General features: G+C 55.8%; 47 protein-coding genes. 27 read left to right on the top strand and 20 right to left on the bottom strand.

Annotation, left to right across the window (positions count from 1 at the left end; translation table 11 throughout):
* A partial coding sequence (locus tag BLW10_RS07040) for a transposase (RefSeq protein ID WP_425425889.1) occupies positions 1–195 on the top strand: 195 nt, incomplete at its 5' end.
* Between the two features lie 33 nt (positions 196–228).
* Here BLW10_RS07040 and BLW10_RS07035 read toward each other — a convergent pair.
* The 14 genes from BLW10_RS07035 to BLW10_RS06975 form a co-directional block, all read right to left on the bottom strand.
* Positions 229–2,307, bottom strand: coding sequence for a methyl-accepting chemotaxis protein (locus tag BLW10_RS07035; RefSeq protein WP_091333422.1), 2,079 nt, complete (start codon positions 2,305–2,307; stop codon positions 229–231).
* Between the two features lie 200 nt (positions 2,308–2,507).
* Positions 2,508–3,368: a ferredoxin reductase domain-containing protein gene (locus BLW10_RS07030; protein WP_091333420.1), complete on the bottom strand. Its 861-nt coding sequence runs from the start codon at positions 3,366–3,368 to the stop codon at positions 2,508–2,510.
* A 127-nt stretch (positions 3,369–3,495) separates the two neighbouring features.
* Positions 3,496–3,672, bottom strand: a complete 177-nt coding sequence (locus tag BLW10_RS13975; RefSeq protein WP_177169009.1) for a hypothetical protein — start codon at positions 3,670–3,672, stop codon at positions 3,496–3,498.
* The gene (locus BLW10_RS07025; protein WP_091333418.1) at positions 3,665–4,255 is read right to left on the bottom strand and encodes an electron transport complex protein RnfA; all 591 of its coding nucleotides are present in this window, start codon (positions 4,253–4,255) and stop codon (positions 3,665–3,667) included. Before BLW10_RS07025 ends, BLW10_RS13975 begins: the two co-directional genes overlap by 8 nt.
* Positions 4,245–4,946 carry an electron transport complex subunit RsxE gene (gene rsxE / locus BLW10_RS07020; protein ID WP_091333417.1) on the bottom strand — a complete coding sequence of 234 codons (702 nt, stop codon included), beginning with the start codon at positions 4,944–4,946 and terminating at the stop codon, positions 4,245–4,247. Before rsxE ends, BLW10_RS07025 begins: the two co-directional genes overlap by 11 nt.
* A 16-nt stretch (positions 4,947–4,962) precedes the next feature.
* Positions 4,963–5,643 (bottom strand): RnfABCDGE type electron transport complex subunit G, encoded by a 681-nt coding sequence (locus BLW10_RS07015; RefSeq protein WP_091333415.1) that lies wholly within the window; start codon positions 5,641–5,643, stop codon positions 4,963–4,965.
* A gap of 35 nt (positions 5,644–5,678) precedes the next feature.
* Positions 5,679–6,707, bottom strand: a complete 1,029-nt coding sequence (locus tag BLW10_RS07010) for an RnfABCDGE type electron transport complex subunit D (RefSeq protein ID WP_091333413.1) — start codon at positions 6,705–6,707, stop codon at positions 5,679–5,681.
* Positions 6,708–6,909: 202 nt separating this feature from the next.
* Positions 6,910–8,274: an electron transport complex subunit RsxC gene (rsxC, locus tag BLW10_RS07005; RefSeq protein WP_091333411.1), complete on the bottom strand. Its 1,365-nt coding sequence runs from the start codon at positions 8,272–8,274 to the stop codon at positions 6,910–6,912.
* Between the two features lie 255 nt (positions 8,275–8,529).
* Complete coding sequence (locus BLW10_RS07000; RefSeq protein ID WP_091333410.1) at positions 8,530–13,446, bottom strand: 2-oxoacid:acceptor oxidoreductase family protein; 4,917 nt, start codon at positions 13,444–13,446, stop codon at positions 8,530–8,532.
* Positions 13,447–13,553: 107 nt separating this feature from the next.
* The gene (locus tag BLW10_RS06995; RefSeq protein WP_091333408.1) at positions 13,554–14,429 is read right to left on the bottom strand and encodes an RnfABCDGE type electron transport complex subunit B; all 876 of its coding nucleotides are present in this window, start codon (positions 14,427–14,429) and stop codon (positions 13,554–13,556) included.
* 279 nt (positions 14,430–14,708) lie between these two features.
* Positions 14,709–15,374 carry an N-acetylmuramate alpha-1-phosphate uridylyltransferase MurU gene (gene murU / locus BLW10_RS06990; protein WP_091333406.1) on the bottom strand — a complete coding sequence of 222 codons (666 nt, stop codon included), beginning with the start codon at positions 15,372–15,374 and terminating at the stop codon, positions 14,709–14,711.
* Positions 15,371–17,200, bottom strand: coding sequence for a SulP family inorganic anion transporter (locus tag BLW10_RS06985; protein WP_091333404.1), 1,830 nt, complete (start codon positions 17,198–17,200; stop codon positions 15,371–15,373). Before BLW10_RS06985 ends, murU begins: the two co-directional genes overlap by 4 nt.
* An 81-nt stretch (positions 17,201–17,281) precedes the next feature.
* Entirely contained in the window at positions 17,282–18,163 is an 882-nt protein-coding gene (locus BLW10_RS06980) for a phosphoribosylaminoimidazolesuccinocarboxamide synthase (protein ID WP_091333402.1), read from the bottom strand.
* Positions 18,164–18,242: 79 nt separating this feature from the next.
* Entirely contained in the window at positions 18,243–20,129 is a 1,887-nt protein-coding gene (locus tag BLW10_RS06975) for a transglycosylase SLT domain-containing protein (protein WP_245709165.1), read from the bottom strand.
* 76 nt (positions 20,130–20,205) lie between these two features.
* Between BLW10_RS06975 and BLW10_RS06970 the strand changes: the two genes are divergently transcribed.
* The gene (locus BLW10_RS06970; RefSeq protein ID WP_091333399.1) at positions 20,206–20,520 is read left to right on the top strand and encodes a hypothetical protein; all 315 of its coding nucleotides are present in this window, start codon (positions 20,206–20,208) and stop codon (positions 20,518–20,520) included.
* Between the two features lie 170 nt (positions 20,521–20,690).
* Here the strand turns inward: BLW10_RS06970 and BLW10_RS06965 are convergent, their stop codons facing one another.
* On the bottom strand, positions 20,691–21,278 hold the full coding sequence (locus BLW10_RS06965) for a class I SAM-dependent methyltransferase (RefSeq protein ID WP_091333397.1): 588 nt from the start codon (positions 21,276–21,278) through the stop codon (positions 20,691–20,693).
* A 123-nt stretch (positions 21,279–21,401) separates the two neighbouring features.
* Between BLW10_RS06965 and BLW10_RS06960 the strand changes: the two genes are divergently transcribed.
* Genes BLW10_RS06960 through hypE form a run of 3 tightly spaced genes read left to right on the top strand, consistent with a single transcriptional unit; the run spans position 21,402 to position 23,844 of the window.
* Positions 21,402–21,656, top strand: coding sequence for a HypC/HybG/HupF family hydrogenase formation chaperone (locus BLW10_RS06960; RefSeq protein WP_091333396.1), 255 nt, complete (start codon positions 21,402–21,404; stop codon positions 21,654–21,656).
* Positions 21,653–22,786, top strand: coding sequence for a hydrogenase formation protein HypD (hypD, locus tag BLW10_RS06955; protein WP_091333394.1), 1,134 nt, complete (start codon positions 21,653–21,655; stop codon positions 22,784–22,786). The genes BLW10_RS06960 and hypD overlap by 4 nt, the downstream gene beginning before the upstream one ends.
* Positions 22,787–22,788: 2 nt before the next feature.
* Positions 22,789–23,844 carry a hydrogenase expression/formation protein HypE gene (hypE, locus tag BLW10_RS06950; protein ID WP_091333393.1) on the top strand — a complete coding sequence of 352 codons (1,056 nt, stop codon included), beginning with the start codon at positions 22,789–22,791 and terminating at the stop codon, positions 23,842–23,844.
* A 125-nt stretch (positions 23,845–23,969) separates the two neighbouring features.
* On the opposite strand, the gene BLW10_RS06945 is transcribed toward hypE, so the two are convergent.
* On the bottom strand, positions 23,970–25,343 hold the full coding sequence (locus tag BLW10_RS06945; protein ID WP_091333391.1) for a methyl-accepting chemotaxis protein: 1,374 nt from the start codon (positions 25,341–25,343) through the stop codon (positions 23,970–23,972).
* Positions 25,344–25,576: 233 nt separating this feature from the next.
* Here BLW10_RS06945 and BLW10_RS06940 point away from each other — a divergent pair, with 233 nt between their 5' ends.
* From BLW10_RS06940 to BLW10_RS06875, 13 genes are all read left to right on the top strand, one after another.
* The gene (locus BLW10_RS06940; RefSeq protein WP_091333390.1) at positions 25,577–27,427 is read left to right on the top strand and encodes a DUF262 domain-containing protein; all 1,851 of its coding nucleotides are present in this window, start codon (positions 25,577–25,579) and stop codon (positions 27,425–27,427) included.
* A 174-nt stretch (positions 27,428–27,601) separates the two neighbouring features.
* Positions 27,602–28,402: a 16S rRNA (adenine(1518)-N(6)/adenine(1519)-N(6))-dimethyltransferase RsmA gene (gene rsmA / locus BLW10_RS06930; protein WP_091333386.1), complete on the top strand. Its 801-nt coding sequence runs from the start codon at positions 27,602–27,604 to the stop codon at positions 28,400–28,402.
* Positions 28,403–28,455: 53 nt separating this feature from the next.
* Entirely contained in the window at positions 28,456–29,661 is a 1,206-nt protein-coding gene (locus BLW10_RS06925; protein ID WP_091333385.1) for a DUF5610 domain-containing protein, read from the top strand.
* Positions 29,662–29,920: 259 nt separating this feature from the next.
* Entirely contained in the window at positions 29,921–30,976 is a 1,056-nt protein-coding gene (locus BLW10_RS14415; protein ID WP_143117027.1) for a methyl-accepting chemotaxis protein, read from the top strand.
* A gap of 13 nt (positions 30,977–30,989) precedes the next feature.
* The gene (locus BLW10_RS06915) at positions 30,990–31,358 is read left to right on the top strand and encodes a response regulator (RefSeq protein ID WP_091333384.1); all 369 of its coding nucleotides are present in this window, start codon (positions 30,990–30,992) and stop codon (positions 31,356–31,358) included.
* Entirely contained in the window at positions 31,355–31,681 is a 327-nt protein-coding gene (locus BLW10_RS06910; protein WP_091333383.1) for an STAS domain-containing protein, read from the top strand. Before BLW10_RS06915 ends, BLW10_RS06910 begins: the two co-directional genes overlap by 4 nt.
* Positions 31,678–33,876: a chemotaxis protein CheA gene (locus tag BLW10_RS06905; protein WP_091333382.1), complete on the top strand. Its 2,199-nt coding sequence runs from the start codon at positions 31,678–31,680 to the stop codon at positions 33,874–33,876. The genes BLW10_RS06910 and BLW10_RS06905 overlap by 4 nt, the downstream gene beginning before the upstream one ends.
* Positions 33,877–33,943: 67 nt before the next feature.
* Positions 33,944–35,899 carry a methyl-accepting chemotaxis protein gene (locus tag BLW10_RS06900; protein WP_091333381.1) on the top strand — a complete coding sequence of 652 codons (1,956 nt, stop codon included), beginning with the start codon at positions 33,944–33,946 and terminating at the stop codon, positions 35,897–35,899.
* Between the two features lie 12 nt (positions 35,900–35,911).
* Positions 35,912–36,469, top strand: a complete 558-nt coding sequence (locus BLW10_RS06895) for a chemotaxis protein CheW (protein ID WP_091333380.1) — start codon at positions 35,912–35,914, stop codon at positions 36,467–36,469.
* Positions 36,456–37,322, top strand: a complete 867-nt coding sequence (locus tag BLW10_RS06890; protein WP_091333379.1) for a CheR family methyltransferase — start codon at positions 36,456–36,458, stop codon at positions 37,320–37,322. The genes BLW10_RS06895 and BLW10_RS06890 overlap by 14 nt, the downstream gene beginning before the upstream one ends.
* A complete protein-coding gene (locus BLW10_RS06885; protein WP_091333378.1) occupies positions 37,319–37,924 on the top strand; it encodes a chemotaxis protein CheD in 606 nt (201 codons plus the stop codon). Before BLW10_RS06890 ends, BLW10_RS06885 begins: the two co-directional genes overlap by 4 nt.
* Before the next feature lie 111 nt (positions 37,925–38,035).
* A complete protein-coding gene (locus BLW10_RS06880) occupies positions 38,036–39,160 on the top strand; it encodes a protein-glutamate methylesterase/protein-glutamine glutaminase (protein WP_091333377.1) in 1,125 nt (374 codons plus the stop codon).
* Positions 39,161–39,388: 228 nt separating this feature from the next.
* A complete protein-coding gene (locus BLW10_RS06875) occupies positions 39,389–40,441 on the top strand; it encodes a hypothetical protein (protein WP_091333376.1) in 1,053 nt (350 codons plus the stop codon).
* Positions 40,442–40,463: 22 nt separating this feature from the next.
* Here the strand turns inward: BLW10_RS06875 and BLW10_RS06870 are convergent, their stop codons facing one another.
* From BLW10_RS06870 to BLW10_RS06855, 4 genes are all read right to left on the bottom strand, one after another.
* The gene (locus BLW10_RS06870) at positions 40,464–40,994 is read right to left on the bottom strand and encodes a retropepsin-like aspartic protease family protein (protein ID WP_091333375.1); all 531 of its coding nucleotides are present in this window, start codon (positions 40,992–40,994) and stop codon (positions 40,464–40,466) included.
* On the bottom strand, positions 40,991–41,479 hold the full coding sequence (locus tag BLW10_RS06865; protein WP_245709174.1) for a retropepsin-like aspartic protease family protein: 489 nt from the start codon (positions 41,477–41,479) through the stop codon (positions 40,991–40,993). Before BLW10_RS06865 ends, BLW10_RS06870 begins: the two co-directional genes overlap by 4 nt.
* A 61-nt stretch (positions 41,480–41,540) precedes the next feature.
* On the bottom strand, positions 41,541–42,842 hold the full coding sequence (odhB, locus tag BLW10_RS06860; RefSeq protein ID WP_091333373.1) for a 2-oxoglutarate dehydrogenase complex dihydrolipoyllysine-residue succinyltransferase: 1,302 nt from the start codon (positions 42,840–42,842) through the stop codon (positions 41,541–41,543).
* Positions 42,839–45,712, bottom strand: coding sequence for a 2-oxoglutarate dehydrogenase E1 component (locus BLW10_RS06855; RefSeq protein WP_091333371.1), 2,874 nt, complete (start codon positions 45,710–45,712; stop codon positions 42,839–42,841). Before BLW10_RS06855 ends, odhB begins: the two co-directional genes overlap by 4 nt.
* A 236-nt stretch (positions 45,713–45,948) precedes the next feature.
* On the opposite strand from BLW10_RS06855, the gene BLW10_RS06850 reads away from it, so the two are divergent.
* The 9 genes from BLW10_RS06850 to BLW10_RS06810 form a co-directional block, all read left to right on the top strand.
* Positions 45,949–46,266 (top strand): ATPase, encoded by a 318-nt coding sequence (locus BLW10_RS06850; RefSeq protein WP_091333369.1) that lies wholly within the window; start codon positions 45,949–45,951, stop codon positions 46,264–46,266.
* A 55-nt stretch (positions 46,267–46,321) separates the two neighbouring features.
* A complete protein-coding gene (locus BLW10_RS06845; RefSeq protein ID WP_091333368.1) occupies positions 46,322–47,377 on the top strand; it encodes a V0D/AC39 family V-type ATPase subunit in 1,056 nt (351 codons plus the stop codon).
* Positions 47,378–47,426: 49 nt separating this feature from the next.
* Positions 47,427–49,331: a V-type ATP synthase subunit I gene (locus tag BLW10_RS06840; protein WP_091333366.1), complete on the top strand. Its 1,905-nt coding sequence runs from the start codon at positions 47,427–47,429 to the stop codon at positions 49,329–49,331.
* 70 nt (positions 49,332–49,401) lie between these two features.
* The gene (locus BLW10_RS06835; protein ID WP_091333365.1) at positions 49,402–49,845 is read left to right on the top strand and encodes an ATP synthase subunit C; all 444 of its coding nucleotides are present in this window, start codon (positions 49,402–49,404) and stop codon (positions 49,843–49,845) included.
* An 11-nt stretch (positions 49,846–49,856) separates the two neighbouring features.
* Positions 49,857–50,204, top strand: coding sequence for a V-type ATP synthase subunit F (locus BLW10_RS06830; RefSeq protein ID WP_091333362.1), 348 nt, complete (start codon positions 49,857–49,859; stop codon positions 50,202–50,204).
* 21 nt (positions 50,205–50,225) lie between these two features.
* Positions 50,226–50,873 (top strand): V-type ATP synthase subunit E, encoded by a 648-nt coding sequence (locus BLW10_RS06825; RefSeq protein WP_091333424.1) that lies wholly within the window; start codon positions 50,226–50,228, stop codon positions 50,871–50,873.
* A gap of 8 nt (positions 50,874–50,881) precedes the next feature.
* Complete coding sequence (locus BLW10_RS06820; protein WP_091333360.1) at positions 50,882–52,687, top strand: V-type ATP synthase subunit A; 1,806 nt, start codon at positions 50,882–50,884, stop codon at positions 52,685–52,687.
* A gap of 192 nt (positions 52,688–52,879) precedes the next feature.
* A complete protein-coding gene (locus tag BLW10_RS06815) occupies positions 52,880–54,226 on the top strand; it encodes a DNA cytosine methyltransferase (protein ID WP_091333358.1) in 1,347 nt (448 codons plus the stop codon).
* A 157-nt stretch (positions 54,227–54,383) separates the two neighbouring features.
* A partial coding sequence (locus BLW10_RS06810) for a transposase (RefSeq protein WP_143116984.1) occupies positions 54,384–54,568 on the top strand: 185 nt, incomplete at its 3' end.

Raw genomic sequence — 54,568 nt, 5'->3', positions numbered from 1 at the left:
GGCGAAGATGCCTGTCGCACCCGCCACGACCATAGCCCCGAGAATCTGGCCCTGCTGCGTCGTATGGCGCTCAACCTCTTGCAGCACAATGGGCCACCGAAGGACAGTCTGCGCCAGCGAAAACTACGCGCCGCGCTCAACGATAACTACCGGATGGAGCTACTGCTCGGCGAACACAATAGGAAAACTATATAGCGCGATCGCCCTACACTCGTTCTGGAGTGATCGCTAACGCGCCCAATCCATCACGCACAACCGAAACCGCGCAATACTCTTGCGCAATGAATGCGTCAATTGTTCCAATTCTAATGCCGTCCGTGCTGAATTTTCCGCCTGCATACGATTTGCCTCCGCTTGCGCGACAATGCTTGACACATTACCCGCCATATCGCGACTCGCCGTGCTTTGTTTGCGCAGTGCCTCGGCGATGCGCTCAACCGATGTCGCCACAGTAGTCGCTTCGGCTTGAATGCGTGCAATGCTTTCGCCGGCGCGATGCGCAAGATCAACCCCCTGTTCGACCTGCTCAACGCCTTGATCCATGCGCCCCACTGCCGCCCGTGCGCCAGCTTGAATCGTGCCAATCATCGCCGAGATTTCCTGCGTCGAACGCGCCGTGCGCTCGGCAAGCTTGCGCACTTCATCCGCAACCACGGCAAATCCGCGCCCTTGCTCACCGGCACGCGCAGCTTCAATTGCAGCATTGAGCGCCAATAAATTAGTCTGCTCGGCGATTTCCTGAATAGTGCTGACAATGGCGCTAATTGCTTCCGATTGCTGACCTAATTCCAGCACCGTGCGCGACGCCTCGCGGACGCTGACAGCAATATTCGTCATTTCATCGACAGCTTTACCAATTACTCCCGCACCTTCGCGGGCGCTTTGTCCGGCAGAGGTCGAAAGCTGTCCAGATTGCTGCGAATGCTCGGCAACCTGCTGAATACTCTGGCTCATTTGCTCAATACTAGCCGCCATAGTTTCAGCCGCTTGGCTTTGCATTCTGGAACCATTCGCCACAGTGCCCGCATCCTGAACCAGTGTATGCGCATTGCTTTCTAATACTTCCGTTGCGGAACGAATGGCATCAATGGCTGCACGTAATTGTGCTGACATGCGTGCAGTTGCGGCCAGTAATCGCCCAACTTCATCCATTGAATGCACACTCATTTGCGCAGTTAAATCCCCGTCAGCAATCTGTTCTAATGCTAGAACGACCTGTGCTAAGGGTCGGCCGACCCACTGACGGGTGCTGAGATAGACTAAAACTCCAGCAATTAAAGCTAATAGCGCCCCGCCCGCAAGCAAATACAGCCGCATGATACGCGCCGCTTCAGTAAATTCCTCTTCATAACTTCCAGCGGCAACGATCCAATTCCAAGCCTTAAATGGTTCATAAACCACTAATTTTAAGCGCGGGCGCTGTTCACCGCGTTCGTTATTCAACCAGGGATATTCAATCACGCCCTCACGACGATTCAGTATTTCACGAATAAACGCACGGCCGCTGCTATCCCGCGAATCAAGAATATTCGTACCTTCTTTAGCCGGATGAATAGTCAGTCGCCCTGGTTCTTGATCGGCATCGAGTGCATAGATATAACCAGTCTGACCGATTGTCATTGAGGTGATATGATGCTTAAGTTCTTTTAATCCAGCGGAAAAATCTAACCCAACTCCCAACGCACCGACGATTTGATTCTGCGCATCAATCAGCGGCTGATAATGCGTCATGTAATCATGTCCGAATAATTTGACCTTACCAGTATAGGATTGACCGCCTTTGAGTGCAGTTGCTGCTGGATGAGTTGTGCCTAATTGCGTACCGAGCGCCGGTTGACCGGTTTCGCGTTTGAGTGATGTACTAACGCGAATAAAATCACTGCCCTGCCATATGAATAGTGATGCTGTGACGCCTGTGCTCTGGGTGAAACGATCAATTAGCTCAGTATCACCATTAATGGTCACGCCATTGATTTTTAAGAGCGGGGTTAATTGACCATTGAGCGTGAGTTGTTGCGCTGTCTCGCGTTGCACGGTACCGGGTAAAAGTAACATGAGTGATTGCGCCTGTTTCACCACCGCCAATTCTAAACTAAAGGCGTAGGCTTCAATCATACTGATTGCGAGATGATTAATTTTGCGCAGATTCTCGACCTGCTCAGCTTTTTGGCGTTCCAGCAGCCAGCCGCTAAAAAGCAGCACGCCAAGCCCAATGAGCAGCATCAGCACGCCAGCAAGGACGATATTGAGTTTAGTTGCAACGCTGAGTTGTGTGCGCACGCGAAGGGGATGGGCAGCAGATGTCATCGTGGTTCTGCTCTGAAGGACGATGTGATGTAACAGTATTATTGGTCAAAATCGCGCACAGTGCTGAGATTGAATCTGCAATTAAATTTGTGCGCCGACCCTACATCGATCCATCCACGCCGAGGTAGGCTAAAACGATCATCGCGGGCAGGCTGCGCGGTTGATGAATACCGCACGGACACCTGCCCGATGGATTGCGCTCAATCGTAAATTAATTCCGACCAGCGCCCCTCTTCAATTAACCGCTGCTTGAGCTGTTTCCATTCGGCTTCAGATCCGGCTTGTTTAGCCATGACGCGATCAAATGCCTGCGTTACTTTGCTCAAACCGGAGAGAAAGACATGCGTATTGGATTCGCGCATCAAGCGCAACGCTTCTGCTGCCCGCTCAGTTAATCCCTGTTCGAGCGCCTGTGATGAACTCATTAACGGGCGCGTACCTAAAGCGCGGAAGGCTTGAAAGGTTTTTTCGTCATAATAGTGCGTCAAATCGCTGCTCTCGTCATTGGCGTACATTAAATCTAAGCCGCTATGACCGCCGTAATATAATCGCACCTGACCTTTCCAATCGCCGCGCCGTTCGTAAATCAGTTGCGCAAAAGCACGGAATGGCGCAATACCGGTGCCGGTGCCAATCATCAGCAGATTGGCGCGATTATCTAACGGCATCCGAAATGGGCTGAGATAGGGGCCGCTGATAGTGAGTTTATCGCCAGATTTGGCATCGCATAAATAATTAGATGCGACACCCGGATATTGCTCACCGCTGATTTCATCGAGATAAAAACAGCGCCGCACCAGAATATCTAAATGCACGCCACCGCCAATCGGTACATTCCGCGCATTAGCGATTGAATAGCGGCGCAAGTGCATTGCATTGCCAAATTCATGCGGCCCAGGCACTAAAACGCCGATGCTTTGACCTTCGACGAATTGAAAAGCTGGATCGAGCACTTCGAGCGTGATATGACGCACCTCATCGGTGGTCTCGGGCGTGATGCGCTGGCTGGCTTTAATGACGGCTGGCGCAGTTGGGCCGATGTAGGTGATGTCTTGACTCATCCAAACACTCCGCTTAGATATTGAAATGGTTTGATTTTTTTGGAACCACATAGGCGCAAAGCACGCAAAGTTCTTTAAGAATTTTTTAAAAAATCTTTGTGTTCTTTGCGCCTTTGCGGTTAAAAAATTACTGAACGCCGTTCGATGAGCACTGGCCCTGACCGCATGAGCAGCCGCCATCGTTCCGGCGAAATGGGCCAAGCTGTGGGTGACGGGTTTGAAAGCGTGCATAAAACCATTGCACGCTCACCCAGAGTGCAAGCATGACAAAGACCACCAGCGGCGCGAGCAGCAGCTTAACCATGCCCGCCCCCTAATCCAGCAAAGCCCATGAATACCAGTGATAACAAACCAGCGAGCATCAGGCTTAAAGCCGCACCCTGACTGACATCCGGCACTTTGGCTAAGGCGAGTTTTTCGCGCAGTCCGGCCATTAACATTAGTGCCAGCGTAAATCCAGCGCCGGCACCTGCGGCATACACGAGACTTTGTACAAAGTCATATTCTTTGGTGGTCTGGAATAATGCGAGACCAAGAATCGCGCAATTCGTCGTAATCAGTGGCAGAAAGATGCCGAGTGAACGAAATAGCGCCGGACTGGTTTTTTTGACGAACATTTCGACCAGTTGTACTGCTGAGGCAATCACGGCGATATAACAAATCAACCGCAAAAATTCGAGTTCTAGCAGTGTCAATAGCCAATTGATGCCGTAGGCGGCAGCGGAACTGACCAGCATCACGAACAGGGTTGCTAATCCCATATTCCAAGCGGTCTCTTTTTTCGCTGAGACGCCGAGAAATGGGCAGATGCCGAGAAATAACGCTAGGACGAAATTATTGACAATCGCGGCGTTTAAAAAAATCAGCGGTAAGGGTTCAGCGTGCATCGGCAGGCGCTCCGGTGAATGTCGTAACGCGGCGCAGGCGATTTAAGCGCAGCCAATTAAAATATAACAGCCAAGCTCCGAGCACGAAGAAGCCGCCCGGCGGTAAAATCATAATCAACCAGGGCTGAAAATCTGGCCCGAAGAGTGAAATGCCGAGAATGGTTCCGTTACCGAGGATTTCGCGCACCGTGCCGAGGGCTAATAACGCGAGCGTAAAACCAATGCCGGTGCCCAGACTATTAACAATGGTGGTTAATACGCGCTGCTTTGAAGCATAGGCTTCAGCACGTCCGAGAATAATGCAGTTGACGACAATCAACTGAATAAAAGCACCAAGCGCGGCATAGAGTTCGAGGCTAATCGCTTGAATGGCGTAATCGACCAGCGTGACAAAGGTGGCAATGATGACGATATAGCTGGCAATACGGACTTGTTTCGGAATCCAATGCCGCAGCAATGAAATCAAAATACCGGAAAACACCAGCACAAAAGTCGTCGATAACCCCATGCCGAGCGCATTGATGGTGGAATTGGTGACGGCGAGCACCGGACACATGCCGAGCAGCATCACAAATACCGGATTTTCTTGCCACAGACCGCGAATAAAGGTATCCGCCGTCAGCGTTTCTTCTTGCGTCAACAGCGGCGCACTAGCCGCCGCTGTGGCGCGGTCTTGAGGGGCCTCGGCCATGTCTGGATGTCCTCGCTCAGTTCGGTTGCGTCAGCTTGGCTAGATCGCGCTGAATGACAGGCGCGGCGCGTTGCGCGGCTTGATTAGCCGCCTTGCCCATCGCCCGCGAGGAGATGGTCGCGCCAGTGATGGCGTCGATCTGCCAGGGCGCAGTTTTGGTACCGTGTTTGACGGTGACGATAGGATTGGCGAGCGCGGTTCCGGCAGTATCGACACGCGCTTCGAGGGCGCGGAAGTTTTCGCGGAAGGCCGGATCGGTGTCGAGTTTGTCGCCAAAGCCGGGCGTTTCATTCGATTTGAGCACCTGACTGCCGACGATGCACTGACAGCTTGGATCATAGGCAAACATGACCTGTACCGGCCCAGCATAGCCGCCACCGCTGCCGACAATGGCGACAGCTTGCAGTTGACCGGCAGCGGTATAGGCGGCATAGATCGGTTCGCCGCTTGCGCCGCTCGCGGTGGCTTCCAGCCGCCCGTCAGCGGTAATGATGAAATCGCGTTTCGTGACCGCCCCAGGAATCACCTGAAACACCAACTGCTCAGTGAGCAGGCGCTGTTTTTCGGCAATCATCGGTTGGGTGATCTGATCGGCCAGCACCACCAATAACCCCGAAAGCGTGGCAATCACTCCGAGTGTGCGCAACATGGGCCACACTGGAGTTGCGGTGGGCTGAGTTTGAAGCTCGACGTGCATGGTGTGTCTGTCCTAAAAAATCCGGTTAATCGCGTCTATTTCGCGCCATAGACACGCGGTTGTGTCCAGCTTGAAATCAGCGGCCCGACGGCATTGCCGAGCAAAATCGCGTACATCACCCCTTCCGGCAGCCCGCCGAACAGCCGGATGATGACGGTGAGTGCGCCGATAAAGAGGCCGTAAATCACCACGCCTTTTGCCGTGACGGGCGAGGCCACCATATCGCTGGCCATGAACCACGCGGCAAGCATCAATCCGCCCGAACAGAGCACAAACCAGGGACTCGGATAGAGACTCGGATCCAGCAACCAGAACGGCAGCGCCATCAGCACCGCGCCGGCCATCACGCTAACCGGAATGCGCCAATCGAGCATCCGTTGCCACGCGAGCCACAGGCCGCAGATCAAAATCAAGAGCGCCGAGGTCTCGCCCGCTGAACCAGCGATCATGCCGGTGAAGCTGTCGAGAATCGGGGTTTCGATGTGCTCGAATTTTTGCAGCGCCAGCGGCGTAGCCCCGCTCCAGCCGTCGAGATTCAGACCAGCGATCCAGTCATCAACGGCAATCGGCTGCATAAATGGCGCGGTTAAGGTCGAGGGGATGACTTCGGTAAAGCGGCCGGGCGCGAATGCCGGTGTCCAAGTGGTGATCGCCACCGGAAACGCCGCCTGCACGAAGGCACGACCGACCAGCGCCGGATTCATCACGTTGTAGCCCAGCCCGCCGAACAGCGCCTTGCCGAGTGCGATGCCGACAAATGCGGCAACGGCGGCCATCCAGAGCGGAAAGCCCGGCGGCAAGGTCAAGCCCAATAGCAATCCGGTGATGACCGCCGACCAATCGGCGACCGTATTGCCGCGACCGCTGGCGCGAGCAAACCACCATTCGGTCAGCACAGCCACGCCGGTTGTCGTCACCAGCAGCAGCAACGCACTCAGCCCGAACTGCCAGACCGCAAACGCGGCAATTGGCAACAGCGCCAGCACCACGGTGCGCATGATTTTATCGACCGTCACCACGCGCTTGAGATGCGGCGAGGTGCGGATTTCGATGCCTCTAGTCATAATCGAATTTCTTTAGTTTTCCGTTGTTAGACGGCAAATGAGACAGGATTGACAAGATTTTTCAGAATTAACAGGATGATGAGAATGTTTGACTAACGGGCGCTTGAGCAATATGGGTGACAAAGCAGAAGCTTTGTCACCAGAGTAAAAAAATCCTGTCAATCCTGAAAAATCTTGTTAATCCTGTCTATGACGACGCTGCTCAGTGATGCTTCGCTGCCTCGCGTCGCTGCGCATCGCGATTGATTGATTTAGCAATGCGGAAATATTGCGTGAGCGGAATATTCGACGGACAGACAAATGCACAGCAGCCGCATTCAAAACATTGATCGAGATTAAACTGTTCGGCCATCACGCCATATTCACGCGCTACCGCTAATTCCCCCAGCATCGACGGATTGAGCGACACCGGACAGGCTTTTAAGCATTCGCCGCATTTAATGCACGGATAGACCTGCCGCCGCGCTAATGTCGGATCTTCCGGCTCCAATGCCACCACACCGGACACTGATTTCGTCACCGGCACATCGAGCGACGCCACCGCCATGCCCATCATCGGCCCGCCTAAAATCACCTGACCGAGTGGCCCGTTTAAGCCAACTTGATCGAGTAAAAAGCGCACCGGCGTGCCAATCGGCACTAAAAAATTACCCGGATTTTTGACCGCTGGCCCGCTGACTGTGACCACGCGCTCAATCAGCCCGCGACCCTGCGGCACCAGCTCGCCCATCTGCGCCAGCGTGCCAACATTGAACACCGCAACGCCAATCTCCGCCGGTAGCCCACCGGCCGGCACTTCCATACCCAGCAGCGCGGTAATCAGCATCTTTTCTGCGCCTTGCGGATATTTCGTCTGCACCGCCTCGACCGTAATCGGCAGATGCGCCGGAATCCGCGCCCGCAAATGACTCACCGCATCGAGCTTATTATCTTCAACGCCGATGATGGCGCGTTGCGCACCCGTAGCCCGCAATGCAATGCGAATGCCGCGCAATAACAGCTCGGTTTGTTCGAGCATGATGCGATGGTCACAGGTCAAATACGGCTCGCATTCGCAGCCATTAACCAACAGCGTTTGAATTTCACATCCGGGCGGCGGTTGTAGCTTGACATGACTGGGAAAAGCACCGCCGCCGAGTCCGACCAATCCGGCATCTTGCACCGCCTGAATGATCGCTTGGGCGTCCATCTGCTCAATATCCTGCTCGCTGCCATAGAGCACTTGTTGACTGGCCGCGTGATAGACCTTGAGGATAATCGCCGGTGCTTTTGGCCCCTCGGCTGTGGTGGTCAAGCTAATAGCGCGAATGATGCCGGTGGCAGGCGCGTGCATCGGCACCGAAACAAATTGATCGGCGACCGCAATCGGCTCACCGCGCACCACTTCTTGCCCAACTTTAACCATCGGCAGCGAAGCGCGGCCTTTATGTTGCTGCAACGGAATAATTAACTCATCGGCAAACGGCAAGCGACGAATTGGCTTACCAGCCGTGAGTTCTTTATGTTCGATGGGATAAATCCCGTGATCGAAGGTTTTATGACCGTTGAGCAAACGTGTTAAACCCATGCTGATGCGCTGTATCAGACTGTCGTGCCCAGTATTAGGCACGTCATTGGAACTCAGAGCCGCTGTTTGGTGCTTCATAACTGGACTCACCGCTGTAATTGGAACCGCAAAGGCGCAAAGAACGCAAAGCATAAAAAATCCTTTTTTTAATCACAAAATTCCAGCTTTGTGAATCAATCAACACCTAAAAACACTTAGCATTCTTCGCGTTCTTTGCGGTTCACACACACCTATACATCAAACAAACAAGCGGATTTACTGATATTTCTCCGCCCGTTTAATCAGTTGGGCAACACCCGCTTCCGCTGGATTCCAGGGCAATCCGGGATGAATACATCCAGCAGCGCATTTCTCAGCGGCCTTGACAATATCCTTATAAGCCCCGCCTTTTGGATCGGCAATTTCGATCTTCTTATTGCCGTTGTATTTGAAGATCTTGGGATTGATGGTCACGCACTCATCACAGGCGGTACATTCGGGCGTTTCCACCCACACCGGCTCCCAACCTTCAGCCCCATTCTGAGCCGCGCCGTTGGCACCAATCGCACCGTTCTGCGCTGCGCCATTCGCCGGAGCAGTCAAACCTGACAATCCACCTTCGCCGACCGCCAGCGCCAGCAGACTGCTGGTAAGTTTTTGCGCGATCTCGGCTTGCGCCTGCTGGCGCACCGCCTCGACATCCACCTTATTCAGCTCGCCGCACAGTCCACGCAACTGCGTCCAATAGGCGCGGCGCTCTTCACAGCTATGAATCAGCTCTTGCGCCACCAGCACGCGCATCAGTCGGTTTTTGCCGTCTACACCCCAGATATAGGGATGCAGCCCGTCGCGCGCGTCCTCAGCTAAATCGAGGAACTCATGCACCGGAATCATGCTGTCGTTCCACGTCTCAGGCGGCGCTTTGCGGAAATGCTTGCGGAAGCGCCCTTCGGTCATCGCAAAATCGACGAAGGTAAAGGGCACGGTCATCGTGGCGGGCTGGCCTTTTTCGTCGAGGTACTTGAGCGTCCAGTTGATCCAGTCCGCATCCAGATTCGGATTGCCCTCAACCGAACAGCACTCTTCGAGACTGACGCCCGCGTCGGGATCAAAGCGGAACAGCGGATAGGCCCGCGATTCGACCGCCATCCGGCCATGCTTGTTCGACAGATCGTCGCCGATGCCATGTTCCGGCTGACAGGAAGTGTAAATCGAGAACACTGCCGGACGCCGCGCATTGAGACCGTCGATATAGCCTTCAAGCAGATGCGTCAGATGCGATGCCGAGCTAGAGAGCACGAACGCCGAGCGATGCGCCATGCCGATCAAGCCCATCTCTTTGCGGATCTCAGTTTTGCCCTTCCACTGCTTGCCGTAGGGGGCCATATCCGCCACCTGCCCGACAAAACCTGAGGTACAGGATTGACCGCCGGTGTTGGAATAGCTCTGGGTATCGACCACCAGAATCTTGACCGGCGTGCCGGACATCAGCGCCCGCGACAGGTTTTGGAAGCCGATGTCGTACATCGCCCCGTCACCGCCGACCGCAACCACTGGCGGACACAACAGCCATTCTTCGTCCGTGAAGTCCTTCCAGCCGAAATAGGTCAGATTGCAGTTCGGATCCGCCGGATTGAACTTGCCATCGAGTTCCAGCCGCGCCTGACGCACCGCCTTAAAGCCGTCGCCCATCTTGCGCATGTGGCCCTCGAACAAGCCCAGCGCCACTGACGGCGAATCTTGGAACAGATTGTTCGACCACGGGAACGGATAGGGGTTATAGGGGAAGGTTGCGCCCCAGACCGAGGTACAGCCGGTGGCGTTGACAAAGCCCATATTGGCGCGTGGTTGCTTGTCGGTGTATTGCGCTTTGAGATGGCGCAATTTGGCCAGCAGTCCGGTCACCCATTTGAGCCAATCGGGATCGACCGGCTGTGTGCCCTGATTGACTAATTCTGCCGACAGCCCCGACAGGGTGAGATCAGCGTCTTTATGACGGTCGAGCGCCTGCGCAATCGCCGCTGAGTTGGATAAATCCATACCCGACGCCAGCTTGAGCCGAATATGCGTCTCTAGCCGGTTAATCAGATCGTCGATTTCGGCCAGATGCGCCTTGACCCGCGATTGCATCAGCGCCGTGACCGTAGCGGTGAACAGATGAATCGCCGTCTTTTCACCACAGCCCATGCACGATCCGTCACCGGACACCATCGACTGATAGTTGGTTTTATCCAACAGCAGCGTTTCGAGTGCGCCGACCTTGTTATCCAGATCCTCGACGCGGATGAACTCCGGCGCGGTGGTCGGCAGATCGAGCCACAGCGCCCAGCAATCCTGAAGCTGCTTGATGCTCGTCTCAGTCTGCGGCTCGGCGACTAATGCACCGTCGTTACAGACCTCGATACACTCCATACAGCCTTTGCAGGTGTAGGGATTGACAGTGAGGCTGAACAATCCACCGCTGCCCGGCTGCTTTTTCTCGCGGTTCGTCCAATAGGGCTTGGTGATCGCAAACTGATAATCGCCGAGTGCGTCGAGCAGCAGCGCAAATTCTTTCTCAGCGATGGCCTTCTGTTCCGGCTCGCCACTGAACGCTGCCAGCGTTTCGAGCACCGCTTGATCCATCAGCGAGCGCACATCGGCGGTCTCGCCTGCGGTGGCGATGAGATCGCGCATCCGCTTTTCGACGCTGCGCGTTTCGCGGCGCAGATACTGGGTCGGCATCCCGCGCTCGACGCGAGTGATCGCGGTGGCGAACACATCTGCAATCGAGTTGACTAGACCCGGAATCGCGCTATCAGGACAGATCGAGAAACAACTGCCGCACGCGGTGCAGTTTTCGGGTAAGAACTTCGGATATTCAAACCGAATCTGCGTCATATCGCGGTAGACGCCGGTGGACGCGGGCATCAGCGACAGCGCCATGTGCGGATCGGCCAGATTGTCACTGCCGCGCCCCGAAGCGTAGAACGCGCCGGTTTGCTCCCAGAAGCGATGCACGTCTGAGATCCGCCCCTCGCCCTCGGGCAGACTCTTGAGCATGATCGGCAGACTCGGCGCGGCGCGTGTCAGCAGCTGACCGGCCACTAATGGCTTGTCGGTGATCTCGACAATTTCATCAAAGCCACGGCGCACGATGCGCAGATTATCCTGTACCACGCGCTCGCCTTTGGCACCGAACTTGGAGCGCAACTGTTCTTCAATCGCGTTAAATAGCCCAGCTTCATTCAGCCCCGCCCGCTCCATCAAGGGCGATGCCGCGAAGAACGCGCCCTGAAAGGCATTGCCCTGCATTCTGAATTGCAGTTCCGCGTTCGACGCTTCTTCACGCGCAATCTTGAAACCGTCGATATAAAACACGCGAATTTCGTGATCGACGATGAATTTGCGGGCCGCTGGCGGAAAACTCGCCCACACCTGTTCGGCGCTCTCGAAACTCGACTGAATCACAAAGCGCCCGCCGCGATGCAATCCGGCAAGCGGATTGGAATGTGTAAACACATTCGGGTCGGGACTCAGCACCACATCGACATAGGTGTATTCGCAGTTGAGGCGAATCGGCTCCGGCGCGGCAGACAAGAAGTAAGTCGTCGGCTGACCTTTTTTCTCTGAGCCATATTTCGGATTGGCGCGAATGTCATAGCCCAGCAGCTCATAGAGCGTCATCGCCAGATTTTTGCCGGTCGTCACCGCGCCCCAACCGCCGACCGAGTGCATCCGCACCGTCACCGCACCTTTGGGGAGCAGATTCGGATTCTCACTGCCGCGAAGCGCCAGCTCACCGATGCGCGGATAAGCGTCTTTCAACTGTTGCAGGCGGATTTCATCTTTCGGATCGGCTGGTTCGCGGACAAAATCAATCGATAGATAGAAAAATGGCCGCGCTGCGCCTTCGGGCAACATATTCTCGACTGCCGCGATCAAGCCCTCGGGTTGCAGATCGCGTGATCCCAGCCCATAACAGCCGGAATACAAACGCGGCATCTCGCCTTGTTTATAGGTCGGATAACTCGGATAGGGCAGCGACTCGCCCTTCGCCACCATCGCGTTTTCTAAGCATTTGGCCAGCGCCGCCCGAATCTCGCACATGATCGGCAAATCTTCAGCCAGCGGCTGATCGGTGCGCTCCAGAATCGCCACGCCCTTTTTGCCTTGCAGCAGGCGAGCGATGACATCACCGGGGAAGGGTCGGAACATGGTCAGATTGACTACGCCGATCTTGAGCTTGCGCGTCTCGCGCAGATAATCGGCCACCGCTTCGGCCTGTACCACCATGCTGCCCTGACCGATGAGCAGATATTCGGCATCTTCGCAGCGATAGCCAGACGCCCGCGCATAGCGCCGTCCGGTCAGCGCGTAATATTCGGCCATCGTTCGGTCGGCAATCGACTCGATGTGATCGAAGAAATAGGGCCGCTGCGCCGCGACCGACTGCATGTAAGCATCCTGATTCTGCACCGTGCCGGAGCTGACCGGATTGTCTACATCCCACACCAGCGGCACGCGCCGCCGCGTTGCGCCATAAACCAGCCGTTGTGCGGGCGTCGGGCATTCGATGATGTCATCAGGACGGCCACAAAATTCCTCGACCAGTGCGCGTTCGGGGACATTCAGCGGTTCAATCAGATGGGTAGTCAGAAAGCCGTCTTGACCGACCGCCGCTGGGGTCAGTGTCAACTCAGCGATCTTGCGGGCGATGAGATTCAGGTCTGCCGCTTCTTGCGCGTTCTTGGCAAACACCTGAAAAAAGCCGGTGTCGTCGATGCAGTGATAATCGTCGTGGGCGCAGTGGACATTGAGGCTCGACTTGGTGATCGCCCGCGAGCCGATATTGAGCACATAGGGCAACCGCTTGCCGACCGCCGTATACAGCGATTCGTGCATAAACGCCACGCCCTGCGCCGAGGAGAAATTCGTCGCCCGCAGTCCGGTCATCGCCATGCCAGCGGTCACAGCAGCGGCGGCGTGCTCAGATTCCGGCTCAACAAAGATCAGCGGATTGCCCGAGATATTCAGATGCCCGTTGGCGACTTCCTCGGCCCAGTACTCGCCCATCTGTGTGGAAGGCGTAATCGGATAAGCGCCAGCGGCATCGGAGGACTCGCGCTCGCAGAGAATGACAGCACTGTTGCCGTCCATCGCCATACGGGTGCCAGGATACTTAAACGGCTTTTCGTCTTTCTTTCCGAACATAGGCCTTCTCTAGTGTTGAATCTCGCTGTCATGTGACCCAGCCCGCACCGCTCGACCGGCGGTTTGTAGGCGGGGCTATCAGCATCGCCACCTTACGCGGCAGTGACTTACACCGCCGGCAAAGCGCCCTTTGTCCCCTTGCGCAGCACCTTGCGCGCATCGCGTCCCTTGACCACCGTGCCATCCGCTTCCAGCCAGACAATCGCGCCGGTCGGACACCGCTCAATGGCGACTTTGGAGGCTAGGGCATTATTGGAATAATCAATCACCGCGAGGTTATCTTTGATCTGAATCAAACCTTCGGGTGAGTCCTGAGCACAGCGCCCGCAGGCAGTGCAGGCGACTTCGCAGTGATGCTCGGCTTGATCGCCGAACTCTAGGTTCTTGCAGGCCACCCACAGCCGGTGACTGACCGGATGTAGCTCAAACAAATCTTTTGGGCAGACGGTGACACACTCGCCACACGCCGTGCATTTGTCTTCGATCACGACCGGAATGCCCTGACGGTTCATATAGATCGCGCCGAAATCGCACACGATCTCGCAGTCGCCAAATCCCAAACAGCCCCAGGTGCAGCCGCGTCCGCCACCAGACACCAGCGCCGCTGCACGACACGAGGGCAATCCGCTGTAATGTGCCCGCAAATAGGCGACATTGCCGCCGCCATCGCAGGCCAATCGCGCCACCCAGCGTTCGTGGGCACTCAGCGCGACGCCGAGAAAATCGGCAATCACCTGATTCATCGACTTGGAGTTGACGCTACAGCGTGCCGGGTCGATCTCACCCTTGACCAGCTTTTCGGCAAACGGACGACAGCCGGCCTCCCCGCACGCACCACAGTTGGCCTTTGGAAGCAGATCCTCGACCTGATCGATGCGCGGATCTTCAAACACATACAGCCGTTTATTGGCAATGACCAACAGCAGGGCGAGGAGCAGGCCCAGCGCGGCCATAAAACCCACGGCGGTGAGGATGGTTGCCATAGATAGATCAATCCGGCGGCGACGCTCAGCCCCGCACCGTCCGGCAAGCGCAGCGGCGATGAACAAGGACTGACTCAGGATTCGGGAATGGTGGCGATCGGGTGCGTGCGCGTGGTTGACCGAGGCACGCTGACCGCCTGCTTAGGAACGAGGGGAAGTTTACGGAATTGTGATCTATTAAAATTGCAAATTATGTAAATCGTGAGTATTGAAACTTGAGTTAGTGTGGAAGTGGGGATCAGCAGGTGTCGGGGGCGGCGGCGCAGACTGGCAAGTCCTTCAGCATTTCCAGCGCAACCACGCATCCAGCGCCGCGAGCCGCTCCGGTGTTCCGATATCGAACCAATGGCCGCGATGCTGCTGACCGCCGACGCGCCCGACCGCCATCGCCTGCCGCAACAGCGGCGCAAGCGGAAATGCATCCGCCTGCTGTCCAGCGAATAGCTCCGGGCGATAGAGACCGATGCCGCTAAAGGTCAGGCGCGGTGTACCTGTCTCCTGAACACGCCCCGCTCGCAACACAAAATCCCCGTGTGGATGCTGCGGCGGATTCGCCACCAGCACTAACTGTGCTAAATCATCTGCGCCGAGCTGTAGATCCGTCAGGGCAATATCTGTCCACACATCGCCATTGATGACCAAAAATGGATCTGGGCCAAGCAGCGGCAGCGCACGAAAAATCCCGCCGCCGGTTTCGAGCGCCGCGGCTTCGGGCGAATAGCGAATCCTGACCCCAAACGCTGACCCATCGCCGAGCGCCGCTTCAATCTGCGCCCCAAGATGCGCGTGATTGATGACTAGCTCACAGATGCCAGCCGCCGCTAGCCGTTCAATATGGTAATAAATCAAGGGCTTACCGCCAGCAACCAGCAGCGGCTTAGGCGTGTGATCGGTGAGCGGACGCATCCGCTCGCCACGCCCGGCGGCGAGGATCATCGCTTTCATGCTTGGCGCGGAATCGCGTCGCACTCTTGGAAGATGCGCCGATCACAGGTCGCGCACACCGTTTTGTCGAGCTTTTGGAAGATCGCCCGCACCGCTGCTGTCTTGGACTGGAACACATTGCGTCCGCCGGTTGCTTCGAGACACCCGCACTGCTCTAGCGATTCCCACAGCCCTTGCTTGACATTGATGAGATACATCTGACCGCCGTCGCGTTGCCGCCGTTCGGCTTCGGCAACCAGCGCGTGACCGCCCTGTAAATCGACAAAATTCATGCCGTTGGCAATCAATGCCAGATGTTTTTGGGTCGGATATTCGGCGCGTAGCCGATCAAAATAGTGCTCGACATGCGCGACCGAGCCAAAAAACACCGAACCGTCGATGCGAATAAACCGTAGTTGTGGACATTGCACAACTTCGGGATCACTCGAAAAAGCGTGTTTCGGTAATCGCGCATCCGGGGCCATGCTGACAATGCGCGGTTTCGAGGTGCGATCCAGGTAAATCATCAGTGACAGTAGCACACCGGCAAAGATAGCAAATTCCAAATCAAGCAATACACCGGAGAAAAACGTCACCGCTAATACCGCCGTTTCGCGTTTCGATGAATGCAGAATATGGCGGATTTCTTTAAAGTCGATCAATCCCCAAGCGACTAAAAACAAGACACCGGCCATCGCTGCTTTTGGCAAATAACTGGCGTAGGGCGCAACTAATAACACAATAATCATTAGCAGGAAGGCAGCGAAAATCGAAGCTAAGGGCGTGCGAGCACCCGCTTCATAATTCACGCCACTGCGATTAAATGAACCCGTTGCGACATAGCCGGAAAAAAATGATCCAGCGATATTCGATAAGCCTTGACCGATAAATTCTTGATTGCCGTCGATGCGATAGCCGCCCCGCGCTGCAAGTGAGCGAGCAATTGAGACGGCTTCAGTCAGTGCAAATAGGGTCACGGCCAGTGCGACAGGTGCCAATTCGCGGATATGCTCAAACGTTAGCGACGGAGCTGAGAGCGGCGGCAGCGCCGCCGGAAGTGCCCCAACATTGGCGATACCGGTCGTCGCTTCACCCAGCCAAGTATTCAGACCCAGCGCCATCAGACTGCCGCCGAGCATGGCGACAATCATGTACGGAATGCGCGGCAGCCAGCGCCGACAAGCGATGCCCAGCCCAAGCGTTACAATAGCGACGAGGGTGGCGCTGGGATTGAGCGTGAATAGATTGCGCAGAAATTCGAGCAAAATGTCATAGAGCGGGCCGCTGCTATCCATGTCAATGCCGAAAAAATGTTTAAGCTGTTTCGCGGCAATTAATACCGCCGCACCGGCTGTAAATCCGACAATCACCGAATGTGAAATAAAATTCACCAGCGCCCCAAGTCGCGCAAAACCGAGGGTTAATTCGATGATGCCGACCATAAAGGTGAGTGTCAGCGCCAGCGTGACGTAATCAGGCGTCCCGGGCGTGGCCATCGTCGAGAGCGCCGAAAAGAGCACCACCGATGCCGCCGTTGTCGGCCCGGAGACCAGATGCCGCGAGGAGCCAAACCAAGCGGCGATGATCGCCGGAATCATTCCCGCATACAGACCGTATTCAGGCGGCATGCCAGCGATGGTGGCGAAGGCCACACCCTGCGGTAGCACCACAATCGCGCCGGTCAACGCTGCAAGCAGGTCGGCGCGTACATCGCCGGCTGTGACCTGTGGCAACCAGAGGCGATGCGGGCGCGTCCACGACCAGTCAATAGATTTGACGATCTGTTTGCCGGTGGTGAGAGGATGTTGCGTCCGAAGACGCTGCAACAGCGACTGAAGTGGGTTCATGGTGAATCGGGTACAGCTTAAAGTGGATCGCGCTAAACGCCCGATGACGTTGGGCGCGGCGCGTGAGTGGGTCAAGCGAAATTAGGCCGTCAAGCGTCTTTCGGCCTCGTGATATTTGGCTGCTGTGCGTTCGATAATGTCAGCCGGTAGCGTCGGGCCTGGGGCGGTTTTATTCCAATCAAGCGTTTCGAGATAATCGCGCACGAATTGCTTATCGAAACTCGGTGGACTGATTCCGGGCTGATAGGCATCAGCAGGCCAAAAGCGTGAAGAATCGGGCGTGAGCACTTCATCAATTAAATACAGCTGCCCAGCATCATCTAAGCCAAACTCGAATTTAGTATCGGCGATGATAATGCCGCGTTCTAACGCATAGGCGGCGCAGCGCGTATAGATTGCAAGACTAACATGGCGCACCTGTTCGGCTAATTCCCGCCCGATTAAATTAACCGTGTGCGCAAAATCAACATTTTCATCATGGGCACCGAGTTCGGCTTTGGTCGAGGGCGTAAACAGCGGTTCGGGCAGGCGATCCGCTTGGCGCAATCCAGCCGGTAGCGCAATGCCGCACACCGCGCCGCTGGCCTGATAATCCTTCCAACCGGAGCCGATCAAATAGCCGCGCACAATGGCCTCAACCGGCAGCGGTCGCACCTGACGCACCACCATCGCCCGATCCCCGAGCGCGGCAAGCGTGTCCGGATCGGTGATAACGGTTGATACGGGAATATCGGTGAGATGATTGGGGATCAAATCAGCGGTGCGGGCAAACCAAAATCGCGATACCCGCGCCAGCACTTCGCCCTTGCCGGGGATGGGATCGGGCAGCACGACATCAAAGGCCGAGAGCCGATCACTGGCGACAAACAGCAGATGCGCCGCGTCGAGGCGGTAGATGTCGCGGACTTTGCCGCGTGCGATCAGGTCGAGCTGGGGTAGATGGGAGTGATAGAGCGCAGGCATAGCGGTTGATCCAGAACCAATAAGGCGGCGATTATAAACGGCAATCTAGTGTGCATGACGAGGTGTGACGCCATGCAGGTCAAAGCGCATCCCAAAAATCCCGCCCCGGAATCGGCGGCAGTGTATCGCGCAACCGCTGTGCGGGCAGTCCGAGACGAGCGGTATAGAGGATGCGATAACTCAGCACGCGCTCGACATAGCGGCGGGTTTCGGTAAAGGGAATGCTCGCAATCCACAGATCGGCGGCAAGCGCCTGATCCGGTAGCCACTGCCGCACCCGCGCTGGCCCAGCGTTATAGGCAGCGGTGGCCAGCGCGATATGCGCAAACTGATCGCGCATCTGTGCCAGATAAGTGCTGCCGAGCGTGATGTTGAGTTCAGGATCGAGCAGCGACCAGCGCGTTAGCGGCGGCAAGCCACGTTCGGCGGCTAGTTCAGCGGCAGTGGTCGGCATCAGCTGCATCAGCCCGACTGCGCCTGCCGGTGAAGCAATGGTCGGCGCGAACACGCTTTCTTGACGGATCACGGCCTGAATCCACTCCGGTTCAATGCCGATCTGCTGCGCTTGTTCGGCGGCCAGATCACGATAGGCAAGCGGAAAACGGATTTCTAAATCATCCCAATAGCCGGAGCGGGCAAGTAAGAGAATGGCTTGATCGTGCCAGCCGCGCTCGTGCGCGAGGCGGGCGGCGGCCATCAGCTCCGAGGTCGTGAGCTGGTCGGCCAGTGTGCGCCATTCGCGCCGAATATCGACATCGCGCCCCAGTTGATCGAGCGCGAGAATGCGCCGATAGGCGGGATGTTGCGCCAAAGTTTGTAACTGCTCCGGCGTCACCGGCACCGGACGCTGTTCGAGGTTGTAAGGCAAATCGAGCCGATCTGCTGCCATAAATCCCCAAAAACTGCGCTCGCGGGCCGCAGCGGTGAGGGTAGCGCGAGCGGCGTCGGGTTGTCCGATAAATTCCTGCGCCACGCCTTGCCAGTAGAGCCAGCGTTCGCGCTTGATCTCGCCGTCGGGCATCCGCTCGATCCAAGTGGCCAGCCAATCCCAGGCTTTGAGCTCAATCGCCGCTCGCAATCGCCGCTCCTGTTCGGGCAGATTCTCCGCCGTCACGGTCAGCGCATCCCAATAATTCAAGCCCAGTCGGTCGCCAGCTTCAGCCAGCGTGCGCCCAATCGCGATGTGCGCGTGTTCGCGGGCAGCGGGATCCTCCGCTAACAGCGGTTCCAGTCGCGTGAGTGCGAGCGTCGCGGTAGCGGAATCACTGCGCACCAGTGCCGCCAATCCTGACGCCACAATCGCCGCCCGCTGCGGATGCGGCTGTTGGAACAGACTGGCGTCGAGGATAGAGCGCGGTGTTTGCTCGACCTTCAGCCACAGCTCAAACCAGGGGCGCTCGGCTTCGGGCAATTGCTGACCGAGATAACGCGCCAGTCCGGTTTCTTTGGCCGCCAGCGCCAGCCGAATCCGTGCCCATAATCGTGCTGTGGTCAATTCGCCGACGGCTGTCCAGTGCGCAAAAACCGGATCGCACGCTTTTGGGCGCGACTGACCCGACAACCAGAGCGGCTCAATCTGCGGTAGCGCCTCGGCAGCGCGGTCGGTCTCGATCAGGGCGCGGAGATAAAAACACTGCCGCTCAATCGCGTCATCGGGTTGATAAATCCGCGCATAATCGGCCCAGCGTTCGGCATCAGCGAGGCGGCGCAGATAGGCCAACCGTAAACGTCCGGCCAGCGGCGTGTCGGCATAGTCGGTAAGAAAATGCTCAATCCGCGCATCGGGCGTCTGCGCAAATTGACGAGTTAATTCAGCAAACAGCAGATAAGGATACAGCGGCGTGTCGCGCTGGGCCTCGGCGAGCGTCTGAAAGGCCGTGAGATCACCGCGCTCTAACGCGGCTTCAGCAGCGAGAAAGGCGTCGGTCGGATCGGTCTGCGCCGCTGTCGGATGTGGTGCCGACAAGACGCCAAGCGCCACAACCGTTAGGATAGCGGGCCATTTTGACAGCCTTAGCCTTTGCTTACAGGATACAAACCACATGCGAACCACCGTTGTAGTCATCATCTCAATCCTGGTCGGGGCGTCCTTCGGCGGCGTGATGACGCTCGGATTTGGCTGGGGCATCGGCGCGGCCAGCGGAATGCTGGTGGGCACTCAGGCGGGCGTGTGTCTCGCTGTTGAAACCGCCCGCAAGCAGGGGACGTTGGAGACTGCCGCACTCGATGCCGTGGTCGCAACCAGCATCGCGCATATTCGTGCTCAGGGTACCTCAGTGCCGATGCAAACTGAGATCGAATGGGTCAGTGATGCGGCTGGATGCGCCAAGCTGGTGGAGCAGTTGGATCAAGAGTAGCTGCCAGCGTTTTTAGGCGACTAATAGCCAATTCATGAATAGACAGGATTAACAGGATTTCACAGGATTGACCGGATTAAATAGGTGTTTTTATCCGGTTAGTCTTAAAAATCCTGTTCATCCTGTCTAATTAAAGCATTTCCGCTGGCGGCTAAAAGCTAACTGCTCTGTCACCGCTTCGCTAATGCCACCGTGTAATGTGCGCCCTGTTTGAGCTTGTCATAATTGCCAAACACGTCGGTCAGATTGCGCTTCATGTATTGGCGCAAGCCGTTGATGGTCACCAGATACAGCCGCCCGCCCGGACGCAAGCGTGCATGAGCATCGTGTAATAGCAGCGCCAGCAGTTCTTTGCCAACTTTAGCCGGAACATTGCTGGCAATCAGGTCAAAGCGGCGCTCGCGGTCAATCTGGTCAAAGCCGTTGCTTAACTGCGCTTCAGCATTGGTCAAGCGATTGCGTTGCGCATTGCGGTTGGCGTATTCGACCGCGACAAAATCTTTATCAACCAACAGCGTGCGGCCCTGTGGCGCGAGCGCCGCTAAGGTCAGACCAATCGGGCCATAACCGCAGCCGAGATCCAAGCAATCATCAGTCGGCGCAATGTCCAGATGATCGAGCAGCAGCCGCGTGCCGTCGTCGATGTCTCGCGGTGAAAATAGCCCCCAAGTGCTGCAAAAATTGAGCGTGCGGCCCGCAAGCTGGGCAGAAAATTCAAGATCGCGGCGGAGCGTGGCGAGGTGGTCGGGGGTTAGCATAAAGAATGGCGTGGCTCTGAGGCGCTAAATAAAGACAGGAAACTGTTGAGTCAAACAGCATGTCCGATCCCATCCAATCTGACAACCCACGCCAAATCTGAATCTTTGACAGGAGCTTGAGCGATGTGTCTCGCCATTCCCGCCCGCATCACGGCCCGCACCCAGATTGATCCGGCGATTGATACCGCACAGGTCGATCTCGGTGGCGTATCGCGTGAGATTTCGATTGCGCTGGTGCCCGAAGTAGCCGTCGGTGACTATGTGTTAGTGCATGTCGGCTATGCCCTGAGCACCCTGAGCGCGGACGAGGCGCAGGAAACGCTGCGGCTGATGGCCGAAATGGCGCGGCTGCTGGATAACGATTCGAGCACGGCATGAAATACGTCACCGAATTCCGCGATCAACATCTTGCGCATCAGCTTGCGCAAACCATCGCCGCCGAGGTCGATCCGTCGCGCAGCTATCGGCTGATGGAATTTTGCGGCGGCCACACCCACGCGATCTTCCGCTATGGTGTGCAGCAGTTGATGCCGCCTAATCTGCGCTTTGTGCATGGCCCCGGCTGTCCGGTGTGCGTGCTGCCGATGGCGCGACTCGATCAGGCGCTTGCTCTGCTGCATGAATATGATGTGACGCTCTGCACCTACGGCGATCTGCTGCGCGTCCCAGCAAGCGGCCGTCAGACGCTGCTCAAGGCGAAAGCAGCGGGCGCGGATGTGCGCATGATCTACTCAACTCAAGATGTGTTGCAGATCGCCCGCACGGAACCTCACCGCCAGATTGTGTTTCTCGCCATCGGCTTTGAGACCACCACCCCGCCGACCGCCGTGCTCCTCGAACAGGCGCGGGCGTTGCAGCTCAAGAATCTCTCCGTGCTCTGCAATCATGTGCTGACCCCGCCAGCACTGCGGGCGATTCTGACCCCATCGCTCGAACACGCTATGCCGCTGGATGGCATTCTCGGCCCGTCGCATGTGAGCACGATTATTGGCACCGCGCCCTATGAATGCGTGCCGCGAGACTTTCATGTGCCAGTCGTGATCGCCGGATTTGAGCCGCTCGATGTCATGCAGGCGGCGCTGATGCTGGTGCGTCAGCTTAATGCTGGGCGCTGCGTGGTCGAAAATCAGTATCGCCGCGCCGTGAGCGCAGCGGGCAATCTGCGGGCGCGTGAGCTGATGGCGCGGGTGTTCGTGATCCGTTCGAGTTTTGAATGGCGCGGACTGGGTTTTTTGCCGGACAGTGTGCTGGCGCTCGCCGCTGACTACGCCGATTTTGACGCCGAGCGCCGCTTTCCGGTCAGCGTCATCACCGCACCTGAGCCGTCCGGCTGTGACTGTCCAGCGATTTTGCGCGGGCTGAAAGAGCCGACACAGTGCCGACTGTTCGGCAGCGCCTGCACCCCAGATCATCCTATCGGCGCGTGCATGGTGTCCTCTGAGGGCGCGTGCGCCGCCTACTGGACACATCGCGCTTATCTAGCACCGACCGCTGCTGCTGAGACTTGATTATGACTCTGACCCCATTGTCACCAGCGCCCACCGCGCCGCTCGATCTCGTACATGGTCGCATCGACCTCACGCACGGCGCAGGCGGTCGCGCCACTGCGCAGTTGCTCGACACGCTGTTCAAACCGGCGTTCGCTAATGAATGGCTGGCGCAGGGCAACGATCAGGCGCTGTTCAGCGTTCCGCCCGGGCGCTTGGTGATGAGCACGGATGCGCATGTGGTCGCGCCGCTGTTTTTTCCGGGCGGGGATATTGGCTCACTCGCCGTTCACGGCACGATTAACGATGTCGCCATGTCCGGTGCCCGCCCGCTGCATCTGGCTGCCAGTTTTATTCTCGAAGAAGGCTTACCGCTCGCCGATCTCGCCCGCATTGTCGCCAGCCTAGCGCAAGCGGCGCGTGACGCTGGCGTTGCGGTGGTGACTGGAGATACGAAGGTCGTCGAACGCGGTAAGGGCGACGGCGTGTTTATCACCACCACCGGCATCGGCGTTGTGCCGGATGGACTCCTGATTTCTGGCGATCAAGCGCGTCCGGGCGATGCGATCTTGATTAACGGCACGCTGGGCGATCACGGCATCGCCATTCTGTCACAACGGGCACATCTGGGATTTGAGACCGTGCTTCAGTCGGATTCTGCCGCGCTGCATGGCTTGGTCGCTGACATGATCGCGGCGGTGCCGGAGATTCATTGTCTGCGCGATCCGACCCGAGGCGGCTTGGCAACCACGCTCAATGAACTGGCGCACCAATCAGGTGTTGGAATGCGGATCCATGAAGCGGCGATTCCGCTGCAACCGGCTGTGATTGCTGCCTGTGAATTACTCGGACTCGATCCGCTGTATAGCGCCAATGAAGGTAAATTAGTGGCGATCTGTCCGGCAGCACAGGCTGAAACGCTCTTAGCGACGATGCGGCGTCATCCACTCGGAACGCAAGCAGCAATTATTGGCGAGGTGGTCGCCGATCCACTGCATTTTGTACAACTGCGCACGCGCTTTGGTGGCGAGCGGTTGCTGGATTGGCTCACTGGGGAGCAATTGCCACGGATTTGTTAAGTGGATTTTCTTTGGTTACGAAGCTGGAGCTTCGTTTTGATACAGCAACGTAGGTTGGATTGCCTGATTATCCCAGCCACTTTCAAATGACCAACATTCGCGCACAGGCAACCCAACCTACGTAGCTAATGGTCATACCGTTCGGCAATCATGCGATCAATGTGACGCATGACTTGTGAACTCGCTTCTTCCGTAGCCCGCATCGCTTGCAGAATAATCGCTTGCGTGTCCGGAGATATCGCGTCCTTCCCGTCTAATAAAGGAATAAATTGATGCACATTTTCATGGACACGTTTATGCGAAACATTCATCGCGTTATAGGCCTGAGTCTGGCCGAAATATTCACGTCCAACGGTGTCATACCAACGCCCTAAGCGACAGGTGTGATGATCCACCTCAATTGCTTTGACATGCTCCGATTCACGGCCATTGGTAAAAATAGCCATATATGCATGTTGTTTATAAAGCATGTGATCGACTTTAACTAGGGTACCAAATCCCATATCACGGGTATAGGTGGCGCGTTGCTGTGTTTCACGCGCCGACTGAGCGAAGCGTCCAAAATGTGCTTCCATATCGCCGATCACCGCACTTGATTGGTCGGCAATTTCGCGCATGGCATCAGAATCGGCCAGCATTCGTTCGCTCTCGCTGCGTAGCTCACTGATAATCTGGCTGATCGATTCGGACGAGCGACGACTACTTTCAGCCAGCTTACGCACCTCGTCGGCAACCACTGCGAACCCGCGTCCAGCCTCACCGGCACGGGCCGCTTCGATGGCGGCATTGAGTGCCAGCAAATTGGTTTGATTGGCAACGGTGGTGATAATTTGCACAGCGGCATTGATATCCTGAGTACGCACATTGAGCCGCGCTACCGCATCGGCGACCTGATTGATACGCATGGTCATGGCTTGCAGATGAATCACCACTTGACCCACTGTGGATTGACCATCAATGGCTTCGCGTGCGGTGACGGTTGCTAAATCAAAGACGCCCTGCATTTCTTGACTGACGCCGGAGAGATCTTGCTGAATCATGGCGAGATTGCCGATCAGATGCGGGCCGTTGAGCCGCTGGGTCTGAACAAGCAGGTGATTGGATTGTGGTTCGCGCTCAAGGGTGGCGGTCTGTGTGTCGTCGGATCCTGATCTGCCCGCCGCAGTTGGTCGCATTTGCGGATCGATATGTGTCAATACGGCGTTAATATGGCGGCAAAGCTGCGCAATCGCATCCTTCTGCTGTCCGCAGTCAATCTGTTGTGTGAATTGACCGTAATGAGCCTGCTCAATACACTGACTTAAGTGTGTCAGTGGTGCCAGACAGGTGTTTGCGATGCGCTGTCCCCACATCGCTAAAACCACAGCAGGTAAGACAAACAGTGCCGCCCACGCTGCCTGTGTTGGCATCATCCAGACGAATATGACGGTAACAAATGTTAAAGCGGCGAGTAACCAGAACAACAATACAAGCTGCGATTGAAACGGTGCGTGTTTCACGATACTGAATCCGATGGGCGAACAAGATAAATAGGTTACAGCCCTAGCTTAGCAACGTATAGGTTGGGTTGCCTGTTCGCCCCGTCCACTTGCAAATCACTAACCTTTACGGAAAGGAAAATGTTGGGTTGTGTACAATTTGGATTGGGTCATTTAACGTCAATTTCGCCTATGGCACACAACCCAAACTACGCTGCTTAATTTCACGAGATAGTATCAAAGGTACTGCCACAATGCCAATGATTGTAAACAACTACCAGATTTCACAAATTTTTAACATCGACTTAAACGTTGCTTATAAAGTACCCCTCTATCAAAGAGAATATATCTGGAGCAAAATGCAATGGGAGTCCCTTTTTGATGACTTGCTAGAAAATAATCCTGATTATTTTATTGGGTCTATAATTTGTATAAACCCAGGAAATGATGCGCTTGCTCATGTTCGATATTTGGAAATTGTAGACGGTCAGCAACGTTTAACTACAATTTCTTTGCTATTTGCAGCACTCTATTATTCACTAAAAAATCATGAAGATAAAAATCAAGTTTCTCATACTTTATACACAATAGAAAGAAAGCTAGTATTTGATGGTGTTTTACGAATAAGTCCACAAATTCAAAATCACAACTTAAGTGACTATAAATCTATTTTAGCTAAAATTAATCTTATTGCAGAAGCTAATCCGGTTGCTTTTGCTGGGAATAGAAGATTTTTCAAAGCTTTTAATTACTTTGTTTCGCGAATCCAAGAATTTGAACTAGAAAATAGCTTGGATTTAATAATGAGTTTTATCAATAAACTAAACAGGGCTTGCTTAGTTAAAATAGAGGTTGAAAGCCACTCTGACGCTTACACTTTATTTGAATCTTTAAATAACAGAGGTATGCCGCTAACAGCTATTGACTTGATAAAAAACAAACTGCTTTCACGTCTTGAGAATGAAGAAAATAGCCTCGAACAATACTCTGAAATATGGAATAACATTTTAAATAATCTTGGTGATGATTATGCTACTCAGGAACGCTTTTTTCGTCAATATTACAACGCGTTTAAAGACGAACTAAACGAACCATTCCGAAACAAGCAAAACCATCAAAATCCACTTGGATTAATCGCTAAACGATCTAATTTGATTTGGATATATGAAAAATTAATTGATAATAATGCTAAGCAGCACTTAAATGACTTGAGTAATGCCAGCAGATGGTATTCTTTGATGTTAGGGCGCAGATGGTATTCTTTAATTTTAAGTAATAGCGAATATTCTTTGGTATTAAATAACGAAAATGAATTAGTAAATTTAGAAAAGCCTTTCAAAGATCTTGAACGCATTCAGGGTTCTCCATCTTATTTGTTGATGTTGTATTTATTGATAAAACGTCAAGATTTATCAATAAATCAATTTTGTGAAATCATAAATTTGTTGGTCAGTTTTTTTGTGCGCAGAAATTTGACTGACAAACCGCCAACACGCGACCTTACAAGGTTATTTATGAACATCGTTGAAAATCTATCTCAATATAAAAATAGCGATGTTGTTGAAAATATTCGTTCGGAATTATTAGGAATTTCAGTTGAAGATGAAGAGTTTCGTGAAAAACTAAGCAGCGATATATACAAAGAGAATGCTAACGTTGCTAGATTTATATTGTGTAAATTAGCTGAACAAGGTATGACTAAAGAAAATTGGGTTGATCTTTGGGCTGAACGAAGTAAACAATTTTTATGGAGTATTGAACATATTTTCCCGCAAGGTGAAAATATACCTGATGCTTGGGTAGAGATGATTGCAGATGGGGACAAAAATAAAGCTCAAGAATTTAAAGAAACGCATATTCATAAACTTGGAAATTTAACACTTTCAGGTTTTAATTCTAATTTAAGCAATAGAAGCTTTAAAGAAAAACGCGATCTTACCGATCAGCGCGGACTATCTATAGGCTATAAAAATGGTCTCAATCTCAATGCTGAATTAGTGAATTTAGAATCATGGACTATCAAAAATATTGATGAACGTACAGAGCAACTCGTTAACCAATCAATGAAGCTTTTTAGCTTACAATCACAGGAAAAAGTCAGTTAATTAGTTAATTTGACCATCAGCCGCGATGAGAGCGGGCAATATTAAAAGTAGGTTGGGTTGCCTGTTCGCCCCGTCCACTTGCAAATCACTAACCTTCACGGAAAGACAGCCCAACATAAGCATCGTGAAAAATGTTGGGTTGTGTGCCGTCCACACTCGAACCTCAAACACCCCATGCAACATCAAGCCCGCAAGCGTTTCGGCCAGAATTTCCTGCATGACCCGCTGGTCATCGACCGCATTCAAGCGGCTATTGACGCTCGTCCGGGCGACTATTTAGTCGAAATTGGGCCAGGTCAGGGCGCAATCACCAGCGGATTATTACAACGTGCTGGAGCACTCGATGTCATTGAACTCGACCGCGATTTAATCGAGCCATTGCGTCAACGCCTAAGCACAGTTGGTACCTTGCGTATTCACAATGCTGATGCGCTTGCTGTTGATTTGCGCACCCTAATTGATAATAAAGAAACCAACAGCCCAATTTTGCGGCTGGTCGGTAATTTGCCCTATAATATTTCAACGCCGCTACTCTTTCATTTTCTCAATCAGCTTGATGTAGTCCGCGATCTGCATGTGATGCTGCAAAAAGAAGTTGTGGATCGTATTGTTGCCGAGCCGGGCGATAAAACCTATGGTCGCTTGTCGGTGATGATTCAAAGCCGCTGCGCCGCGACCTGCTTATTTCACATCGGCCCTGGAGCATTTAAACCCGCGCCAAAAGTGGATTCAGCATTTTTGCGTTTGCGTCCATTGCGACCGCTGCCATATCCAATTACCGATCCGCATGTGCATGAACGCATTGTCGCCGCTGCATTCGGTCAGCGGCGTAAAACCCTGCGCAATAGCTTATCTAGTTTAATTAGTCCCGAATTATTCGAAGCAGCGAATATTGATCCCAAATGCCGTGCCGAAGAACTCGACAGCGCCAGCTATGCGCGGCTGGCTAATCTCGCCGCCCAGCATTCAAGCTGAACCCGCGTTGGCCGTTATAATTGGTATGTCCACCGCCCGCCGGAGACGCGCCGATGACCGTTCAACTGCACTCCCTGCATCTCGCCACTCGTCAGACCCTCACTTCCGCTCGCCAACTCAGTACGCCCGCCGCTGAATCCGATGTCCGTGAACCAGCGAGCGCACTCTCGCGCTTGCAGGACAAGGCGCTCAATGCTATCGCCCGCGAGCTGCCGGGCATGGATGCCGCTGGGCTGAAACGACTCGATCCGGCTGAATACACGCCGGAGAAGGTCGCCGAGCGCATCGCCACCTTTGTCGGTTTGGGCTTAGACAGTGCGCGGCAGCGCGGGGCCACCGATGAGGAATTGCAATCCATGCACGCCAGCGCCATGCGCGGTGCGGAGCAGGGGTTTAAGGAAGCCAAAGAGCTGCTGGCACATCTTCAGGTGCTCAATGGCGCGGTCGCCGAACAGGTGGACGCCACCGAAAAACTGACATTTGAGCAGCTCGCCAAGCTGTCACCGGCCTTGAAGCTAACGGAAGCCGCACCGCTACAAACCGCCAGCGCGACGACGAGTTTCGCGCAAGCGTCACGGTATAGCGAAGCGCAAGATTTTAGCTTGCAGCTTCGGACACGCGACGGAGATACGGTGCAAATTGAATTTAGTCGGCAATTCGCTGCCGAGAGTCAATTTGCGGCAATCACGGATGGTGAAGGAAGTGCGGCGATGATACTGGATGTCAGTCAAGCCGAACAAACTGGCTATCAATTCCGCGTGCATGGTGATTTAAGCGAAGAAGAACTCACCGCTATTCAAAATTTAGTGCAGGATGTCAGCCAAGTTGCCACAGAGTTTTATAGCGGTGATGTCCAGCAGGCATTTGAGCGCACCGCTGATTTACGTTTCGATAATACGCAATTAGCGTCAATGCGGCTGTCGATGAGCCATACCGAACAGACAAGCGCCGTGCAGCGGTATGCCAGCACCCAGCGGTTAGAGCAACCGGAAGCCGTCCAGCACGCTGGGCAGCGTCTCGGCCATCTGGGGCGCGAACTGCGTGAAAATCTGGAACCGGAGGCGCTCCAATTCCTCAACGAACCGTTCAAGCTAGTCAGCGATCTGTTGCGCGGCTTGGTTGAGCAAGATAGCCGCTTCTTGAGCGCCGATGCCGAACAACAGACGCGCTATCAGGATCAGCTTGAGCGGCTGTTGAAGTTCGCCGAACCGCCCGCCGCGCCCTCGGATGCAACCTTGAGCGAGCGCACTGTGCAATGAGCGGCAAAATGCCTTAGCATCCGTGCCAACGACGTTGTAATACGATGACCGGCCACCCCGGCCGAGTCGTTGGCTTGAAGGAGCAGTGCGCGTGTCACATCAGCCCATACCGTCCGCGACCCGTGGGTGGCGAGAATCTTGGCCGGTCATCGCAGTGGGCGGGGTGGCCAGCGCCGCGCTGCTGTGGACGAGCAGCGCCTCGCTCCTCGGCTGGCTCCTCGCCGCGCTGGTCTTCGCACTCGCGGTGAGTGTGGCGGTCATGCAGTCGCGGAGACACGCCACCCACATCGCACACGCCTGTGCGCAGATTCAATCCCAATTCGATCAGCAGCGCCAGCACCGCGCCACGCTTGAACAGGCATTCGAGCGGCTGGCGATTGAGCTGTTTCCGATCTTCGTGCGCCACATCCAGCACTCGCGCCAACTTACCGAAGAAAGCATTACCCATCTGACCTTCACTTTTGGTGAATTGGTCGCGGATTTAGAGCGCGTGATGCAAACCAGCGGTTCAGATGAACACGGCGACACGCATAATTTATTCGAGCAATTCGCGCACAGTCAGAGTGCCTTAACCGAGGTGATCGCTGATTTTGAGGTGATTTTGCGCCGCGATTCGGCAATGACCGATCAGGTTGACCGCTTGGCGGGATTTGGTGAGCAGATGCGCCAAATGGCACAGGATGTGCGTTCAGTGGCCGAACAAATCAATTTACTGGCACTCAATGCCGCGATTGAAGCGGCCCGCGCCGGGGAGCAAGGACGCGGGTTTGCGGTGGTCGCCGATGAGGTGCGCAAGCTGGCCGGATCGTCCGCCGATACCGGCGCACGCATTAGCGCCAAGGTCGAAGAATTGGCGCGTTCACTCGGCGAGACGCAAACGCTGGTCAAATCCTCAATGCGCAGCGCCGATACGCTGGTGCGTGAGTCAGAACAAAAAGTCGAAACGGTGATGAATCGACTGCGCCAAACGACCGAGGCGCTCAATGAGGATGCGCAGAGTTTACGGGCGCTGAGTGAGCATATTCGCACCCGCATCGCCGCCTCGATGGTCGATCTGCAATTTCAGGATCGCACCAGTCAGATTTTGGAGCATGTCTGCGACGGTCTCGATAGTCTCAGCACGCGACTCACCGCCACCGCCCAACACGATCCGGCGCAACAAGCGCGTGATATTCTGGAGATCGACAGTCTGTTAGCGCAGATGCTCCAATCCTATAGCACCATCGAGGAGCGCGATCTGCATCATGGCACGGCGAGCACCAACCCGCCGCCTCACGCGCCGCTGACAGCGGCCTCGGAATTGACATTCTTCTGAAACGGAGTCCGGCATGGCGAAGACGATTCTGGTGGTCGATGATTCGGCCTCCTTTCGCAGTGTGGTAGGGATCGCGCTCAAGGGCGCGGGCTATGAGGTGCTCGAAGCCTGCGATGGCTGTGACGCGCTGGCAAAGCTGAACGGCACCAAGATTCATCTGATTGTCAGCGATGTGAATATGCCGAATATGGACGGCATCACGCTGGTCAGTGAGGTCAAAAAGCTCCCTAACTACAAGTTCACGCCGATTTTGATGCTGACTACTGAGAGTCAACCCGAGAAAAAAGAAGCCGCCCGCGCCGCCGGCGCAAAGGCGTGGCTGGTCAAGCCATTTCAGCCGCCGATGCTGTTAGATGCGGTGTCAAAGCTGATTCTGCCATGAACACATCCCGCGCTACGGCCAGCGATCCCGAACGGCTAATGCTCACCGGTGAGCTGACCATTTATACCGTTGGCGAGACGCTTGCCCAACTGCGGGCGCAACTCGCCGAGCAACCGATTCGGGCGCTCGATCTATCAGAAGTCACCGAACTCGATGGGGCCGGCTTGCAGGTGTTGCTGTGGTTGTGTGACACGGCGCAGGCACGCGGGCAGCCACTGCGCGTAGTGGCGCACAGTACAGCAGTGGCTGAGGTGCTCAATCTGTTGCAGTTGAACGAGCGATTGGCGCTCACGGCGTCGCCGAGCGGAGGCACCACGTCATGAGTCTCGATAGTGCGCGTCAGGCGTTTTTAGCTGAGGTCGCCGAGCTGCTGCAATCGATGGAAGATGCACTCTTGGCGCTGGAAGATGACCCGACCGATGCCGAGTCGCTGAATGCTGTGTTTCGGGCGATGCACACGATTAAGGGTACCGGTGGTGTGTTCGGCTATGACGCCATCGTTGAGTTTACGCATACCGTTGAAACGCTGATGGATCAGGTGCGCAGTGGTCAGGTGCCTTTGACGCGCCCGTTGATCGAGACGCTCTTTGCCTGCCGCGATCACAGTGCGCAACTGGTTGATGCCATTGTTGCAGCGGATACACCAGATGCACCACTTGATCCCGAATTAGCGCAGGCTGGCGCGGTGCTGTTAGCGCGGTTAGCTCCGGCGGGCGCGGTGGCAGCACCAGCGCCGACCGCCACGCCGACCCGCGAGATGCGCAATCTGCCGGTAGCCAGCGATCTCTGGATGTTGACGCTCAAGTTCAAGCGCGACAGCTTCCGCGATGGCATCGATCCGCTGTCATTTCTGCGCTATTTGGGATCACTCGGCGAGCTGGTGCATGTCGCGGTACAACTTGATCCCGAAGCACTGCGCATCGAAACCTTTGACGCCGAAAGCTGTTATCTGCAATTCGGCATCGGCTTTCGCGGTGAGGTCGATAAACCGACGCTCGCGGGCGTGTTCGAATTTGCCGATCAAGATTGCGAATTGCGCATCCTCGAACCGGATACGGCGCAATCGAAATATTTAGAACTGCTCGCGGCCGTCCCCGACGATCAGGTCGGCTGGATTGGGGATTTGCTGTTGCGCATCGGGGCGCTGACGGCCGGTGAACTCGAACGGGCATTGCAAACCCAGTCGAGCGAAGGCGCGGGCGAGACGCCCGAAGCGCGGAAACGGCGTGTCGGTGAAATTCTGGTCGAACAGGGTTCGATTAAACCGGCGGTCGTCGAACAAGCGGTACGCACGCAAGATGCCGCCCGCGCCCGCCGTCAAGAAGAGGCGCATTTTATTCGCGTCGATGCACAACGGCTCGGGCATTTAATCGACCTGATTGGGGAATTAGTCACCAGCAGTGCCGCCATTCGCGTCTTAGTCAAGCGGGCGGGCATTGAAGATATGAATGAGGTAGTCGATGGTGTCGATTATCTCGTCTCAGAAATCCGCGATAACGCCCTACAATTACGCATGGTGCAAATCGGTGAATCCCTGTCACGTTTTAAGCGCGTGGTGCGCGATGTCAGTCACGAACTGGGCAAAGAAATCGATTTAAGTGTTACTGGCGGCGAAACCGAATTAGATAAAACGGTGGTCGAGAAAATGATCGACCCGTTGACGCATTTAATTCGCAATGCCATAGATCATGGCATCGAAACGCCTGAAATCCGCCTCGCACACGGCAAACCCGCACAGGGCACGGTGCGCATCAATGCCTATCACGATTCGGGGCATATTGTGGTGGAAATTGCCGATGATGGGGCCGGATTAGATACCGCACGGATTCGCGCTAAAGCCGAAAGTGTCGGCTTAATCAAACCAGATGAGGTGCTCACGCATGAGGAAACCTTGCGCTTGATTTTTGCTCCGGGACTTTCGACCAAAGAGCAAGCGACGAATTTATCTGGGCGCGGCGTGGGTATGGATGTGGTGCGGCGTAATATTGAGGCGCTACGCGGCACGGTTGAACTGGATAGCCGTCTTGGTGAAGGCACGCAGGTGACCATTGTGCTGCCGCTGACCTTAGCAATTATCGACGGTTTTCTGGTTGGCGCAGGGCCGGATCAATATGTGATTCCGTTAGCGCAGGTGGCCGAATGCGTTGAAATGGGCGCGGCCAGTGGGGTCAAACGTCATAGCGAGCATTACATCAATTTGCGCAATGAGGTCTTACCCTTTATTCGGCTCACTGAATTGTTTGAAAATGCTGATCCCGCGCATCGCACTGGACATCGTGAAAGTTTAGTGGTGGTGCGCTTTGGTCATCATAAAATGGGGCTGGTGGTTGATACCTTGCTCGGTGAATTACAAACCGTGATTAAGCCACTCGGCAAGGTGTTTGAGCGGTTGCGCGGCGTGGCCGGCGCGACCATTCTCGGCACAGGTGATATTGCGTTAATTCTCGATGTTGCTGAATTAGCTGCAATTGCCGAAGGACAGCGGTCAGGTAGTGGTAAACGGTTAGCCAGCGCCTAAACGCATATTGGAATTTACCGCGCCTTAAATCAATACTGATTGACAGGTTTTTGTAGGAGATGCCTGCATGTTTCGCACTATGACGATGGCCAAAAAGCTCATTTTGGGTTTTGCCACGATTTTACTGTTATTAGTGATCGTTGGTGTGCTGTCTTATTTCACCATTGAGGGCGCTTCAACCGGTTTTGCTTCGTACCGCGAAAAAGCGATTCGTGCCAATCGGATGGGCGAAATGCAGGCGGCGATGCTAATGGGACGGATGGAAGTGAAGGATTACATCAAGACCCATGCTGAGGAGGATGTGCAGCAGTTTGAGCAATATTTAGCAACAACTGAAAATATTCTAAAGGAATTACAAGGAATTGTCCGCGATCCAGAGCGCAAAGCTAAAATTGATGCGTCTACGAATCATATTCAAACCTATGGTAAGACCTTTGCGCAGGTTGTTAGTCTCACTACAGCTAGTGATCGACTGGATGCGGAAATTCTCGCGGTCAATGGCCCAGCGATTGAGCAGCGCTTGACGCAAATTCTTGAAAGCGCCAATCAAGCTGGCGATACAGCAGCAGTACTAAAAGCAGCACGCGGGTTACGTAGTTTATTATTAGCGCGTCTTTATGTGCGGCGCTTTGTCGGTGATAATGCGCAGGCCGACTCAGATCGCGTGAATCGTGAATGGACGGAATTAGATGCGCAAATGGTAGATATGGATGCTGGTTTGCAAGATCCGCAGCGCCGTGCGCTACTTGCTGAAGTAATGCGGCTGAAAGCCGAATATAAAACGGCATTTGATCGGACTGTTCAGTTGATTGAAGAACGTAATCAATTGATTGAAAAAACTTTAAATGTACTTGGGCCGCAATTTGCGGCTGATATTGACGCAATTAAACTGGCCTATAAAGGTGAACAAGATACGATTGGGCCGCAAGTCCAACGTGCTAATGATCGCGGCATCTTCATCATTTCGGTGTTATCGTTATTGGCGCTGCTGTTTGGCGTTGGAATCGCTTGGCTGATTATTCGCGGCGTGATGGCGCAATTAGGCAAAGACCCAGGCGTGATTGCGGATGTTACCAAACAGGTCGCTGCCGGTAATTTAGCGATGGATTTTGACCAAACTAATTTGCGCGGCGTTTATAAAGATATGTATGGCATGGTCGAGCGCCTGCGCCAAATTGTCGGCGAAGTGCGGGTCGGGGCGGATAATCTGTCGTCAGCATCGAGCGAGGTCAGCTCCACCGCGCAGGCGCTCAGTCAGGGCGCGACCGAACAGGCGGCGAGCGTCGAGGAAACCACCGCCAGCATCGAGCAGTTGAATGCTTCGGTGCAGCAAAATACCGAAAATGCGCGGGTGACTAACGGCATCGCTAAGAGTTCGGCGGAAGAGGCGCGGCGCGGTGGCGAAGCGGTCGCCCGCACGGTCGCGGCGATGAAAGAGATCGCCAGCAAGATCGGTTTGATCGAGGACATCGCCTATAAAACCAATCTGTTGGCGCTCAACGCGGCGATTGAAGCGGCGCGGGCCGGTGAGCATGGCAAGGGCTTTACCGTAGTTGCGGCAGAAGTGCGCAAGCTCGCTGAGAACAGCGGCGTGACCGCGCAAGAAATCAACCGCTTGGCGAATAGCAGCGTGGCGATTGCTGAGGAAGCCGGCAAGCTGTTAGAGCAGATGGTGCCCAATATCGTCAAAACGGCGGATTTAGTCGAAGAAATCACCGCCGCGTCTGGCGAACAAGCCGCCGGTATCAGCCAGATCAATGAGGCGATGAGCCAGCTAGACAAGGCCACGCAGCAGAATGCCTCATCGTCCGAAGAGCTGGCCGCGACTGCTGAAGAGTTGAGCGGTCAGGCCAGCCAGTTGCAGGAAACCATGTCGTTCTTCCGCACCGGTGGAGGCAGCGCCCGCGCCAAGAATAAGAGCCGCGCCCGCACTCTGGCACCGGCGGTGAGCCGCGTCCATGATGACGATGCGGGCACGGTTGATCTCGACGACTTCGATCACAAGGATTTTGAGCGGTTTTAACCGGAGGGCGGCATGGGCGAGTTGGTTTTAAGCAACCGCGCAAGCGCGGCAACACACAGCGAGGCCAATGATGAGGTCACGCAATATCTGACCTTTGCCGTGTCGGATGAGCGCCTAGCCATGTCCATCGACGCGGTTAAAGAGATCATCGAAACTCCGAGTGTCACCCGCGTGCCGATGACGCCCGATTATATTCGCGGCGTCATCAATCTACGCGGCAGCGTGGTGCCGGTGATTGATCTGGGGGCGCGACTGGGGCGCGGGCCGATTGTGCTGACCAAACGCAGTTGTATTGTGTTAGTCGAAGTGCGGGTCGGCGACGAGGCGCATGTGCTCGGCATGTTGGTCGATGAGGTGAAAAATATTCTCGAAATTGCCCGCGACGATATTAAACCGCCGCCGGAATTTGGCTCAGAAATCCGCACCGATTTTATTGAAGCAATGGGCCGCGTGGACGATGTGTTCGTGATTATTTTGAGCGTCGATCACGTCTTGTCATTGCAAGAACTGGCTGCACTGCGCCGCATTAGTCAGGACAGCGCGTCTGGAGGCGTGGATGGGGAGTCGTGACGCTGCGCACGACCTGTTGTCAATCCCAGATGTCGTACCGTTGAAGGATAGTGAGTTTGAACGCTTTCGCCAGTTCATCCACGAGCGGGCCGGTATCAATCTGGCCCCACATAAACGCCAGATGGTCAGCGCCCGTCTGCAACGGCGGCTGCATCATCTGGGGTTACACAGCTTTGATGCCTATTTAGATCGCGTCTTTGATCCTGGCCAGGATCAAGAACGCCAGCAGTTGATTGATCTGCTGACGACCAACGAAACCTATTTTTATCGGGAACCGGCGCATTTTGACTATCTGCGCGAACAGGTGCTGCCGAGCTATCGCGGACGGACGTTGCATCTGTGGAGCGCCGCCTGTTCGAGCGGCGAAGAGGTATACACGCTGGCGATGGTGCTGGCCGATGCGCTGGGTACAACCGGCGAGTGGCAGCTTCTCGGCACCGATATTAGTCAGCGCGTGCTGGCGCAAGCACGCCTGGGTATCTATCCGCTCGAACGCGCCCGCCATCTGCCGCGAGCTTGGCTGGAGCGGTACTGTCTCAAGGGCGTACGCGCCCAGAGCGGTAATCTGCTGATTGATCCGAAGCTCAAAGCGCGGGTGAAGCTGGAGCCGCATAATTTGCTGCAACCCCGCCGCGACGGGGAGCAATTTGAGATTATTTTTCTGCGTAACGTATTGATTTATTTTGATTTACCGACCAAACAGCGTGTCATCGACCGCCTGTGCGCGGCACTGCGCCCAGGTGGACTGCTGTTTATCAGTCATGTCGAATCACTACACGGCTTGAGCGCACCGCTGGCGATGATCCGCCCGTCGATCTTTCAGCGCCCGACAACCGAACGCGGTGCGCCATGAGTGCGGCGCTGGCTTCAGCCAAAGGGATTAAACGTCATCTGGTGCGCCCAGGCGAACACGTTGTAACTAATGAGCCGCTGGTCTTAACGACGCTGCTCGGTTCCTGTGTCGCAGTCTGTCTCTATGATCCGGTCGCGCGCTTGATGGGCATGAATCACTTTTTGTTGCCGATGCGTAATCCGGCCAGCCGCGATCCAGTGCTGGCTACAGATGCTGGGCGCTATGGCGTCTGGGCGATGGAACTGCTTGTCAACGATCTGCTCAAACGCGGTGCGCGGCGCGAGCAATTACGCGCCAAAGCCTTCGGCGGCGCAAATGTCCTGCGCACTGCTGATGATGTCCGTGATGATGCGTTCAATATCGGCGCATCCAATGTGCTGTTTGTGCGGCAATTTCTCGGACGCGACGGCATTCCGCTGGTGGCGCAAGACCTCGGCGGCCTACACGGACGGCAGATTCATTTTTACGGCGGCGACTATTCGGTGTTTCTGCGCCGGATTCCACGCACCGGCGTCGAGCGCGTGCTTGGCGATGAGCAACGTTATCTACGCCGCGCTATCGATGCCAAACAACGCGGCACACCGCCGGATTTTTTTGAATGAGTGGTCAGCTATCAGCCTCCAGCTTTCAGCTTCCAGCCGCCAGCTAGTTGGGTTCAGATGAAGTATTGGAATAGCTGGTGGCTGGAAGCTGATAGCTGGTAGCTCTCAACTATGACCGTCAAAGTATTGATCGTAGACGACTCAGCCGTCGTCCGTCAGGTGCTGACCGAACAACTCGCCGGAATCGCTGGCATTGAAATCATGGGCGCGGCGCGTGACCCACTGTTTGCCCGTAAGCTCATAGAAAAACAGTGGCCGGATGTCATCGTGCTCGACATCGAGATGCCGCGCATGGACGGCTTGACCTTTCTGCGGCAACTGATGGCCGAGCGCCCAACGCCGGTGATTATCTGCTCGACGCTGACCGAAAAAGGCGCAGATATCACCATGCAGGCGATGAGTGCCGGAGCGGTAGACATCATCGCCAAACCGAAGCTCGGGCTACGGCAGTTTTTGGAAGAATCCAAAACGCTGCTCGGCGATGCGATCAAAGCCGCCAGTCATGCGCGGATGGAACGTGTCAGTGCCAACTCGCGGGCGAAAGCGTCGGTGATGACCCCAACGCAAAAACTCCCTGCTGATGCGGTGCTCAGTGAGCGCCCGTCTACGTTGATCGCTGAAACGACGGATCGCGTGGTAGCGATTGGCACCTCGACCGGCGGCACCCAGGCGCTCGAATATGTGCTCACCCGCCTGCCGCGCACTGCGCCGGGGATGGTGATTGTGCAGCACATGCCCGGCGCATTTACGGCAGCCTTTGCTGGGCGTCTCAATCAGCTCTGTCAGATCGAAGTGCGCGAAGCCCGCAACGGCGACCGCGTGATTCCTGGGCTGGCGCTGATCGCCCCAGGTACCGATCATCTACTACTGCGGCGCAGTGGGGCGCAATATCGCGTTGAGGTCAAAAGCGGGCCACTGGTCAGTCGGCATCGTCCTTCAGTCGATGTACTGTTTCGCTCCACCGCGCAAGCCGCCGGGCCAAATGCCGTCGGTATTATTATGACCGGCATGGGCGATGACGGCGCACGCGGATTGCTAGAAATGCACCAAACTGGCGCGTTGACGATTGCCCAAGATGAGCAAACCTGTATCGTCTATGGAATGCCCAAAGAAGCCGTTAAGCTCGGCGGCGTTGATGCCAGTGTTGGACTGCCGCGCATCCCCGACATCATCACCCAAGCCCCGACGCGCTTGGCATATAAACGGCTGCATGGTGGTGCGCCGCCCGCGACCTGAGCGGCGTGCTGATCGCTGGCGGCTGAAAGCTGGCCGCTGTATCTTGGCGCACACCCACAAGTCAGTCTATAATTTCGCGTTTAGTTCGCCATCACCTCGGCGACACCTATCTCAGTCGCTTCTCGACTTATTCCAATCTTTTTTACCATCCAGGCCAATCCTGGCCGAGGATCCGTGAGGTTCGCCGTGAATCCGCGCTCGAAGGCTCTTGTCTGCTGCCTAGCAATCGTGCCCCTGTTGCTTTCGGCTTGCGCGAGCAATCCCACTCTGACGGCCGATCAAGCCGCATCAGCCAATGCGCCGCCGATTGACACCAGCAATCTGCCACGTTTAGTGCTATCCGGCGCAACCCTCGCTGAGGTCAAATCGTTGGCGATGGGCGCGGCGCGAAGTCGTGGCTGGATGATCCGTTATGCCGACTCGACGCCAGATCGATTGGTCGTCGGGCGACCAGCGGAAGCCTCGGTGCTCGCGCTCGCTGCGCCGAATTTAACCGCCGCTTCCGGCGCGATGCTGGAGGTTACGACGTTATTAAAAGATGTCGGCGGTGGGGTCGAAGTGGCGACGCTGGCCGAAGTGGTGACGGCTAGTCAGCAAGGCGCTGCGGCCGATCGCATTGATTACACTGAGCAATTCCGCGAGCCGTTGACGCAATCGCTCCATTCACTGCGCGAACGCTGGATGCGAGATCGCGAGCGCCTTGCGCGTGCTGCGCCGCCACCGGAAGGTTGGAAGAGTGCTTGGGAATTGCCGTTAGCGGCGGCCGCTGCTGTGCAATCTCCACCGCCTGCACCGCCGGTTGTAGTCGCTCCGACACCACCAGCACCTACCTCGGCTCCAGTACCTGTTGCAGCGCCGCCTAAACCGCCCGCTGCGCCGCTGAAGGTCGCTGCCCCCGTGCCCGTTGCACCCGCTGCCAAGCCAGCGCCACTGGCCAAGCCCGCTGCGCCGACCAAAGCGGCGACGCCTGCGGCTAAACCAGTGGTTGCGGCTAAAGCTGCGCCACCGGCGAAGCCCGCCACGCCCGCAAAACCGGCAACTCCAGCTCAAACCGCAGCCGCCGTGCCGCCGAAACCTGCAGTCGCGAAGCCAGCGGCCCCTAAAGCGCAGTGGTCAGCGAAAGCCGAGCAGTACGCCCGTCAACGCGGCTGCAAAGTCGGGAGCAGCGGTGCGCAGTTGATCGAATCACGCAAGGATGGTGAGGTGTACAAGGTTCCGTGTCAGGGCAGTGACAGTTCGTTGATCCGCTGCAAGGGCGGTACCTGTCAAGGTTTGCTGTAAACAAAACGGATGCGCCGTGTTGCTATTCGGAGACAGCGTAATTCACCGGCCGCAACCGCATCTGCCCCGCCGCGAACCACACGTCTATATGCTTGAGATAGGACATGCCGAGTAAGGCTTGCTCGCCGGCCATATTCGGCAACACGGTTGCCTTGACCTGATGCGCGACCAAGCCGCCAACATCAACGCTCTCTAGCCAAGCTGTCCAACTGCGCACATTGCCATTGCCGGTTTTGCTCACCGCGCCGGGATAGAGTTTTAATCCCAGTTGCTGCGCCACCCCATAGGGCAGCGCCACATCCGCCGCGCCGGTATCGACTAACAATTCGATGCGTTGCCCATTGATCCGCCCAGTAACAACATATTGATCGAGCTGATTCTGTTTGAGCACCACTTCCGGCACGCCATCTTGACCCAAATACGCCACCGGACGCGGATTGGGATTGCCGCGCCGTCCGCTTTGGCTCAGCGCAAACACGATGCCTAGTCCCATCAACACGATAAGCAGTGCCCGCGCCAAACGCCAAGATTGCCACGATCGCTTCAGGTTCATCGCAAAAAGCCCCGCAATGTCAACGTATCGCCGCGTTGTATCAATTCCAGCGGTTTCAAAAAGCTCATTCCGAGCAATACCTCGTCCTCATCGGGCATATTCGGCAGCACACTCGCCCGCACGTTATGCGCCACCAATCCGCCGAGTTCCACCCGCGCCAAGCGCGTCGGCCAGGTGCGCGTGATGCCGTTGGCGGTGCGGCTGCTGCCTTCGGGGCCGAGCCGGACATTCAACTGTTGCGCGAGTTTTAACGACAGCGCCACATCAGTCGCGCCGGTATCGACCAAAAATCGCACTGGCATGCCATTGATGGTGCCGCTGGCGACATAATGCCCAGCGCGATTGCGGTACAACACGACCGCAACTGTGCCGTCAGCTTCGCGGCTGGTGAGCGGCTGCGCATTGGGATTGTGCTGGCCATCAAGCCAATACTGAAACCCAAACACCAGCAGCGCCAAACCGCTGATCCAGCCGCCGAGCAGCATCAGCCGACCTAAGCGGGTCGGCCAGTCGGCGCGGGCACGAGAACGCGAGCGCGACCGTGAATTAAACACGCAATAGCAACCGCGCTGGATCTTCCAGCACATCTTTAATGGTTACGAGGCATTGCACCGCATCGCGGCCATCAATTAAACGATGATCGTAGGTGAGCGCCAAATACATCATCGGCGCGATGACGATTTGCCCATTCTCGACAATCGGGCGTTCTTGGATTTTATGCAGACCGAGAATGGCGCTCTGCGGTGGATTCAAAATCGGCGTCGAGAGCAGCGAACCGAATACGCCGCCGTTGGTAATCGAAAAGGTACCGCCGCTCAATTCGTCATAACTGAGCGAACCGTCTTGCGCTTTTTGAGCAAAGGTGGCAATTCCCTGCTCAATCTCAGCCAGACTGAGTTGATCGGCATTGCGCAGAATCGGCACCACCAGACCACGCGGCGAGCTAACCGCGATGCCGATGTCGTAATAGCCGTGATAGAGAATATCCTCGCCATCAATCGAGGCATTGAGCACCGGAAAGCGTTGCAATGCCTCGACCGCCGCTTTGACAAATAACCCCATCAGCCCCAGCCGCACGCCATGACGCTGCTCAAAGCGATCTTTATGTCGTGCTCGCAGCGTGTTGATGGCGCTGAGATTAACTTCATTAAAGGTCGTCAATAGCGCCGCGTTCTGTTGCGCCTGCACCAGTCGTTCGGCGATGCGGGCGCGGAGGCGCGTCATCGGTACGCGCTGTTGTGGGCGCTCGCTGTCACCTGTATTGCTGGTGCTGGTGAATACCGGAGCCGTCGCCGCTGTGCTGGCTGATCGGGATCGCGCTAAATCGGGATGCCGTTCCGGTGCCTGCTGCTCGCGGGTGTCGAGATAGGCCAACACATCAGCTTTCTGAATCCGCCCATCGCGGCTGGGGATGTCACTGGGTTCTAAGCCGAGTTCATTGACCAACTGCCGTGCCGATGGGGTGACATGCGGTGCTGGGCGAGCGGTGGGCGCTGGCGCGGGAGCTGAGGTCGGCGCGGCTGGCGCTGGATTCGGGTTCGGATTCAGCACTGGACTCGGATGCAAGGTCGGCTGCTCCGCCGCAGCCGGACTCGGAGCCGGATGCTGCGTTCCAGATCCCAGCAGCGCCAGCAGATCATCCGTCTGCACTAACTCACCCTCAGCGGCGAGAATCTCCATCAACACGCCGCCATCCGGCGCAGGCACTTCAAGCACGACTTTATCCGTTTCCAATTCAACCAAATTTTCACCCGCTTGCACCGCCTCACCCGGCTGCTTGCTCCAAGTCAGCACACGGGCATCGGCGACCGATTCGGGTAACGTAGGGACGCGCACTTCGAGACTCATGGCGACGGAATCCTAAGGTTCGGGTTCGAGTTAGGTGCGCCGCCGAGGGCCGCTTCGATGAGCCGTTCATGCTGCTCGACATGGGCGGCGCGATGACCAACAGCAGGCGCGGCGGAGGCCGGACGTCCAACATAATAAGCGCGTTTACCGGCTGGCAGCAGGCGCTGAAGGCGATGCTTGATTTGATCCCACGCGCCTTGATTTTGCGGCTCTTCCTGACACCAGACAATCTCCTCGACATGGGCATAGGGTTCGAGTGCCTGGACAAACGCCGCTTTTGGGAAGGGATAGAGTTGCTCGATGCGCAATAACGCGACCTGATTGCGTCCGCGGGCGCGGCGGGCTTCAAGCAGATCGTAATAGACCTTGCCACTACACAAGACCACGCGCTCAACTTCTGCCGGATCAATGGGGTCACTTTCGGGGATGATGACTTGATACTGTCCCTGCGTCAGCTCATCGAGCGCCGAGACTGCCAGCCGATGCCGGAGCAGACTTTTGGGCGTCATCACGATCAACGGGGTACGATACGGGCGCACCATCTGCCGGCGCAATAGATGGAACAGTTGTGCCGGTGTTGTCGGGACACAGACCTGCATATTATGCCCAGCGCAGAGCTGTAAAAATCGCTCCAGCCGCGCCGAGGAATGCTCCGCGCCCTGACCTTCCAAGCCATGCGGCAGCAGCATCACCAGCCCGCAATGCAGTCCCCATTTGGTGCCCGCCGAGCTAATAAACTGGTCGATGACGACCTGAGCGCCGTTGGCAAAATCGCCGAATTGCGCTTCCCAGAGCGTCAGCGCGTGCGGTTCGGCAGTGGCAAAGCCGTATTCATAGCCCAACACCGCTTCTTCCGACAGGATCGAATCAATCGCAATAAATGCGCCCTGCTGCTCGCTGAGATGTTGCAGCGGTGTATAGGCCGCGCCTGTGACTTGATCGTAGAGCTTGGCATGACGATGGACAAAGGTGCCGCGTCCGACATCCTGCCCCGACAGCCGCACCGGAATCCCCTCGGCAAGCAGCGTGGCGTAGGCGAGATTTTCGGCATAGCCCCAGTTGAGCAACTGTTCACCCTGCGCCATTTTCTGCCGCTCTTCCCAGACTTTTTCGACACGCGGATGCAGCACAAAGCCTTCGGGCAGCCGCAGCAGCGCGGTACTGAGCGTGCGCAACGTGTCCAGCGGCACGCCGGTGTCAATATCTTGATCCCAGCTTTGCCCGCGACAAAAACGCCAATCGACGCGCCGACTGGTATCCAGTCCACAGAGCACCGCACGGGCGATCACCACGCCCTGTTCCAGCGCCTGACGGTAGGCGGTGATGAGCGCCTGTTCATCTTCCGGTGTAATCAGCCCGTGCATCAACAGCCGTTCGGCATAGATCGCGCGCGGTGTCGGGTGCTCGCGGATTTTTTGATACATCAGCGGCTGCGTTACTGCCGGTTCATCGGCTTCGTTATGGCCGAGTCGCCGATAACACATCAAGTCGATGATGACATCTTTATGAAACTGATTGCGAAAATCGAGCGCCAGCCGCGTGACGAAGATCACCGCTTCCGGGTCATCGCCGTTGACGTGAAACACTGGCGCTTGCACCATCTTGGCGACATCCGTGCAATAAGGCGTCGAACGCGCATCGAGCGGATGACTGGTGGTAAAGCCGATCTGATTGTTGATGACGATATGCACGGTACCGCCGGTGCCATAACTGCGCGTTTGCGACAGTTGCAGCGTTTCCATCACCACGCCCTGACCAGCAAAGGCGGCATCACCGTGAATCAGCACCGGTAAAACTTGATCGCCGCTGCGGTCGCCGCGTCGCCGCTGCCGCGCCCGGACTGATCCCTCGACCACTGGATTGATGATCTCCAGATGCGACGGATTAAAGCCCAGCACCAGATGCACAATCCCGCCCGGCGTGGCGACATCAGTAGCAAAACCCATGTGATATTTCACATCGCCGACCATCTGCCGCCAATCGAGCTGCACCCGCCCCTCGAACTCGTCAAAAATATCGGCTGGTGGCTTGCCGAAAATATTGGTGAGCACATTGAGCCGCCCACGATGCGCCATACCGATGACGATTTCTTGCATCCCTCGGCGTCCGGCGCGTTGTACCAGTTCATCGAGCAGCGGAATCAGCGCCTCGCCACCTTCGAGCGAAAAGCGTTTTTGTCCGACATAGCGTTGATGCAGATATTTTTCTAAACCCTCGGCGGCCGTCAGCAGCGTCAACAGCCAGCGTCGGCCTTCGCTGTCTAACTCGGGGCGGGCGCGATAGCCTTCTAAGCGTTTTTGAATCCAGCGTTTTTCCTGGGTGCTGGTGATGTGCATGTATTCCGAGCCGACCGTGCCGCCGTAAGTCTCCTGCACAATGTCGAGAATTTCGCGCAAGGTGAGACGATCCGGCGCATAAAGTGAGCCAGTATGAAACACCTGATCGAGATCGGCGGGCAGCAGGTGGTGATAGGCTAAATCCAGATCCGCCACATGCGGCACCTCGCGCAGGCGGATCGGATCGATGTCGGCGATCTGATGACCGCGATAGCGATAGGCGTTAATCAAACTGAGCACAGCGGCCTGTTTTTCAGCCGCGACCGGATCTAAACAGCGTGGCGTCGAACGGGCCGCTTGGGTGGGGGTCGTCTCGGCAAGCTGGCGAAATCGCTCACGGATTGGCGTGTGCGGAGTTTCCACCGTTCGCGTGCCGGGCGTGACCCGCTGCCGCCACTGATCAAAGCGCACCCGCCAGGCCGGATCAATGCTGTCTGGATCGAGCAAATAGCGTTCGTACAAATCCTCGATAAAGGCCGCATTGCCGCCATAGAGTGCGCTCGAGCCGCGCAACAGGTCTAAAAGTGTGCTCATGCTTCTGTGTTCAATCGCCTGTTAAGGATGGATCAGTAGGGTGGCGGAGCGTGCGCCGGCAGCGGTCTGAGGTGGCAGTTTTATAGCATACTCGTTGGGGGCTTTTAGCCTCTAGCGGTCAGCTATCAGCCGCCAGCTTCCAGCGATCACAGCCACGCCCCCCCTAGCCGCCAACGCCGGAAAGGAGTTAAGCTTGTCCCCATTGGCCGATGCGCACTATCCCTCAGGTAACAGCGATGGACGACACACTCAAACGCTTGCTCGATGCCGAAATGCGCGCCGAACACTTGGCTCAACAGGCCGAAACCGAGCGCGATAGCCTCATTCAGCAGGCGATGACCGAAGCCAAAGCCGCAAACGAGCGGTTTACCGCCCGCATCCCTGACCTACATCGCACCTTCATCGCCAAAGCCGAAGAACGCGCCGAGCAGACCATCGCGGAGTTGCGCCGCCGCTATGATGAACGGCATGTGCAACTGCGCGATCAGGCCGAGCAGCGCGAAGACGAGGCGCTCGAAGCCGCGTTTCAGTTGCTGATCGAACTCGGACGCTAAGCGACCGCGACGGGTCATACTCTTTTAGGGACAAGCGACTGGCGAGGCCTGTTGTATGAGCGGTTCCGATCAAGCCTATCTCAACACGCGGGTGACGTTGCTGTCATTGCAGCTCATGTCACCCGAAACGATTACCGCGCTGGCACGGCTGCCACTGGCGGCGCTGGCCGAACGCCTCGGCATGGAGGCACTGCTCGATGATGCCAGCCGCGTCACGGTGCGGCGGCGCGTGCTGGAGCAAGCCTTGCTTCAGACCTTGCTCAATGAAATGAGTCTGCTGGCGCGGCCCATGATCCCGATGCACCGCGATCTCGTCCGCGCTTGGGCACGCAAGTTTGCCCTCTCCAATCTCAAAACACTGATTCGCGGCAAGCTTTACGCGCTCGATCCGCAGGAATTACACGCGCATCTGTTCGAGCTACCGGAAGCCTTGCGCTTGCCGGAAGAACTGCCCCGTGCTGAAAACGTGCCGGAGCTGTTGCGCCAGCTCGAAAGCGGCCCCTATCACGTCATCGCCCGTCAAGCCCGCGAAGTCTACGAACAGCACCGTGAGCCGTTTTTAATCGAAGCGGCTATCGACCAACGCTATTACGCCGAGATTCAGCGCCGCATCATGGGACTCGACACCCATCATCAGGACGCTCTGCGCCGCTTAATCGGCAGCGAACTCGACTGCGTGGCGCTGCTGTGGCTGGTGCGGTATCGGTTTTCGTACCGCCTCTCGCCGTCGGAAACCTATTATCGTCTCGTCCCCTCGCCGCGTTATCTGGGTCGCGAACGGCTGCTGGAATTGGTCAATCTCGACAGCTTAGAACAGGTGCTGGCCGCACTGCCGGCGCCGCTGGCGACGGCGGTGCAGGGCTGCACGTCTTTAGCCGAAACCCAGCAACGGTTAGCGACCTACACGCTCGAAGAACGGCGCTGGGTGCTGCATCAGAGCCAATCAGCTATTGCGCGGGCGCTGGCCTATCTGATGCTGCGCGAATCGAATTTGTTTGTGCTGTTTGCGATTGCGCAAGGGCGGTTGCTGAACTGTTCGGATACCCTGATCGAACAGGCGCTGGAATTGGTCGAACCACAGGCCGCGCCCCTCGAACGTCGCGCCGCCTGATTTTTTTGCATCATTTGGGCGTGATTTGGCTTCAAGGAGCGCGTGCGCAATGTTCAGCTCAACTGCGATTAAACATATCCGACTGCTGGTGCTGACCGAAAGCCTACCGCTGGCTTCGCTGGCGCTGGCTGAAACCGAGAGTTTTCATCCCGACACCCGCGCCCCTGAGCACGACGGACTGCCGGGCACACCAGCCCATGCGTATCGGGATGTGTTCAATCAGGCGCAAGCGCGGCTCAATAAGATCGCTAATCTGATCCCGCTGGCCGAAACGCCGCCGCTGGATGTGCTGCGGGCGGTTGAATTCGACGAACTCAATACGCTCAATACCTGGCTCGGGCAGATCTGGGAGCAGGCGTCGGCGTATGAAGAAGCGTTTTATGCGCTCGACGAAGCCGAGCGACTGGCCAGCGAGCATGAAGTCTTGCTCGATAATTTCGCCGAACTCAATATCGACCTCGGGCGCTTGGCCGGACGCACACGCTTTTTGGCGTTTCATGTCGGCGTGGTGCCGCGTGAGAATCTGCGCCAGCTCGAAGATGCCGCTGCGTTAGCGCAGCATCTGCTGCATGTGTATCTGTATCGCGGTGATACCGCGCATGTCGTGCTCGTCGGGCCGACCGATGACGATGCCACCTCGCCGATTGCCGCCGTGCTCAATGCCGCTGGTTTTCAGCCGCTGACCATCCCGCCGGAACTCGACCGCGAACCCGACGTGCTAAGGCGCGAACTGGCCGCTCGCCATCGTGAGATTGCCGAGCAGCGGGCAGCAAAACAGCAGGCGCTGGCCGCATGGGGCGCAACCCTGCATGAGCAACTGCTGGCGGCACGGAAAACGCTGATTCTGGCCGAACCGCTGGTGACGCTCGATCCGTCGCTGCGCAGTGCTGGACGCATCGCCTATCTGAGCGGCTGGGTGCCGACCCGCGCCCTGCCCGATCTGGAACAGCGCCTGAGCACCCTGCTCGATCTGCCGTTTGATCTCGCGGTGCGCGATCCGCGTCCCGATGAACGGCATCTGGTGCCGACGCTGAGCGTGCGCCATCGCTGGCTGCAACCCTTCGCACTGCTGGTCAATCAATACGGCATTCCGGCTTATGGCGAGATCGACCCGACGCCGTTGTTTGCCGTGACCTTTTTGCTGATGTTCGGCAGCATGTTCGGCGATGTTGGACATGGCGCAGTGATTGCGGTGGCGGCGTGGCTGGCGCGGCATAAAATCCCGACTTTTTATCGCTTTGGCATTTTTGCCGGTCTGTCGTCGATGGCATTTGGCGTGCTGTTCGGCAGTCTGTTCGGCTATGAAGAGATTTTGCACGCAGTCTGGATGTCGCCGCTGCATGATCCGATCCTGATGCTCGAAGTGGCGCTGGTGTGGGGCGTGGTGTTTATCATCGTCGCCTGTCTGCTCGGCATCTATAACCGCCTTGTCAACGGCGATTGGACGGGCGCTCTGCTCGAACGTCACGGCGTCATCAACTTGCTGTTTTATCTCGCTTTTCTTTGGGGCGGTTATGGATTGGCCAGCGGTCAGGGTTTTGGCACGCTGCCGGCGCTTGTGGCCAGCGGTTCGCTGCTGGCGCTGGCGGCGTTTCAGTGGCAGCACCTCCATGCGCCGACCGGCGAAAAAGCCTTAGTCGTGGTGATTGAGACGCTCGACACCGTGATTGTCTATCTCTCTAACACCCTGTCGTTTTTGCGTGTCGCTGCCTTCAGTCTCAATCATGTCGCGCTGGCGCTCGCCGTGTTCACGCTGGCCGATATGATGGGCGTCTTTGGACATGCCGTGACCATTGTTTTAGGCAATATCTTCATTCTGGTGCTGGAAGGCGGCATCGTGATGATCCAAGTGATGCGGTTGCAATATTACGAAGGATTTTCGCGCTATTTTTCTGGTACCGGCCATCGCTTCGTGCCGCTGCGGTTGCGCCAACCGCGCCCGCCTTCGGCTTGATTGCTGCACCTGACAATCCCGCACGCCCGCTGTTTGATCCCTTCCACTCGCTCAACTCAAGGAGCATTGCATGTATTGGCTTGTTGCACTCATGTCCGTCGCCATTTTCGGCCTGATCGTCACCGGTCTGTTATTAGAAATCCGCCCGGCACTGGCTACACGGGTGCGCCCCTGGCACCGGCCAGCACTCGGAACCCAGTTGCTCGTCTTTGTCGCGGCGCAATGTGCGCTGCTGTTTTTGGGCGTCTCCGATGTTATGGCGCAACCCATGACCGACGCCGCTGTTGAGATGACCACCGGCATGGGCTTGGCGATTTTGGGCGTCGGCATCCCGACTGGCCTCTCGACTATCGGTGCCGGGATTGCGGTCGGCCCGATTGGGGCGGCTTCGCTCGCAGCGGTCATGGAACGTCCTGAGGCTCTGGGCCGGACGCTGATCTTCCTCGGCTTGGCTGAAGGTATCGCCATCTACGGTCTGGTGATGAGTATTTTGCTGCTCAATCGCCTCGGCTGAGTGCGCCCAGCATGGACACTCCAAGCGAACCGGGCCAGCCGACCCGATTGCTGTTTCTCGGCGAGGAAAATCTCGCCGACGGCTTTCGGTTGATCGGTTTTGAGGCACATCCCAACCCCAGCCCCGCGCAGGTCGAGCAGATTTTGCGTCAGCTCCAGCACACCCATGACAAGGCGTTCGTGCTGGTTGATGAGGCATTGATGCGCGAAGACATCCCGCAGCTCAAGCGGGTGCGGCGTGAGGGCGGGCGCATCTTGGTGATGGCCGTGCCCAGCCTGCAAGGCCCGACAGCCCTGTCCAGCGATGTTGCCGAACGGCTGGCCGCGCTGTTCGGGACTGCCACACTTCGATCCGAATGAGTCCGGGGAACGGCCGTGAATCTGAATCAAGTAGACGAACTGGAACGCGCCATTCTGGCGCGGGCCGAGCGGCTGGCGAGTGAATACCGCGAACGGGCGGCACGCAGTCGTGACAGCCTGTTGCGCGAGTCCGCCGAGCGCCTGCGGTTGCGCGAAACCCGTGAAGAGGCCAGCGCCAAAGCCTTAGGCGAGCGGGCATTTCGGCAGCGCGTGCAATCCACTGAGCTGAAGATGCAGACGCATCTCGACCGCCTGCGCTGGAATCTGGTGCTCGATGTCGAGCGGCGGCTGACTGAGCGCATGGAACGCTTTATGGCCGATCAAGAGGTCTATGACGCTTGGTTACAGGCGTTAATTGTCGAGGCGGCGACCGCGATGGAAAGCAGCGAGATTTGCATTGCCGCCAATGCCCATGACCAACGGCGCTTGTTTATGAACTGGGATGCCGTCGTCGCGGCATTGCCAGCGGATACCGAGGCGACCTTAGCGCCGGCCCCCGACGCCATTGACACCCTCGGCGGGGTGTTGGTGACCAGCGCCGATGGCCGCATCCGCGTCGATCAAACCTTCGAGGGCCGTTTGCAGCGGCTACGGGCGCGTATCCAGCAGACGATTCTGGAACGCTTGCTGCCCAACGGCCTCGATGCCAGCACTCCTTTTAGCGGCTGAACAGAACTATGAGCGACACGAACAAACTCGGCGTTATCCGCGACATCAATGGCCCCATTGTTACCATCGAACTGCCCGGGGCACGCAGTGGCGAGCAGGTCAAGATCGGCGAACTCGGGCTGTATGGCGAGATTATCTCGCTCAACGGTCAACGGGCGGTGGTGCAAACCTATGAATCGACCGATGGGGTGCGACCCGGCGAACCTGTGGTCGGCTTAGGCTGGCCGCTGTCAGTCGAGTTAGGGCCGGGGCTGATGGGTGGAATTTTTGATGGCGTGCAGCGGCCGCTGTTAAAAATTGCGCTGGAATCCGGCGATTACATCCGGCGCGGCCTGACCATACCGGCGCTGGATCGTACAAAGTTGTGGGCGTTCGTGCCAAATCAAGAACTGGAGCCGGGCGCGACCGTTGGCCCAGGGGTGGTGCTCGGGCGCGTGCAAGAAACGCTGACGATTGAGCATCGGATTCTGGTGCCGCCGGGCATCAGCGGTGAGCTGGAAGAAATCGCGCCCGCTGGTGAGTACGACATCGAATCGACCATTGCGCGGGTGCGCGATCAAAAGGGCGTGAGTCATCGGCTCAGTCTCTATCAACGCTGGCCGGTGCGCAAGCCGCGCCCGTATCTCAAGCGCGATGATGGTGTGTCCCCATTGATTACCGGACAGCGGGTAATCGATACCTTTTTTCCGCAAATTAAGGGCGGTAAAGGCGCGGTACCTGGCCCCTTTGGTGCCGGAAAAACTGTGGTACAACAACAGATTGCACGCTGGTCGAATGCTGACATCGTGATTTATGTCGGCTGCGGTGAACGCGGCAATGAGCTGGTCGATGTGTTGGAGACCTTCCCCGAACTCGACGATCCGTACTCGGGGCGCAAGCTGATGGAGCGCACGCTGCTCGTCGCCAATACGTCGAATATGCCGGTGGTGGCGCGTGAGGCGTCGGTCTATGTCGGGATGACGATGGCCGAGTATTACCGCGATATGGGCTATGACGTGGTGATGTTGGCTGATTCGACCAGTCGTTGGGCTGAGGCGTTGCGCGAGGTGTCGGGGCGCTTGGGTCAGATGCCGGTCGAGGAAGGCTATCCGGCCTATTTGGCCTCGCGCTTGGCAGCGGTGTATGAGCGAGCCGGACGGGTGGAAACCTTTGGCGCGGGGTCGGGTTCGGTGACGTTAATTGGTGCGGTCTCGCCGCCGGGTGGTGATTTCTCGGAGCCGGTGACCAGTCACACCAAAGATATTATTGAAACCTTTTGGGCGTTGTCGAAAGAATTAGCCGATGCGCGGCATTATCCGTCGATTGATTGGGTAACAAGTTTTTCCAGTCATGTGCAGACGGCGGCGGAATGGTGGCATAGTGAGATTGATCCCGATTGGGAAAAGCGGCGCGGCGCGGCATTAGCATTATTAGCGCGGGATGCAGAATTGTCGCGGATTGTCAATCTGGTCGGGCCGGAAGCCTTATCTGATGCACAGCGTTGGGAATTAGAAGGGGCGTCGTTAATTAAAGAAGGCGTGTTGCAGCAAAGTGCGCTTGATGAGATTGATACCTTCTGTTCGCCAGCGAAGCAATATGCGCTGCTCGATTTGGCAATTACGATTTATAAACGCGGTGAAGCGTTGATTAAATTAGGGGTGCCGGTGACTGAATTACAGCGATTGCCCTTGTTGGCGAAGATGCGGCGCATCAAGTCGATGTATTCCAGCGAGCAGTTAGAGCAAGTGCAGGCGTTCCGGCTGGAGGTCGATCAAGCGATGGAGGCAATTCGCATGGAATATGCGAAGCAGGGGGAGCTGATGGCGGTGAGTTGAGGGTTGTTTAGAGTGTGGGGTATGCGGTGCATACCCTACTATTTTAGCGCCGCTGGCAGCGGCGTTGCGGATTTCGTTGGAATGAAAGGTGTGTTGATTGGATTGATTATTGAATATCAGTTTTGTATGTGGCACATAATTTAATCTGCATAGCTAATTTCACACCATATCTTACTTAATAAGAAACCTTAGATGCGTCTTAATTTAATATCACTTTTTGCTGGTGCAGGCGGTCTTGATTTGGGACTTGAATTTGCTGGATTTAAAACGCTTGTCGCAAATGAGTTAGCGCCAGAAGCTTGTGAAACACTACGAAAAAATCAATTACTAAGCAGTTTAAGCGGCAAAGGACTTGAGAAATTTATAGAAGATGCGTCTAAACAACGATGTTTTATGCAATTAAACCAAACGGAACTCAAAATGTTTTTTAGCCGATTGCAAGACAATCGTATTCCTTGTTTGCAAGAAGCAAAAATACTTGAAGGCGATATTCGAAGTATTTCAAGTGACGTATTTAAAAAAGCCGCCAAAAATGAGGAAATATTTGTGATTGCTGGTGGCCCCCCCTGCCAGCCTTTTAGTAAAGCAGGGAAGCGGAAAACTTTCGATTGCTCAAAAAACGGTGACCTTTTTTATGAGTTTGTTCGTATTGTTCGAGATTTAAAGCCACGCTGGTTTATTTTTGAAAATGTAAAAGGATTAGAATTTACTAAAACAGATGTAGTTTACTCAATTTGTAAAAATTGCAACACTAAAGCTATTGCTGATTTTCGATTGAGACAAAATTGGGATTGCGAAAATTTTCGAAGCTTTCCATGTTCTAAATGCGGCAACAAAAATACTCACTTAGAGGTAATAAACGAATCAGGAGGTTCTCTTAAAATTATCGAAAGTGAGTTTAAAAAAGTTGGATATATGTGTTTTGCTCGTACTTTAAATGCAGCAGACTTTGGAGCGCCTCAAATTAGAGAAAGGCTTTTTATTGTAGGGAGTCGTGATGGTAAAAATTTTGAATGGCCACAACCAACACATCAAAGCCTAAACGAAAATACTCACGCTGTCCAACAAGATTTTTTTATTGAAAAATTCCTTCCACCTTGGCGAACAATGCGCGAAGTGCTTTGGTCGCAGGGTCATTGGCACTACAAAAATTATAATCATGATACCGCAGTTCTTTGGGTAAAAAATGTTGTCAGGCCACATGATGAACCTGTTACTTGGTCACTAGATCGCCCCTCTCCAACTATTGGAGCGCATCAAGGTGCAAAACTGGCTTTTGCACCTCATGGCGTTCCAAAAGAGCAAATTTTTAGGCAACAGTGGCATACTCTTGGTCGAAGGCAAGGAGATACTCCGCCAGTATTTGTTGAGCATCAGTATCTTTCAGATGAAGAATTGCTTAAACTTCAAACATTTCCGCGATGGTGGTATTTACATGGCACTCGTATGCAACGTGTTTTTCAGATTGGAAATGCAGTTCCGCCAGTTTTAGCAAAAGTAATTGGAGAAGCCATCAAGAAAGCAGATTCAACCGCATGATTACATTAAAAGCATTTTCAGACTCGCAATTTCGAGACGCAACAAAATTGCTTGCAGCTAAGAGGCTGTCTAAAAACTAAACTATTGATTTTGAAGTAGATTTTTTCGAGAATATGGCAAATTTTGCGAGTTAATTAAAATCACTCATATCGTGAATATGACTTCAGAAAAAAACTCTTCGCCAAAATATCCAAGCGATATCTCCGATGAAGAATGGGAGATTGTTGAAAAAATCTTCGAAGAACTTGAGCCTTATACAACAGGCCGCCCAAGATCAAGTGATCTACGCGAAATCTTGAATGCTATCTTTTATTTAAACAAAACAGGTTGTCCGTGGCGTTA

Origin of the sequence: Allochromatium warmingii (genome assembly GCF_900107145.1) — a bacterium.
Classification (GTDB): Bacteria; Pseudomonadota; Gammaproteobacteria; order Chromatiales; family Chromatiaceae; genus Thermochromatium; species Thermochromatium warmingii.
This window is presented reverse-complemented; position numbering and strand designations above follow the sequence as displayed.

Excerpts from the sequence above, each read along its gene's own strand:
- BLW10_RS07015 (WP_091333415.1), bottom strand. The coding sequence starts at position 5,643 with ATGCACGTCGAGCTTCAAACTCAGCCCACCGCAACTCCAGTGTGGCCC.
- BLW10_RS07030 (WP_091333420.1), bottom strand. The coding sequence starts at position 3,368 with ATGAGTCAAGACATCACCTACATCGGCCCAACTGCGCCAGCCGTCATT.
- murU (WP_091333406.1), bottom strand. The coding sequence starts at position 15,374 with ATGAAAGCGATGATCCTCGCCGCCGGGCGTGGCGAGCGGATGCGTCCG.
- BLW10_RS06980 (WP_091333402.1), bottom strand. The coding sequence starts at position 18,163 with ATGCCTGCGCTCTATCACTCCCATCTACCCCAGCTCGACCTGATCGCA.
- BLW10_RS06835 (WP_091333365.1), top strand. The coding sequence starts at position 49,402 with ATGTATTGGCTTGTTGCACTCATGTCCGTCGCCATTTTCGGCCTGATC.
- BLW10_RS06970 (WP_091333399.1), top strand. The coding sequence starts at position 20,206 with ATGCGAACCACCGTTGTAGTCATCATCTCAATCCTGGTCGGGGCGTCC.
- BLW10_RS06880 (WP_091333377.1), top strand. The coding sequence starts at position 38,036 with ATGACCGTCAAAGTATTGATCGTAGACGACTCAGCCGTCGTCCGTCAG.
- BLW10_RS06865 (WP_245709174.1), bottom strand. The coding sequence starts at position 41,479 with ATGCTGCTCGGCGGCTGGATCAGCGGTTTGGCGCTGCTGGTGTTTGGG.
- BLW10_RS07025 (WP_091333418.1), bottom strand. The coding sequence starts at position 4,255 with ATGCACGCTGAACCCTTACCGCTGATTTTTTTAAACGCCGCGATTGTC.
- BLW10_RS06840 (WP_091333366.1), top strand. The coding sequence starts at position 47,427 with ATGTTCAGCTCAACTGCGATTAAACATATCCGACTGCTGGTGCTGACC.
- BLW10_RS14415 (WP_143117027.1), top strand. The coding sequence starts at position 29,921 with ATGCAGTCGCGGAGACACGCCACCCACATCGCACACGCCTGTGCGCAG.
- BLW10_RS06995 (WP_091333408.1), bottom strand. The coding sequence starts at position 14,429 with ATGGCAACCATCCTCACCGCCGTGGGTTTTATGGCCGCGCTGGGCCTG.
- odhB (WP_091333373.1), bottom strand. The coding sequence starts at position 42,842 with ATGAGTCTCGAAGTGCGCGTCCCTACGTTACCCGAATCGGTCGCCGAT.
- BLW10_RS06925 (WP_091333385.1), top strand. The coding sequence starts at position 28,456 with ATGACCGTTCAACTGCACTCCCTGCATCTCGCCACTCGTCAGACCCTC.
- rsxE (WP_091333417.1), bottom strand. The coding sequence starts at position 4,946 with ATGGCCGAGGCCCCTCAAGACCGCGCCACAGCGGCGGCTAGTGCGCCG.
- BLW10_RS06890 (WP_091333379.1), top strand. The coding sequence starts at position 36,456 with ATGGGGAGTCGTGACGCTGCGCACGACCTGTTGTCAATCCCAGATGTC.
- BLW10_RS06870 (WP_091333375.1), bottom strand. The coding sequence starts at position 40,994 with ATGAACCTGAAGCGATCGTGGCAATCTTGGCGTTTGGCGCGGGCACTG.
- rsmA (WP_091333386.1), top strand. The coding sequence starts at position 27,602 with ATGCAACATCAAGCCCGCAAGCGTTTCGGCCAGAATTTCCTGCATGAC.
- BLW10_RS06900 (WP_091333381.1), top strand. The coding sequence starts at position 33,944 with ATGTTTCGCACTATGACGATGGCCAAAAAGCTCATTTTGGGTTTTGCC.
- BLW10_RS07000 (WP_091333410.1), bottom strand. The coding sequence starts at position 13,446 with ATGTTCGGAAAGAAAGACGAAAAGCCGTTTAAGTATCCTGGCACCCGT.
- hypE (WP_091333393.1), top strand. The coding sequence starts at position 22,789 with ATGACTCTGACCCCATTGTCACCAGCGCCCACCGCGCCGCTCGATCTC.
- BLW10_RS06820 (WP_091333360.1), top strand. The coding sequence starts at position 50,882 with ATGAGCGACACGAACAAACTCGGCGTTATCCGCGACATCAATGGCCCC.
- BLW10_RS06855 (WP_091333371.1), bottom strand. The coding sequence starts at position 45,712 with ATGAGCACACTTTTAGACCTGTTGCGCGGCTCGAGCGCACTCTATGGC.
- BLW10_RS06910 (WP_091333383.1), top strand. The coding sequence starts at position 31,355 with ATGAACACATCCCGCGCTACGGCCAGCGATCCCGAACGGCTAATGCTC.
- hypD (WP_091333394.1), top strand. The coding sequence starts at position 21,653 with ATGAAATACGTCACCGAATTCCGCGATCAACATCTTGCGCATCAGCTT.
- BLW10_RS06885 (WP_091333378.1), top strand. The coding sequence starts at position 37,319 with ATGAGTGCGGCGCTGGCTTCAGCCAAAGGGATTAAACGTCATCTGGTG.
- BLW10_RS06815 (WP_091333358.1), top strand. The coding sequence starts at position 52,880 with ATGCGTCTTAATTTAATATCACTTTTTGCTGGTGCAGGCGGTCTTGAT.
- BLW10_RS06960 (WP_091333396.1), top strand. The coding sequence starts at position 21,402 with ATGTGTCTCGCCATTCCCGCCCGCATCACGGCCCGCACCCAGATTGAT.
- BLW10_RS06965 (WP_091333397.1), bottom strand. The coding sequence starts at position 21,278 with ATGCTAACCCCCGACCACCTCGCCACGCTCCGCCGCGATCTTGAATTT.
- BLW10_RS06850 (WP_091333369.1), top strand. The coding sequence starts at position 45,949 with ATGGACGACACACTCAAACGCTTGCTCGATGCCGAAATGCGCGCCGAA.
- BLW10_RS06905 (WP_091333382.1), top strand. The coding sequence starts at position 31,678 with ATGAGTCTCGATAGTGCGCGTCAGGCGTTTTTAGCTGAGGTCGCCGAG.
- rsxC (WP_091333411.1), bottom strand. The coding sequence starts at position 8,274 with ATGGGTTTAACACGTTTGCTCAACGGTCATAAAACCTTCGATCACGGG.
- BLW10_RS06845 (WP_091333368.1), top strand. The coding sequence starts at position 46,322 with ATGAGCGGTTCCGATCAAGCCTATCTCAACACGCGGGTGACGTTGCTG.
- BLW10_RS06830 (WP_091333362.1), top strand. The coding sequence starts at position 49,857 with ATGGACACTCCAAGCGAACCGGGCCAGCCGACCCGATTGCTGTTTCTC.
- BLW10_RS13975 (WP_177169009.1), bottom strand. The coding sequence starts at position 3,672 with ATGGTTAAGCTGCTGCTCGCGCCGCTGGTGGTCTTTGTCATGCTTGCA.
- BLW10_RS06915 (WP_091333384.1), top strand. The coding sequence starts at position 30,990 with ATGGCGAAGACGATTCTGGTGGTCGATGATTCGGCCTCCTTTCGCAGT.
- BLW10_RS07010 (WP_091333413.1), bottom strand. The coding sequence starts at position 6,707 with ATGACTAGAGGCATCGAAATCCGCACCTCGCCGCATCTCAAGCGCGTG.
- BLW10_RS07035 (WP_091333422.1), bottom strand. The coding sequence starts at position 2,307 with ATGACATCTGCTGCCCATCCCCTTCGCGTGCGCACACAACTCAGCGTT.
- BLW10_RS06895 (WP_091333380.1), top strand. The coding sequence starts at position 35,912 with ATGGGCGAGTTGGTTTTAAGCAACCGCGCAAGCGCGGCAACACACAGC.
- BLW10_RS06985 (WP_091333404.1), bottom strand. The coding sequence starts at position 17,200 with ATGAACCCACTTCAGTCGCTGTTGCAGCGTCTTCGGACGCAACATCCT.
- BLW10_RS06940 (WP_091333390.1), top strand. The coding sequence starts at position 25,577 with ATGCCAATGATTGTAAACAACTACCAGATTTCACAAATTTTTAACATC.